The following is a 49,075-nucleotide window of genomic DNA, read 5'->3' as shown; positions in this document are numbered from 1 at the left end:
CGAATCTTTAACCAAAGATCACCTCTCGAAAATGATTCTTGCAGCACTTTTTAGCGTGTAGGGAGGTTAAGGGACAGACCCTAGTATGGTCAAAGTTCATCCCCCTATCTGAAACGCTCAAACAGTGCGACCATTCCTTCAGGGGAGATATCTTTGACCTGTGCTCCTTGCCGCTCAACCCACTTACTAGCAAAATGCGAAGGGGTATCCTGACCTAAAATTTCGAAGACGAAGACCGTCTTATCGTAGTATCGAACGCATTTAATATGGGTGTTTATGTAGGATTTAAGCGGCTCTGAAAGCGCTGAGCGTCCTACCCGATCAGAAATGTCTTGGAACATCTGGTCAAGGTTTTTTCCGGCGTGGTTCGCTTCGTGATCAACACCAGTTATATGGAAGCCGTTATAAGACAAAGCCTTGCTTCCGAAAATCTCCTGCACTCTTGTTGCAGTATTGGCATTTTCTGCAACTCCGACAAGAACATAACCCTTGTGTCCTCGGCCGATATTAGCAATGGCAGCGCAGGTCTCCATAATTTTTTCGAAGGATCGTTCATCAAAGGAGGGGGATGGGTCTAAAGTATAGAAACCTTGTTTAAAATCGTAGGCTGCTTGCTCAGTTATTGAGTTAGTGAGTAAATTTTGGAGTTTAGTGATCCAATGAACTTTTGCAGGATCTGGGTTTTGGTCGTTTTCAAAAAAGCCCTGAATCCAACCAATTATTGAATCGACCATTCTACTTCGATTGTCAGCACCCCATCTCCCTCCATCTTGAACCTGGATACTCTTACCGCAATCTTTCAGCCGTCCGATGAGGCCCGCACTATCTGAAACCACCATACCCTTTTTAATTATCAGGTCATGTAGGGCGAGAAAGACCACTTGGAAGTAACGGGGGATCGGATTACCGCCATTTCCGTTAGGAAAAATCAATCCAGAGAATGTTGTTTGAGCCTGACTAAGAAGTAGAATTATCACATCATGCACTCTTTGATAATCAAGATCGACTAGTTCTCCACTTCTCTTTTTAATAGCCTGATCAATTGCCTCGAATCTTGTTTTGTTAGTTAAAGCTTCCGGGGATATTGCGCCATAATAGTCATCAAGAAGCTCTGTACGCGAGGCAACAGGTTTGTCAGAGACCATATAAGCCAGGATATCCGCGACTATCTCTTCATCCCGGCTCTGTCTAAGCTGCTCCTTCGTCAAGATTCCGTTAACAATCCAGAAGACGCTATCGGCACTGATACCGTAGTCTAATTCTTTGTTTGTTATGCTAATTTTTTCATCTCGCTTAAGAGCAATAGATCCGCATTAGATGTGTCACCGCGAACTCTTGCGGAGATTTTCCGAACACTTTCCGCGAACACATTTGTAGCGCCTGCCGCCCGCAACTCTTGTCGTGAGAGCTGACGCCCACCTGAGTTAATTCGCCGAAATACTTCCTCAACTGACTCTCTCTCGGCTGCTTCATAAATTGAAAGCGGGACAGGATATGATGCAATTGCAAGACACTGGCTTCGATCAAGGAGTGGCATCTTCTGAGCAATGACTCCGCGATCAAGTAGGTCTTTCGTCGTCGCAAATGTATTTAAATCAAAGTAGAATCCATTAAACGAAAAATCGTTTGTGATAAAAGACATGATGGCATTCATACGCTGCATCCCATCAATAATCTCGAGAGTGCCGTCTTTTCTCCCAAGAGGTTCTGCTAATAAAATGATAGGTATTGGGAATCCTTTGATTATTGAGTCAATAAAATTTTGTTTTTCCTCAATAGTCCAAATCAATTTACGTTGATACTGTCGATTCACAACGTATTTTTTATCCTGATAGTTGATAAACACTCGCTCAACTTGTTCGCCACGAACTATTAGTTCTTGTTGTAACGTTGCCATGATGTTGCTGTCCTGAGCCATTTATAGAAATATAACGATTAGGCAAAAATTGCCCTTCACTACACTTGCATATCATAATAATTGAATTGTCATAAAAATAAATATTCTTCTACCGCATCGTTCTGCACATCCAAATGTTCCCCCAAAACATATAGCAAAATAGTCGAATTACTTGTAATTAAAGATTAAATACTTTTAAATCAATTAGTTATGTTGATATTTTGCAGCAGCGAATAGAACTTGTTACTCATTAAATTCTTTTGAATTTATAACTTTTTTGTGCAAGGAGACAATAACGCTGAGCTATAGGTACATGATCTAATTGGAATTAATTTTCGGAATATGTTCATAGCTATGCACGAAGCAGACAGGGTTAGCAGGGAATGTCTCAGGGCGTGAAGCGGAAGTTCACGATTGTTCCTACTGCTGGTACAGGCTTTTTGATGCGTCAGGCAATTGTTCAGGCTATAGCTGAAAGTGATGCTGCGCATAGAGTTCCCATCGGGCTTATTAATCCCTGGATGGTTATTATCGTGCTGCAGCATCAGTAAAAATACAGGATAAGTATAGGTTCACCCTGATTCTGCTTTAAACATACAAGAATCGTACCTGGCGGTCATGGCGTGATGGGATAACCGCACAATGAGAGCGGCGACGAGCCGTCGCTTTCCAGCCTGTCGCCGCTCTGGTGGGGTTAGTGTGGGGCGTTTACGTGTGTTGTCCGGCGTTTTTCACGCCAGTGGTTGTAGCGCTCTTGTATCCGCATCACCGTCACAAAAAACACCGGTACGAAAAACACCGCCAGCACCGTGGCGCTGACCATACCGCCGAACACGCCGGTGCCGATGGCGTGCTGGGTTTCCGCGCTGGCGCCGGAGGCCAGCATCAGCGGCACCACCCCGAGCGCAAACGCCAGCGACGTCATCAGGATCGGCCGCAGGCGCAGGCGCGCCGCCGTAACGGCAGCCTCTGTCAGCGTTTGGCCTTGGGCGTGCAGTTGCCTGGCGAACTCGACGATCAGAATGGCATTCTTGGCGGATAAGCCGATAACGGTAATCAGCCCCACTTTGAAGAACACGTCGTTCGGCATGCCGCGCAGGGTGACCGCCAGCACCGCGCCGAGCAGCCCCAGCGGCACCACCAGCATCACCGACAGCGGAATCGACCAGCTTTCATACAGCGCCGCCAGCACCAGAAACACCACCACCATCGACAGCAGCAGCAACATCGGCGCTTGTGCGGCGGATTGCCGTTCCTGTAGCGATTGCCCGGTCCAGGCGACGGTAAAGCCCGGCGGCAGTTGCGCCGCCAGCCGCTCCATTTCCGCCATCGCCTCACCGCTGGAGACGCCCGGTGCGGCGCTGCCGGAAATCCGTACGGCCAGAAAGCCCTGATAACGCGTCAACTGCAACGGGGTATCGCTCCACACCGGCGTCACCACTTCCTTCAGCGATACCATGCCGCCTGCGTTGTTGCGTACATACAGTTTGAGCACATCATCCAGTTGCATACGCGCCGGCGCATCAGCCTGAATGATCACCTGTTGCATACGGCCGGCGTTCGGGAAGTCGTTCACGTACAGCGAACCGATGGCGGCAGACAGCGTATCGCTGAGGGTGCTGAACGGCACGCCGAGCGCCTCTGCCTTTTGGCGATCGATATTTAACCGCACCGTGCTGCCGGGCGGCAGACCATCCGGGTAGACGCCGGTGACGATGCGGCTTTGCGCCGCCAGCGTCAGCAACGTGGCTTCCGCTGCCTTGAGCGCGTTATAACCCTGACCGGTACGGTCTTGCAGGCGCAGGCTGAAACCCGACGAGGTGCCCAGCTCATCGATCGCGGGCGGCATCAGCGTCATGGCGGTGCCTTCGCGAATCGACGACATCGCCTGTTGCGCCAGCGCCACTTCGTTCTGTGTGGTGGCGCCGTTGCGTGCCGACCAGTCCTTCAGCGTGGTGAAGGCGATCGCGGCATTCGGGCCGGAGCCGGAAAAACCGAAACCGAGGATCGACATGTTGGACTGGATGCCGGGACGAGAAGCGATGTACTGCTCGTAGGTTTTCACTACCTCCAGCGTGCGCGCTTCGGTAGCGTCCGACGGCAGTTGGATCGAGGTCATAAAGTACCCCTGATCCTCTTGCGGCAGAAAGTCGGACGGTAATTCCCGCAGTACCCATGCCAGCGCGCCGGTCAGCGCGGCAAACAACAGCAACATGCCGCCGGAGCGGCGCAGCAGCACGCGGGTGCCGGCGGCGTAATGCTGCGTGAGTCGCTCGAAGCGACGGTTAAAACCACCGAAGAAACCACGTTTCTCATGATGACCGTCGGCGACCGGTGTGAGCAGCGTGGCGCACAATGCCGGCGTCAGCGTCAGCGCCAGAAACGCCGAGAACAGGATCGAGACCGCCATCGACAGGGTGAATTGCCGGTAAATTACCCCCACCGAACCGCTGGCAAACGCCATAGGGATAAACACCGCCGACAGTACCAGCGTGATGCCGATGATCGCGCCGGTGATCTCCTTCATCGCCTGGGTGGTCGCCGCTTTGGGCGACAGCCGTTCCTGCGCCATCAGTCGCTCAACGTTTTCCACCACCACGATGGCGTCATCCACGATGATGCCGATCGCCAGCACCATACCGAACATGGTCAGCACATTGATGGAGAACCCGGCCGCCAGCATTACCGTGAAGGTGCCGAGCAGGGCGATGGGCGCAACAATCGCCGGGATCAGGGTATAACGCACATTTTGCAGAAACAGGTACATCACCAGAAACACCAACACCATCGCCTCAATCAGCGTTCTGACTACCTGCTCGATGGAGATTTTAACGAACGGTGCGGTGTTGAACGGCAGCGAATACCCTATCCCGGCGGGCATGGACGGTTTCAGTTCGGCCATACGTTGCACGATCGCGGCGGCGGTACGCACCGCATTGGCGCCCGGCGCCAGTTGAATAGCGGCGGCGGTGGCGTCCTTGCCGTTTTCACGTACGGAAAAACCGTACGATTGCGCGCCCAGCTCAACCCGCGCCACATCGGCCAGCGTCACCCGTGAGCCGTCTTCCCGGGCGCGCAGTACAATGGCGGCGAATTGTTGCGGGGTTGCCAGTTGCCCTTGCACCGTCAACGGAATCGTCACCCGCTGCCCCGGTAAAATAGGCGCATCGCCGACCCGGCCAGGGGCGATTTGCACATTTTGCTGGGTGATGGCGGTCGACAGGTCATTCATGGTCAGACCGTAGGACAGCAGCTTGTTCGGGTCGACCCAGATACGCATTGCCTGTTCGGCACCGAACAACTGGACACGGCCGACGCCGTCAACCCGGCGTAGCTCCTCGACGATGCTGCGCGCCATGTAGTCGCTGAGCGCCACCTGATCGTAGCGCCCGTTATCGGACGTCAGGCTGACCAGCATCAGAAAGCCCGATGCAGCGGATTCCACCTGCAAACCGTTTTGCCTGACCGTTTGCGGCAGCCGGGGTTCGATCGATTTAATGCGGTTTTGTACGTCGACCTGCGCCAGCTCCGGGTCGGTCCCCGGCTTGAAGGTCACGTTGATTTGCGCCAAACCGGAGGTATCCACCGACGATTCGAAATAAAGCAGGTTTTTGACGCTGGACAGCTCGCGTTCGATCAACCCGACGACCGCATCATTCATGGTTTGGGGCGTTGAACCGGGATACAACGCGGTGATGGTCACCGTCGGCGGCGCCACCGACGGGTAACGGGCGATCGGCAACTGGGGAATGGCGAGGGTTCCCAGTAGCACGATGAATAAGGCGATCACCCAGGCAAACACCGGGCGATGGATAAAGAATTGCGGCATGGTACGGAATTCCTTTGCGGTTAGCGTGGTGCTGCGTCAGTGGCGGACGGCACCATTTTCCCGTGCTGGGTTGCCACCCTGGCCTCGTCGCTCAGTCGTTCGCCGCCTTCGACAACCACCTGTTGGCCGACGTTGAGCCCGGTGCGGATGCGATACTGGCGGTTGACCAGCTCGCCCGTTTCCACCGTAACGGCATGGGCGTTGTTGCGGTCGTCGATCACCCAGATTTTGGCCTCGCCTGCGATGCGCATCACCGCTTGTTGCGGCACCAGCAGGGCGTTGTCGTGGCGACCGAGCGGGACGCGCGCGCGCACGAACATCCCCGGCAGCAGTTGGCGTTGCGGGTTATCCACCAGAATGCGCAGCAGCACGTCGCCGGTGCCGGTATCCACATTCACGCCGGAAAACAGAATACGCGCCGACATCGGGTAGGGCTGGCCGTCGCTGCGCAGAATCTCCGCCGGTACGCCGTCACTGCCGCTGGCGCGCTTGCTCAGCATGTCGCGCAGTTGCTCCAGCGAAGAGGCCGGCAGGCGCACATCGACATACACCTGGTCTATCTGCTGGACCCGTGCCAGCGGGGTGCTGTCGTTGGTGCTGACCAGCGCGCCTTCGGTGATCAGCGCCTGATCGATGCGTCCGGCAATCGGCGACTCGACGGTAGCGAAGGTCAGGTCAAGCTGGCGGCGCGCCAGCGTGGCGCGTGTCTGCGCCACATCGGCGGCGGCCTGGTCGCGTTGTGCTATCGCATCGTCATAGGTTTGCTGGCTGATGGCGCCGGTGCTGAGCAGCGGTTTGAGGCGCGTGACCTGAATCTGCGCCCGGTTCAGCACCGACCGGGCGCGTTGCAGCGCCGCGCCGGCGGTATCGACATCAGCCTTGAACGGCGCGGGGTTAATCTGGAATAACGGTTGTCCGGCACGGATTTCGGCGCCCTGTTCAAACAACCGACGCTGGACGATACCGCCTACCTGTGGGCGGATTTCCGCCGTGCGCACCGCCGCCACCCGGCCGGGCAGATCGTCGGTCAGGGTCATGGACACCGGCGCAGCGGTCATGACGGTGACTGTCGGCGGCGGCGATTCGACCGGCACATCGGGGTGGTCGCAGCCGGTCAGTAACATGCCGACCAGCGCCGGCAACGCCCAGGCAATCGGGTATGGGTGTGATTTCTTGCTATTCATATGATGTCGTAATCCCTGCTTACCGGCCATAGGGAGGCCAGACTGCGGCAGTGTGCACCTGCTGTATGCGGTTTTCGTTGGAGAAAGATGGAGATATGATGGAGGCCCTGCATTTTTTACTATGAGTCGTTCGATGACTGTTCATTCGCAATCCATGCCGATGGTTGACGATATCCATGGGTTGGTGCTTATCGCCGAAGATGAGCCGGAAATTGCCGAGATTCTTCGCGCTTACCTGACACGTAGTGGTTTACGCACCCTGCACGCCGCCGACGGCCGTCAGGCGCTGGAGCTTCATCTCTCCATGAAACCGGATCTGGTGCTGCTGGATGTGCAGATGCCGCTGGTCGATGGCTGGCAGGTGCTGTCGGGGATTCGCCTGCGCGGCGATACCCCGGTTATCATGCTGACGGCGCTGGATCAGGACATCGACAAGCTGATGGGCTTGCGAATTGGCGCCGACGATTACGTGGTGAAACCGTTTAATCCCGCTGAAGTGGTGGCGCGGGTACAGGCGGTGCTGCGCCGTGCCGGGTTGCGCGCCGAACGCCAGCCGCCGCGTTTCCTGCGGACCGGTATTTTCCAAATCGATCTGGAAAGCCACGAGGTGGTGGTGGACTATGAGGGCGTCAGCCGAACGCTGGATCTGACGCTGACCGAGTTCCGGCTGCTTGCTCATATGGCGCGTGCGCCGCGCCGGGTGTTCAGCCGTGAAGCGCTGCTGGTCTCCTGCCTGCCGGAAGGGGATTCGCTGGAGCGTACGGTGGACAGCCACATCAGCAAACTGCGTAAGAAGCTGGAACGGCTGGGGCTGAACGGCGTGCCGTCCAGTGTGCGCGGCGTCGGTTACCGACTCGGTGAAACGTCATGACGCATACCGGCAGTTTAAGCCGACAAATTATGCGTTCCATGACGCTGCTGGCGCTGTCCATCACGCTGCTGATGGTGGTCGGCTCCTATATTTTCTATGCATTTATGTTGGCGATTTCGCCGGAAAGCCTGTCGCCGAGCGATCAATGGATGCCGACGACGGTAGAGTGGTTCTGGATGGTCGGAACCACCTTACTGGCGTTGGTGATCGCCGTGGTGCTGGCGATTCGCCTGGCCCGCCGCATTCTGGTGCCGCTAAATTCGGTGGCGCACAGCCTGCGCCAAATCGCCGAAGGCGAACTGAACGCACGCGCCGAAACCGACGACTACTCGTTGGGTGAGGCGGCATTGCTGGTGCGTGACTTTAATACCATGGCGGAGCGGCTGGAACGTATGGCGCAAGAGCGGGCGTTCTGGAATGCCGCCATCGCGCATGAGTTGCGCACACCGGTCACCATTTTACGCGGCCGGTTGCAGGGGTTGACCGAAGGCGTATTCGAACCCGATATCGGGTTGTTTCGTAATTTGTTGACGCAGGTGGAAGGGCTGGGGCGGCTCATCGAAGATTTGCGGGTAGTGGGGCTGGCGGAGAGTGGTCATCTGGAACTGCGCTGGACGCCGACCCGCCTGTCCGACGAAGTGACGGCGGTGGTGAGTGCGTTCGAACCCACGCTGCAAAGTGCCGGGTTTAGCCTGTCGCTGGCACTGGAAGACCCGGTGGTGCAATGCGACCCGGTGCGGATTCGTCAGGCGCTGCTGGCGTTGCTGGAGAATGCGCAAAAACATGCCGATGCCGGTCCGTTATGCGTTCGGACGGGTGTGGATGGCGGGGTGGCGTATCTGAGCGTCGAGGATAGCGGTCCCGGCATCGATCCACAGTTTGCCGATCAGATTTTTGAGGCGTTTGCGCGCGGCGCGCCGTCACGCACCGGCAACAGCAAAGGCAGTGGGTTGGGGCTGGCGGTGGTGCAGGCGATTGCGCAGGCGCACGGCGGGCAGGCGAGTTGTTGCCCTGCGCCCTCCGGCGGCGCTTTGTTCGAGCTGCGTTGGCCGGCGGCCGCCAATCAGCGATGAACAGCCATGAATCATCTATCGTTTAAGCGCCGCACGGTGATGGCGGGCGTTTGCCGTCATTGATGTGTGTTCATACCGGCTGGCGTAGGTGCGCCAGCAAATTGGCGGCTTCGGGCTGTAATGTCGCGCCGGATTTAATGCCCAGCCATAACTTGCGGGTGGCCCAGTCATCGGTCAGCCGGATGGCATGTAGCCCGACGCCGAGGATCTCCGGACGGATCGCGCCTTCAGGCAGGATGCTGATGCCGAGCCCGGCTTCGATCATGCGGCACACGCCGTCAAAGCTGCTGACCTGAATACGCAGGCGCAGCATTTTTCCGTGCTCTTCGGCGGTGTCCTGCAACAGTTTGAGCAAAGAGCTGCCGTTGTTGAGGCCGACAAAATCGTACTGCAACGCATCGGCAAAGGTGATTTCCCGGCATTCGGCCAGCGGGTGTCGGGGCGACACCAGCACCACCAGTTGGTCTTCCCGGTAGGGGATTTTTTCCACGCCGGAGCAGGGCACATTGTCGGCGAAAATGCCGATATCGGCCTGCCCGGTGAGCAGCGCCGTCACCACGGTTTCGCTCAGTTTCTCTTCCAGATTGATGCGAACCAGCGGATGACGTTGCAGAAAGTGCGCCAGCTCCTGCGGCAGAAATTCGATGATAGCTGACGTATTAGCCCAGATATGCACATGGCCGCGTACGCCGGCGGCGTAATCCTGCATCTCGTCCGCCATCCGCTCGACATTGCTCAGCACCTGACGTGCGTGGTGCACCAGCTCTTTTCCCGCTGCGGTCAACGCCAGGCCGCGCGGCATGCGGATGAACAGCGTGCAATCAACGGTGCGCTCCAGCTCCGCCATGCGTTTGCTCAGGGCTGACAGCGTCATGTGGAAGGTGGCTGCGGTTTTGGTCAGGCTGCCGATTTTGGCAACCTGCAAAAACAGGCGTAACGATTGCAGGTCAAAATGCGCGGGATTGATCATGGAGTGATGACAGTCCTTGAAAGCGAAGACGCCACAGCCTAACACACCGGCGACCCTTTCCTGTCAGGAAAGGGTGATTGACGATTAAGGAATTATCAAAAGCGTCGCCTGCGCCTAGGATGTCATCCTATTGTCTCAATTACAGGAAACGTGTTGTTGATTAGTCACATTGACCATCTTGTGCTGACCTGCGTGGATCTGGCGGCGACGCAGCATTTTTACACTCAGGTGCTGCAACTGCGGCAGGAAACCTTCGGCAATGGCCGCATCGCGTTTTGCTTCGGGCGGCAGAAAATCAATATTCATGTCAGGGGCGCCGAATTCGCGCCGCACGCTCATTTGCCGGCACCCGGCGCGCTTGACCTGTGCTTTATCGCCAGCGAACCGCTGGAGCAGGTGATGGCGCATGTGCAGCGTTGCGGCTGGCCGGTTATCGAGGGGCCGGTGGAGCGTACTGGCGCGACCGGCAAAATCCGCTCGATTTACCTGCGCGACCCGGATCTGAATCTGATTGAAATCGCAGAGTATCTTTGCCATGACCCGCGCTGATCAAGGCCGGTTCTTTTTATTCAACTTATTATTTCTATACCCTAAATAATTCGAGTTGCAGGAAGGCGGTAACCGAGCGAATCCCTGGGAGCTTACTCAAGTAAGTGACCGGGGTGAGTGAGGGCAGCCAACGCCCCTGCAGCTTGAAGTATGACGGGGATAAAAACGATATAACAGGATGTAGTGGTTATTTATGACCAGTTTGCTGATGACCAATATGGTGTTGTGTTTGATTCTGGGGATGGGGCTTGGGGTATGCGGCGGGATGTTGGGTATCGGCGGCGGGCTGATCGCCATTCCGGTACTGGGGATGCTGTTTGGCATGAACCAGCATCTGGCGCAGGGCACGGCGCTGATTATGATTACGCCGAACGTGCTGATCGGCTTTCTGCGCTACCGGCAACGCAACAAGATCGACACCCGCATGACGCTGATGTTGTGCGCCTTCGCCACGGTGTCGGCCTATGTCGCCGCACATATGGCGGCGGCCATTCAGGTTGATAATTTGCAGCAGGCGTTCGCCATTTTCCTGCTGGTGCTGGCGACGTATTACATCTGGCAGTGGATCAATAGCCGGCGCAGCCGCACGCCGACTTCGGTATTGTCCCATCGTTATCTGCCGGCACTCGGCGTGGCCAGCGGCTTTATGTCCGGTATTTTTACCGTCGGCGGCGGGCTGGTGGTGGTACCGGCATTGGTGACGCTGTTCGGTTTCACCCAGACGCAGGCGCAGGGCATTGCGCTGGCGCTGGTGGTGCCCGGCGCGCTGGCGGCGCTGGCATCGTACGCTCAGGCCGGCAATGTGGATTGGGCCACCGGCATTCCGCTGGCGATTGGCGGCATTCTCAGCGTGTCGTGGGGCGTGGCGCTGGCGCATAAGTTACCGGTGGTGGCGTTGCGGCTGGCGTTCTGTCTGGTGCTGGTGAGCGTGGCGGTGGTGATGCTGGTGGCGAAATAACGCGGCGGGAATACGTTGCGTAAAAGAAGCCTGACGGGTGGCGAAGCCCGCCCGTTGTCGCTACAATCCAGCCATCGATTAACCTACGGATAAAAATAAGGAGGATCATCATGCTGTGCTGTGAAATGTTTAACACTTCACATCCTTTTGGCGATCGCCGCTGCTCAAGCGTTATCGATATCGTGCTGCGATAACGGTGGCTTGAGCGAAGCAAACCGCATTTCCCCTTCTCTCGGGCTTACCGGGTTATCGTCAGCGTTGTGTTGACGAGGCACAGTTGTGCCTGTAACTCTTGAGTAAGCAATGAGCACTTTACTGACTGTACACGCCCTGAGCGTGGATACCCCTTTCGGCCCTCTGCTGAACGACATTTCTTTTACCCTGAACCAGGGCGACCGCCTCGGTTTGATTGGCCATAACGGTTGCGGCAAAAGTACGCTGTTAAAGCTACTGGACGGTACGCTAGCGCCAGGGCGCGGCAGTGTGACGCTTTCCCATCATTGCCTGCTGGCTCGCGTTGAACAGCATCTGCCGGCGGATCTGCATCCGTTGACGATGCTGGATGCGGTGCTGGCTCGTCTTCCCGCGGCCGAACGCGTCAGCGAGCGCTGGCGGGCGGAGACCTTGCTGGCGGAAATGGGATTCGGCGAGCGGGACTGGCTGCTGTGCGCCGGTACCCTCAGTGGTGGCCAGCATACCCGGTTGTTGCTGGCGCGAGCCCTGATCACCTCGCCGGATCTGTTGTTGCTGGATGAGCCGAGTAACCATCTGGACTTGCCGACGTTGCTGTGGCTGGAGCAGTTCCTGCAACACTGGAGCGGCAGCTTTGTGCTGGTTTCCCATGACAGCCAGTTGCTGGATAACGTCACCAACGGCAGCTATATCCTGCGTGACCGGCAACTGCATTACTTTGCGCTGCCCTGTAGCGCCGCCCGCGCGGCACTGGTGGAGCGCGATCGCAGCGATGCCTTGCGCCGCAAAGCGGAACAGAAGGAAATCGACCGCGTAACCGTTAGCGCCAAACGGCTGGCCGTCTGGGGCAAGGTCTACGATAACGAAGATCTGGCGCGCAAGGCCAAACAGATGGAAAAACGCATCGAGCGGCTCAAAGAGGAGCAAACCGAGCTGACCGCCGGCAGCCAGTGGCTGCTGGCGCTGCATGGCGAAGCGCTGAACGCCGATCGTCTGCTGGAGATGACGGCGCTGGCCGTCAGCCCGGCACCGCAGCACCCAACGCTGTTCACCGTGCCGTTACAGCGGGTGAAAAGCGGTGATCGGGTGGCGATTATCGGCCGTAACGGCGGCGGCAAGTCTTCGTTGTTGCGTCTTCTATGGCAGCAGTACCCGAATTCGACGTTGAATGGGGCGATTCGTCTGCATCCCCGCGTTCGGTTGGGGTATTACGACCAGACGCTGCATCAACTGCGTGACGACGACACCCTGTTTGATGCGCTGGCGCCGTTCGCGCCGCTGGCGCAGGACCGCAAGATGGCGTTGATCAGCGCCGGATTTCCGTGGTCGCGTCATCAGCAAACCGTCGCCACCCTGAGCGGCGGCGAGCGCGCCCGGCTATTGTTCGTCGGGCTGTCGCTGGCGCGTTACGGTTTGCTGATGCTGGACGAGCCGACCAACCATCTGGACATGGAAGGCAAAGAGGCGCTGGCCGATACGCTGCAAGACTTTGACGGCGGCGTGCTGTTGGTGACGCATGACCGGGCGCTAATCAGCCGCAGTTGCAATCGCTTCTGGCTGGTTGAGCACGGCGTGTTGAGCGAGTGGCACGATCTGGAGCTGGTCTATCAGCGTCTGGGCGCATCGCCTGCTGAAACCGCGATACACGGGCTGCCGCCGTCAGCGGCGGTGCCGGCGGCTTCGAAGCCTGCTGATGAGGCGGACGCGCTGCTGGCGCAACTGGTTGAGCTGGAAAACCGGCTGGCTGAGGATCTGGCGCGGAAGGCGAAGCACCAGAAACCGGCGCAACAGGCGCAGTGGCGGCAAGAGATTGCCCGCCTCAACGCCTTGCTGGGGCTGGCGTAATGCTAATACCTGCCCCCTCGTCAGAGGGGGCATTTGCAGTGGCAGCCAGGTACTTCATGCCTGTGCCGTCAGCAGTCCTCAATAATCAGGTACGCGGCGTTCAGCGGCCCGTGTACCCCCACCACCTTGATCAGTTCGATATCGGCGGTAGAGCTGGGACCGGCGATCAGATTGATGCATGACGGCAGCGGTTCGCCTTGTTGCACCCGCTGGCGTAGATGCTGGGCCAGTTGCGCGACGCGCGGCAACAGGCAGCTTTTGCGCACAATAAACAGCGTGGACTCCGGCAGTAAACTCATGGCGCGGCCTTGTTGCGGCGTTGAGAACAGCACTACACCGCCGGATTCGGTCAGGCCGTAGTCGGCGTATACCACGCCGATGCGGGCTTGCGCCGCCTGCGTCAGGTTGTCTTCGCCTGCCGCCGGGTTCCAGCATCGGGCTTGGTATTCCTGTTGCAGAAAGCCGGTTACGCCCAGCTCCGCCAGTCGCGCATCGCCGCTGACCAGCACCGGCGTGCCGCCGTAACGCTGGCACAGCCGCCCGGCGGCTTGCGCCACGTCATTGGGCGGGGTGAGCTCACAGTGCGCCAGCATCACATTGCCGGCGTAGTCGATAAAGGCGTCGCAACGCTGTTGCGCCGTCAGCTCGGTCAGGCGGGTGCCGGCCGGGTTGTTTTCCAGCGGCGGCAACGGCGGCGGCGTTTGGCGGGGTTCCCGACCAAGCCGATGCGCCAGGGTAGACAGAAAGGCGTCGCGGTTTTCCATTAGCGTTTCTCCTTGCTCTGACGCTGATGCTGTTTGAACCAACTACGGAAGCTCTCGCCATCGGCGTCCGGCAGGTCGCGGGCGGCGGTCCACTCGCTGATCGCACCGATGTTAAACGGTATCTTGCCGTTACGAATCAGCAAGCGGGCGGCACGCGCGCCGGCCACCATACCGACTTTCCATAGGCCGGGGTGACTATTGGCGTAGTTGAACAACCCGACGATGCGCCGCTCGGCCGCAGGCGTCATCCCATTTTCTGCCAGCGTGCGTCGGTGCTGCACAATCAGCGAAGACAGCGGAATGCGCACCGGGCACACATCGTCGCAGGCGGTGCACAGCGAGCAGGCGTAAGGCAGGTGTTTGAAGTCTTCATAGCCGCCCAGCAACGGCGACAGCACCGCGCCGATCGGCCCAGGATAGATAGAGCCATAGCCGTGGCCGCCGATGTGGCGGTACGCCGGGCAGGTGTTGATGCAGGCACCGCAGCGAATGCAGCGCAGAATATCGTGGAACGGCGACCCCAGGATCTGCGAGCGGCCGTTATCGACAATCACCAGATGAAACTCTTCCGGGCCGTCGATACCGCCGATATCGCGTGGTCCGGTCAGCCAGGTGTTGTAGCCGGTCAACCGGGCGCCGACCGCACTGCGCGCCAGCATGGTGAGCACCACATCCAGCTCTTCAAAGGTCGGGACGATACGCTCCATGCCCATCACGGCGATGTGGGTACGGGGCAGGGTAGTGCACAGCCGGGCGTTGCCTTCGTTGCTCACCAGACTGACGGTGCCGGTTTCCGCCACGGCAAAGTTGCAGCCGGTGATCCCTACCTCAGCGCTGAGAAAGTCGGCGCGGATTTTCCGGCGAATAAAACGCGTCATCGCTTCCGGTGTTTCCGGGCCGTCGTAGCCCAACTGCTGTTGCAGTACGCGCCGGATTTGATGGCGATCTTTGTGGATGGCAGGCACCACCACGTGGGAGGGCGCGTCCTGGTCCAGTTGCAGGATGTATTCGCCGAGATCGGTTTCCACCACCTTGATGCCGGCGGCTTCCAGTACGGCATTCATGCCGATCTCTTCAGTCACCATCGATTTGGATTTCACCACCTTGCGGGCCTGTTTGGCCTGCGTCACCTGCAAGATATAGCGGGTTGCGTCTTCGCGTGTTGCGGCAAAAAACACCTTGCCGCCGCGGGCGGTGACCTGTTCCGACAACTGGTACAGGTAGGCGTCAAGGTTATCAAGCACGTGCGCGCGGATCTGCGCGGCTCTCGTGCGCCAGACATCCCACTGGCCCAGTTCATCGACCATCTTCTGACGGTTGGCGCCGATGCGTTCCTGCGCGTTGGCAACCGCCTGGCGCATGATCGGGTCGTCTATTTGCTGGCGGATACGCTCATGAAACGGGGTCGTGCTGGTTTTGAGGTACATGGCGTCTCCTTAGCGGCTCATCAACACTTCAGCGATATGCAACACCTGAACGGCGTGCCCTTCACGCTGCAACCGTCCGCCGATGTTGAGAAGGCAACTGACATCAGCGCCGATCAGGTAGTCCGGTTTGGCTTCCATGATGTGCGCTACCTTTTCTTTCACCATTTCACCGGAGATCTCCGCCATTTTGACGGAAAAGGTGCCGCCGAAACCGCAGCAGGTTTCCTGCGCGTGAAACGGCAGCAGTTCCAGATCGCGCACCTGATGCAGCAAGGCCAGCGGTTCTTCGCGCACGCCCATTTTACGAAACAGACTACAAGAGGGGTGATAAACCGCCTTGCCCGGCAGGCGAGCACCGACATCGGTGACGCCGAGGCGGTTAACGATAAACGAGGTGAGGTCAACCATCCGTGCGGCGACCTGCGCGGCACGGGCCGCCCACTCCGGTTCATCGACCAGCCAGTCGGCATAATGCCTGATGGCGTTGGTGCAGGAGCCGGCCGGCGAGACGATGGGGTCATCGTTCTCTTCCAGCGCGGCGATCAGCGTTTTCATGCCCGGCAGCGCGTCGCGGATGTATCCGCTGTTGATGGCGGGTTGACCACAGCAGCCCTGACGTTCGGGAAAGTGAACGCGGCAGCCGAGCTGTTCCAGCAACAGCACGCTGTCACGGGCCATGCGCGATTTGAGCGCATCGCCGATGCAGGTGACAAAAAAATTAACATTCATGTTGTGTTAGCTTCCTGTTTGTAGGGGTTAACAACGTATCGGGTTAAAAAAATCAGTCGGCGCGTTATCGTCGTACGTTCGTTGGCCTGCGCCTGGTGGCCTGAACGTGTGGTGAATACTCAGCGCGGCACGCACAATCCCTGTTCGACGCCCCGGCTAAAGAGAACCTGCCATAACTGGATGTTTCTGGCCCGAAAGGCGCCGGCGCAGGCGGTCAGGTAATAATTGAACATACGCCGGAAGGCGGGCGAATAGTCGGCGGCCAGTTGCGGCCAGGCGGCGGTAAAACGGGCCAGCCAGGCCATCAGCGTTTTATCGTAATCAGTACCGAAGTTGTGCCAGTCTTCCATCACAAAATAGGGTTCGCTGGTGTTGGCAATCTGTTTAATGGATGGCAGGCATCCGTTGGGAAAAATGTATTTATTGATCCACGGGTCCACGTTATGAGCGGTCTTATTCGACCCGATGGTATGCAGCAGGAACAGGCCGTCCGGCTTCAGGCACCGATTCACCACATTAAAATAGGCGGCGTAATTTTTCGGCCCCACGTGTTCAAACATGCCGACGGAGACAATACGGTCGTACTGCCGGTGCAGATCGCGGTAATCCTGCAACAGAATATGGATATCCAGCCCGCAGCAGCGTGACTCCACAAAGGCTTTCTGCTCGGCGGAAATGGTGACGCCATGCACGGTAACGCCGTAATGCTGAGCGGCGTACACCGCCAGACCACCCCAGCCGCAACCGATATCCAGCAGCGTCATGCCGGGTTCGAGCTGAAGTTTTTCACAGATCAGCGCCAGTTTGTGCTGCTGGGCTTCATCAAGCGTGTCGGCTTGTTTCCAGTAACCGCATGAATATTGCATGTAGGGGTCCAGCATGTGGCTGAACAGGTCGTTGCCGAGGTCGTAATGTACTTTGCCGACTTGCCAGGCGCGTTTGCGCGACTGACGGTTGACCAGCCGCGCCAGCGCAATGCGCATCAGGTCGTGCCAGCGTGACGGGTGTTGTTCATCCAGCCGGGCGGCCAGGATGCGATGAAAAAACATATCGAGCCGCGGGCAATCCCACCAGCCTTCCATGTAGCTTTCGCCCAGGCCAAGCGACCCCTGTTGTAATACCCGTTTGAAAAAGCGGGCATCGTTCACCTGAATATCCCAGGGGTCGCTTCCGTTAAGGGTAATTCCCGCCTGATGCAATAATTCCTGCGTGATACGCCGCCATTCATTTTTTTCGCTGATATCATCAACGATGCACGCATTACTCATGATGTCTCCTTTAACTAACAGTTAATTCAATGTGTTAGCACAAAACTAATGATTACTGAGGTACTGTCGTTTCGGATGACATCGTGCTGCCATCGGCAAAATGGCGTAATACGTCAAAAGACGGACAATGCATGACTAAAAACGGCGAACAGGCATGATGTAATGTCGCTTCCATGAGTTATTCCTCAATCCATTTTCTGGTTTGAAAAATCGTACAAGCACAGCGAATCGGTTCTGCGGCGATGACGTCGCGCCGGCTGAATAGCTGCAGATTATCGGGCAAATCGGGCTGGCCTGCGTTACCCTATCAAGACAAACTCTATCGAGTAGAGGTCATGCTGTGATGTCTCATTCGCTTGTCTCGCCCCCCCGGTTGCCGATAGCCGGTCAGCCTGCGCCGGTATTGCTCACGTTGCCGCGCCCGGTCTACTTTCGTACCTACCCGCTGGCAAAGGAGACGGAGGTGGCGCCGCATCAGCACCCGTTCGTCGAATTTTTGTATGCGCGGGAAGGGGGAATGCGGGTGGAGATTGAAGGTAAGACGTTGATCGTGCCGGTGTTGTACGGCGTCTGGATCCCGGCGCATGTGCCGCACCGGATTCTGGCTACCAGCGATGTGTTGCTGGAAAGTTTGTATATCGAGTCGGATTACGTGGCCATTGACCACAGTGGCTGCAGAGTGGTGTTGGTCAGCGATTTTATCCGCGAGTTTATTCATTACGCCACCGGACACGTGCCGGAACAGTACGACTACGATGGAGATGACGCCCAACTGGTCAGGGTGCTGACCACGTTGTTGCGGCAGTTGCCGGATGCCGGGTTTTCGTTGTCGTGGCCTGCTTCCGCCACCCTGATGCGGGTGTGCCGTGATATTCAGCAGACGCCGGATGCGCCCCACGGCATTGAAGAATGGGCGGCGCGTACCGGCATGTCGGTGCGCACGTTTTCGCGCCGTTTTAAAAAAGAGACTGGGGTCGCGTTCAGCGAGTGGAAGAAACGTATGCGGCTGCTCGAATCGGTGGTGATGCTGAAGAATAACCGTAGCGTAACGCAGGTAGCGCTGGACCTGGGGTATGCCAGCACCGCCTCGTTTACCTTCGCGTTTCGTCAGATGTTTGGGGTGCCGCCGACGCGCTATTGACCTATTTATCCGCGTCGGCAGTGGCGGCTATTTCGCCAGGACGACCAGCAACGGAAACAGCAGCGGAGCCATCAGCGAGGTGATAATGCCGCAGATCACCAGCGCCAGCGAACTGAACGCGCCTTCTTCATAATCCAGCTCGGCGCAGCGGGCGGTGCCGAGCGCGTGCGACGCGGTGCCCATCGCCAGCCCGCGCGATGCTTTGGTATGAATGCGCATGGCGTTGAGCAGCGTGTGGCCGAATACCGCGCCGAGGATGCCGACAAAGATCACGCACACCGCGCTGATGGCCGGAATACCGCCGATACTGCCACCCACCGCCATGGCGATCGGCGTGGTGACCGATTTCGGCATGATCGAGGCGGCAATCGCCGGTGTGGCGCCCAGCCGCAGCGCAATCCAGGTGCCGGTCACCATCGCCACCACGCTGCCGATGAAACAGACGCTGATGATCGACTTCCAGCGCATACGGATCTGGTGCAACTGTTCATACAGCGGAAACGCCAGCGCGACCACCGCCGGTTGCAGCAGGCTGTTCAGCACCGCGCTGCCGTGGAAATAGCGCTCATACGGAATGTGGCTTACCAGCAGAAACGCTATCAGCACCACCATCGAAACCAGCAACGGGTTGAGTAACGGTGAATTCAGCCGCTGCGCCAGCCGACGCGCTAAAAAAACACCAGCAGCGTTAATGGCAGCGACCAGACGATATCATGCCACATGATCGGCTCCTTTTTTCGCATCGGCCGGATGGCGGGCCGGCTTACGCCCGTGGATCAGATGCGAACAGCCGCTCACGGTGATCAACACCACCAGCGTGCTGGCGGCGCAGGAGATGATCACCGGTGCGAACTGGGCGCGCAGCAAGTCGAAATACTGCATCACGCCGACGCCAATCGGCACAAACAGCAGCGCCATATAGCGGATCAGCACGTGGCAACCCGGTTTAACCCACTGCGCCGGGATAATCTGCAATGACAACAACAGAAACAGGATCAGCATACCGATGATGCTGCCCGGCAACGCGATGGGCAGTACGGCGGCAACGCCGATACCGAGGTACAAACAGGCGTAAATCAGTAACAACGCTCTGGCCTGATGCCAGAAACGGGCCATAAAGATTTTCATAAAAACATCGGCTACGGATAAAAGTGGGTGGATAACGGGGTTGATTATCGCGCGCTTAGTCGTGGCGCTTATTATCAAATCAGGACGATATTTATCGATTATGAGACGAAATTGGCCGGTGAGAATGGGTAACCGATCGCACCGAGCGGGCGGGGGATGGCCTGCTCGGCAGCGCACGCTCGCCGGTGGTGCCGTCCGGAATGTGTTATTGATTAAGAGCAACCGATTTTTACCAACAGGGGCGTTTGCTGCCGAACCCGCGATTCCGCAGCATATCTGGATTTGTGCCGCAAAATCAGGCAGCCGCTGGCGCGTCTGGATCATTTGTGGGGAGCGATAGGCTAATCACCTATCCCAATAGGCTCTAAGCGCGGGTGATGCAGGTCGTAGCGTGGCAGACAGTAGCGTGGCAGACAGTAGTGTGGCAGGTAGTAGCGTGGAAGATAGTAGCAAGGTGGACAGTAGCGTGGAAAACAGTAGCGTGGCGACATGGCCGCCACGCAGAGCAGGGGATGTTATCGGGTGCGCCCGGCGCGAAAACGCCGGGGCGGAGCAATGATAATGACTACGCCAGATCGAAACGATCGAGATTCATCACTTTGGTCCAGGCGGCGATGAAGTCGTGGACAAACTTCGCCTGCGCGTCTGTACTGCCATAGACTTCGGCCAGCGCACGCAGTTGCGAGTGGGAGCCGAAGATCAGATCGACACGAGTGCCGGTCCACTTCAGGTCGCCGCTGACGCGGTCGCGCCCTTCAAACACGCCGTCTTCTCCCACCGCTTTCCAGACGGTGCCCATGTCCAGCAGGTTCACAAAGAAGTCGTTGGTCAGTGCGCTGGGCTGGGTGGTGAAGACGCCATGTGAAGCCTGATCGACATTGGCGCCCAGTACCCGCAACCCGCCCACCAGCACCGTCATTTCCGGCGCGTTCAGCGTCAGCAACTGGGCTTTATCGACCAGCAATGCTTCGGCTGCCACGCTGTAACGGCCTTTCAGGTAGTTGCGGAAACCGTCGGCGATCGGTTCCAGTACGGCAAACGACTCAACGTCGGTTTGTTCCTGCGATGCATCCATCCGGCCGGGCGTGAAGGGCACGCTCACCGTGTGACCGGCAGCCCTGGCCGCCTGTTCCACCCCGACGGCACCCGCCAGCACGATCAGGTCGGCCAGCGAAATCCGCTTGTTGTCGGACTGCGCCTGGTTGAACTCGCTCTGGATGTTTTCCAGCACGCCCAGCACCTTCGCCAGTTGTTCCGGTTGGTTGACTGCCCAGTCTTTCTGTGGCGCGAGACGAATGCGAGCGCCGTTAGCGCCGCCGCGTTTGTCGGAGCCACGGAAGGTGGACGCGGATGCCCAGGCGGTGGAAACCAATTGGGAAACCGTCAGGCCGGAGGCCAGTACTTTGGCTTTCAGGTCGGCGATATCCTGCTCGCTGACCAGCGTGTGGTTGACTACCGGGATCGGGTCCTGCCAGAGAAGCTCTTCAGCCGGGACTTCCGGGCCGAGATAACGGGCGCGCGGCCCCATGTCGCGGTGCGTCAGTTTGAACCAGGCGCGGGCGAACGCGTCGGCGAACTGATCCGGATTCTCGTAAAAACGGCGGGAGATCTTTTCATACGCCGGGTCGAAACGCAGCGACAGGTCGGTAGTCAGCATGGTCGGCACATGACGTTTGGACGGATCGTGCGCGTCCGGCATTTCACCGGTGCCGGCACCGCCTTTCGGCTGCCATTGGTGAGCGCCCGCCGGGCTTTTGGTCAGCTCCCACTCGTAGCCGAACAGGTTCTGGAAGAAGTAGTTGCTCCATTGGGTCGGCGTTTGCGTCCAGGTCACTTCCAGACCGCTGGAGATGGTGTCGCCGCCTTTGCCGCTGCCGAACGCGCTCTTCCAGCCCAGCCCTTGCTCTTCGATGCCGGCCGCTTCCGGTTCCGGGCCGACCAGCGCCGCGTCGCCCGCGCCGTGGGTTTTCCCGAAGGTGTGGCCGCCGGCGATCAGCGCCACGGTTTCTTCATCGTTCATCGCCATACGGCTAAAGGTTTCGCGGATATCTTTGGCCGCCGCAATCGGGTCCGGGTTGCCGTTCGGGCCTTCCGGGTTGACGTAAATCAGCCCCATTTGTACCGCAGCCAGCGGGTTTTCCAGATCGCGTTCGCCGGAGTAGCGCTTATCACCGCTCAACCAGTTGGTTTCGGAACCCCAGTAGACGTCTTCTTCCGGTTCCCACACGTCCGGGCGCCCGCCGGCAAAGCCGAAGGTTTTGAATCCCATCGATTCCAGCGCCACGTTGCCGGTGAGGATCATCAGGTCGGCCCATGAAATTTTCTGGCCGTATTTCTGCTTAATCGGCCACAGCAGACGGCGTGCTTTATCGAGGTTAACGTTATCGGGCCAACTGTTGAGCGGCGCGAACCGTTGTTGACCGGCACCGGCGCCGCCACGGCCGTCACCGGTACGGTAAGTGCCGGCGCTGTGCCAGGCCATACGGACAAACAGCGGGCCGTAGTGGCCGAAATCCGCCGGCCACCAATCCTGCGAGTCGGTCATCAAGGCATGAAGGTCTTTTTTAACAGCGTCCAGATCGAGGCTGTTAAACGCTTCGGCATAGTTGAACCCTTTATCCAGCGGGTCAGACAGAGAAGAGTGTTGGTGCAGAATGTTCAGATTCAGTTGATTGGGCCACCAGGCACGATTGTCGGTACCGCTACCGCCGGCGGTAACGGGTGTGCTCTGGTGATGGAACGGGCATTTGCTTTCGGTTGTCATGCGTTCTCTACCTTATGCTCTGTGTCCCCATCGACCCGGCCTGAACAGACCGCCGGGCAGTGAGTTGTGGACAGGAAATTGCTCATGATGCTTGCCTTGGATGCTGTGTTAGCGTCTAACGCAATGCATTGAATTTCATTGGGTAGTTCTTGTTCGCCAGGCGGTATTCAGTGCCTTTGGCGTGAAATTCACTATTCATCTTAGCCAGCCTCTTGCCAGAGGTGAAATCGAATTACATGAATATTGTGATAGATATTGGCTATTTAACTGTAATAATTAATAAGTAAAACAATTGTTATCGGGCTGTATGCCGTCACCGCAACATGGGTGTGCCACGGCGACAGACGGATTGACCGATATCGACACCGGCCGCTTTCATGATCTGTCTCAATGAAGTGTGAGGTTTTTATAAAAGTTCATACGCCGGGCGGGTACATATTTTTTTCGCAGTGTACTATTCCCTCGCGGTGTACTCTTGATCACGGTTATTCATTTCCCAACGGTGTCTGTTACCCGCCTGATTTTTCCTGTTGAGGTTAATTTGTCGTAATAATAGCGGGGAGCCGTTGTGACACAATTAATAATGAATGATGCGGTCATGGACGATATAACGCAGGATGGTTTACTGAATGAGGTAAAACATTACTGGAATAACCGGGCGGAAGGGTATAACGAGGTTAACGTCGCCGAATTAGCCGGCGGCAAGCGTCGCTTATGGCAGGAGATTATTTTACGCCACGCCCCGAAAAAACCGCTGTTGAATATATTGGATGTCGGCACCGGGCCGGGTTTTTTCGCCGTGACGCTGGCGCTGGCGGGGCACCGTGTAACTGGCGTGGATGTGACGCCGGCCATGCTGGCGCAGGCCAGAAGTAATGCAGATTATTACGATGTCGAGATTGCATTCGTGGCTACCGACGTACATGCCTTGCCGTTTCCCGATAACCATTTCGATTTGCTGGTGACCCGTAATGTCACCTGGAACCTGAAACAACCGCTGTCAGCCTATCAGGAGTGGCACCGGGTATTAGCGCCGGGCGGTCGGTTAATTAATTTTGACGCCAATTGGTACGCGCACCTTTTTAATGCTGCGGCGCGAGAGGGCTATTTGCGTGATAGACAAAATGCCCGCCGTCTGAAGATGAATGATCATTACGCCAATACGGATACGGTAGCGATGGAAAATATCGCCAGAGCGCTGCCGTTAAGCCGGGAAATACGCCCGGCGTGGGATCGACGCGCTCTGCTGTCCTGTGGTTTTCATCAAGTCGTTATCGATGAAAATATTGCTGAAAACGTATGGGATAACGAAGAGAAAATTAATTACGCCTCTACGCCGATGTTTATGGTTGTTGCGGAAAAATAAACGGGTGTCCCCGTCATACTTCACGTTATATACCCAAAATAATTCGAGTTGCAGGAAGGCGGCAAGAGAGAGAATCCCGATGAGCTTACTCAGGTAAGTGATTCGGGTGAACGAACGCAGCCAACGCACCTGCAACTTGAAGTATGACGGGTATAGATGCGTTGGCGTTTCTTTTTTATTTTTCAGGGTAAGCAAGATGATGAGCATTCATCCCTTCTCGCTGGCGGCACTGGTGCTGTGTCTGCTGTTCGGCGCATTGTCGGTATCGGCCGATATGCATGACAATCAATTGGTTTACGCCAGCACCAAAGATATTCGGGATATTAATCCCCATCTTTATTCCGGTGAAATGGCCGCCCAGAATATGGTGTTTGAATCGCTGGTCATCAATACCCCTGACGGTGTGAAACCCTGGCTGGCGGAAAGCTGGACGATATCGCCTGACGGCAAACAGTATATTTTTTCGTTACGTCATGATGTCCGGTTTAGCGATGGCGAGCCGCTGACGGCGGCGGCGGTTAAACAGAACATGGACGCGGTGTTGGATAATTATCCGCGCCATGCCTGGCTTGAACTGGTAAAGCAGATCGATAATGTCACCGCGCTGGACCGTTACCGCGTCCAGATTACGCTGAAAAACCCCTATTACCCGACCTTAATCGAACTGGGGTTGACCCGGCCCTTCCGTTTGCTGTCGCCGAAAGCATTTATCGGCGGAAAAACCAAAGACGGCATTACCGGGTATGTCGGCACCGGCCCATGGATACTGGCGGAGCATAAACCCAATCAGTATGCGCGGTTTGTCGTTAACCCTGATTACTGGGGCGCCCGGCCGCGTCTTCACAGCGTGATGTGGCGGGTGATGCCTGACCGGCAATCGATGCTGTTGGCGTTGCAAAAAGAAAGCGTCCAGCTCATTTTCGGGGCGGACGGCGACATGCTGGATATGGACAGCTTTGCCGCACTGGAAGCCTCAGGAAAATACCGGGCGTTGATAAGCCCGCCGGTGGCGTCGCGCGCGCTGGTGTTGAATAGCGGTCGTCCTGTCACCGCAGATAAAGCGGTGCGGCAGGCGCTGCAATACGCGATTGATAAAGCCGCCATCGCCACCGGGGTGATGGGCAACACCGAAAGCGTCGCTGATACGCTGATGTCGCGCCGTGTGCCGTATTGCGATATCGATTTGCCGGTTTACCGGTTTGACCCGCAACGGGCCGGGGTGTTGCTGGAGGCGGCCGGCTGGCATCTGGCGGCGGGAAAAACGGTGCGGGAAAAGGACGGCAAGGCGCTGGTGCTGATGCTGTCTTATAACCGCAATAATGCGGCGGAACGGGAAATTGCCGAGCTGATTCAGGATGACCTGAAAAAGGTCGGCGTGCAGTTGACTATCCTGGGAGAAGAAAAACAGGCGTTTTTGGATCGTCAAAAATCGGGCGATTTTGACCTGCAATATTCGTTGTCATGGGGCACGCCGTATGATCCGGCGTCGTATATTTCGTCGTTCCGTATTCCCGCTCATGCGGATTATCAGGCCCAGACGGGGTTACACCGCAAAGCGGAGATCGACACGCTGATCGGCGAAATATTGCTGACGCCGGATGAGAAACAGCGCCAGACGCGCTACACGCAGTTGTTTACGTTGTTGGCCGATGAAGCGGTGTATATCCCGTTGACCTATTCAAGGACGAAAGCGATTTATGCGCCGGTGCTGAAAGGGGTGGCGTTTAACGTCTCACAGTATGAAATTCCCTTTGAGAACATGCATTTTTGAGTGTAATGCTCCTGATGGTGCGTCGGGAGTCGGCGGTGGTGGGCCAGCAGAGGAAACAGCAGCGAATGCGCGTTTATTTCATCAAACGAGTAGGTATGACGGCGCCGCTGGCCGTTCTGATATCGTTTCTGGCGTTTTCGTTGCTGAATTGGGTGCCGTCGGACCCGGCTGAAGTGGCGTTACGGGTGAATGAGATTGTACCGACCGACGAAGCCATACAGCTGATGCGACGCGAGCTGGGGCTGGATCAACCGTTTTTCCTGCGTTACTGGCAGTGGCTCTGGCGGGTGCTGCATCTTGATTTCGGCACGTCGTTTATCACCGGAAATGCGGTGTGGCTCGAGTTCAGGCAGGCGATGCCCGCCACGTTGTATCTGGCGGCGACGTCGCTGGCGCTGATTGTGACGATATCGCTGACGCTGGGCGTGCTCTGTGCGGTAACCGAAAACACCCTGTTCGATAAAGCCGTACGCAGCCTGGTGTTTTTAACGATCGCTATCCCTAACTATTGGCTTGGCCTGCTGTTGATGTGGGGGCTGGCGGTCAGGCTCGACCTGCTGCCGGTCGGTGGCATGCAAGACGCGCATGCCGTGATTTTGCCGTCATGTACGCTGGCGATGGGGTACATCGGCACCTATATTCGCCTGATTCGGGGCAGTATGCTCGGCAATCTGCGGCAAAATTACGTGTTGTACGCCAGAGCGCGGGGGCTACCGGAGCCGGTCATTGTCATCAAGCATGTGCTGGTGAACTCTCTGCATGCGTCGCTGGTGGCGATCGGCATGAGTATTCCCAAACTGATTGCCGGTACGGTGGTGATCGAAAATATTTTTGCCTGGCCCGGCGTTGGCCGGTTGTGTCTGTCCGCTATTTTTAACCGCGATTATCCGATGATTCAGGCTTACATGCTGCTGATGGCGCTGTTGTTTCTGGGCGGCAATCTGTTGACCGATCTATTACAGCGCAAACTTGACCCACGAATAAGAGGCGCGCGGGAATGAGGCAGCCGGGTATCGGAAAGAAGATAAGGCAGGATCGGCTGGCGTTGTTATGCGTCCTGCTGCTGCTGGCGGTGTGTCTGGCCGGGGTGTTCGCTCCCTATATTGCGCCGCACGACCCGACCCTGACGTCGATAAGGCATAAGTATCAGGGCATTAGCCTGCTGTATCCGCTCGGTACGGATAATCTGGGGCGGTGCGTTTTTTCGCGGCTGGTGTTCGGCGTAAGAACAACGGTATTTTACAGCGTCGCCGCTATGGTGATGACCGTGCTGACGGGCGCCGTCATTGGGATGATTGCCGGTTATTGCCAGGGCCGGATCGATAGCTGCTTAATGCGCGTCTGCGACGCGATGCTGTCTTTTCCCGGCGAAGTGATGGTGTTTGCCATCGTCGGTGCCATCGGGCCGGGGATGCCGACGATTCTGCTGGCGGTGGTGTTGGCGAAGTGGGCCTGGTATGCGCGCATGACTCGCGGGATAACGCTCAGGCACAGCAGCAGAAATTATGTCAACTATGTGCGGATCATCGCGGCGCCGCCGGCCTACGTGATGCGTCGACATTTGGTGCCGGCCGCCGCCGCCGATATGGTGATTTTGGCGTCTGCGGATATTGGCAGTGTGATACTGATGATTTCAGCGCTCTCTTTTTTGGGGCTGGGTGCCCAGCCGCCGTTGCCGGAATGGGGAAATATGCTCAGCGAGGCGAAAAACGTCATGTTGACGCACCCCACGCAGATGCTGCCTGCCGGTCTGGCTATCGCCGTGGTGGTCGCCGCCTGTCATGTGGTGGGGGATTTTTTGCATGATGCGTTGGAGCCGGCCACCTATACCGATAATCGGACATCACCATCATGACGCCGCCGATCTTGCTCGATGTTAACCGGTTGGCGATCACCGACAAGCGCACAGGGGGCCGGCTGCTTGAGGGCGTGACGCTGAGGCTTCATGCCGGGTGCTGTACGGCCATCGTAGGGGAGAGCGGCAGCGGGAAAACGTTGCTGTGCAAGAGCCTGCTTGGCTTGCTGCCGCCCTGGTTGCAGGTAAGCGGCGAGATGATGTTCAACGGCAACGACTTACGGTGCCTTTCTTCCCAGACGTGGCGGGCGATTCGTGGTCGGCAGATGGTGTTGATCATGCAGGACGCGCCCGGCGCATTTGATCCGCTGTATACGATCGGCAACCATTTTGATGAATCGCTCCGGCGGCATGGAGCGTTAACCCGCGCGCAGCGCCGGGCCTGCGCGTTGGCGCAACTGGCGCGCGTCGGTTTGCGGGATGCCACGGCCGTATTGGCGGCCTATCCTCACCAGCTATCCGGCGGGATGCTGCAACGGGTGATGATTGCCATCGCATTGGTATCGCAACCGGCGTTAATCATCGCAGATGAACCAACCGCCTCGCTCGACGGCATGACGCAATACGACATCGTGCAGCAGTTTATCGAACTGCAAAAACAGCATGACAGCGCCATGGTGTTCGTCTCTCACGATCTGGCGTTGGTCGGCGCGCTGGCGCAACAGGTGGTCGTGATGAAAGACGGTCGGGTTGTCGAACAGGGATGCACGGAACGGGTATTTACCCATCCCGAACAGGATTATACCCGCCACCTGATTGATACCCGCAGGCGTTTGAGCGCGGCGTTCCACCGGATTATGGGAATATAACGCATGTTGCTGGATGTGCGGCAGGTTGAAAAAAACTACCCGGAAACGCAGCGCCTGGCTTTCCTGAAAAGAAAGCGTGCGATCATCAAGTCGGTTTCGTTCTCGCTTGATCACGGCGAATGTCTGGGGATCGTCGGTGAAAGCGGCAGCGGAAAAAGTACGCTGGCGCGCCTGATTTGCGGGCTGGAACTGCCGGATCGGGGAAGCCTGTTATTAGCGGGCGAGTCGGTTTCGGCTCCCCAAAACAGGAAACAGCGTATCAGCGCCGTGTTTCAGGATTACACCTCGTCGATTAACCCGCTGATGACGGTGAATCAGGCGTTGTCTGAGCCGTTGATATTGCAGGGTATCGTCCGGCGGGGTGACCGGGATCGCCGAATCGCCGACTTATGCGCGCTGGCCGGACTGGCGCCGACATTAGGCGATCGCCATATTCATGAGTTGTCCGGCGGCCAGATTCAGCGTGTCTGTCTGTGCCGCGCGGTGGCGACGAATCCGCAACTGCTGGTGTTGGATGAAGCCATCAGTGCGCTGGATGTCTCCTCACAGGTACAGATTTTGGATCTGCTCATTGACCTGCAAAAACGCGTTAACCTCTCCTGCGTGTTTATTACGCATGATATTCAGGCGGCGGCATATCTGTGTCACCGCGTGATGTTCTTTTACGAGGGCGAAATTGTTGAAACCTGCGCGGTGAACGATTTGCCCAATGTTTCCCACCCCTACGCCCAAAGGCTGTTGCAGTCGGTCATGACCTTCCGCTAACCCTTGCTGCTGTTGGTATTTCCCTGTTCATGGCTATGACGAGCGCGGCAGATGTAAGTCCGCCGCGGAGACGGGTTGCGACGTTTCCATTGTAAGTAAAATGTAAATGGGGCGGTGGTCCGGCTTGACATTTCGTTGACCAGGCATTAGTTTCTTAATAAATTAATGCCTAGTCAGTTTTTTATTACATGAACAGAACCAATAACGAGATAGTTTGCTCGATAGGATTGCTGATCCATCTGTCAAATCAGTTTAAAGATCATCTGCTTAATGAGTATTTCGCCGGCACTGATATCACGGCTCCCCAGTTCAAGGTCTTGATCAGCATTTATAACGGGGTGATCAGCCCGGTAGAGGTGAGCAAGAACGTGATGGTGGATGGCGGCGCGCTAAGCCGCATGGTTGAGCGGATGGTGAAGCGGGAGCTGATTGTGCGTCAGCCTCACCCGGATGATAAACGGCAGGTCATTCTGGCGTTGACGGAAAAGGGGCGGGAGATCTGTCGGAATTTCGAACAGGAAGGCTTGCGGGGGGTTCCTGCGCAACTGACCGCTCGCCTGACGCCTCAGGAAACGGAACAACTGATATATCTGCTGACCAAGATGCTGCCTGATGAAGTGGTGGCGCGCTACTTGCCTTACTGAGTCCAGCCCTGGGTTATCGTGCTATATCGCTGTAGTGACTGCTGCGATGGTCGCGGTGGTAATAGATGAATTGATGCCGATGCCGGTTTGTCATCGGCGGTTATGAGTCAGTTTCTGGTAGTCAGTAAGGAGGATTTTGCAATGATGTTATCAACGATGCCATCGATGGTGAGGTTTACCGCTGAGCTGGTCGGGTGGATAGAGAACCACCTGGAAAGCCCACTGATGATCAATGACGTCACCGCGAAATCAGGTTACAGCAAATGGCATTTGCAACGGTTATTCAAGAAAGAAACCGGCGTCTCACTGGGAACCTATATTCGCAACCGGCGGTTGAGCAAAGCGGCGATTGAGTTAAAGCTTACCAATCAAACCATTCAGGACGTGGCGTTACGCTATTGTTTTGATTCTCAACAGTCTTTTACCCGCACGTTCAAAAAGCGTTTCGGCATGTCGCCCGGCCACTATCGCAGAGCGTCATTATGGGATTTCTCCAGCCTGCAGCCCTCATTAGGCACCGGTGCCGATTGGCTGCCGATCCCGGAACTCGTCGATTTACCGGCGATACCGACAAGTACGCATCACTTTGAACAGTCACAAAATATTGATGATCTTCTTTCCGCTAATGACCTTTCGCAGCGGGTCGGTTGGTGGGAACAGGCAAGTCATCAATATGATGACGATGTGGTGATTTATGCGTTTTGGACTGTGCTGCCGGATGCCAATCGGGTTAACCGCCATGTCCGGTTGGCGTACCATATGAGCGCCGTTGAGCCGTCGCAGCAGCAAGAAACCTCGGTGGATAGCCCGACAGCGGCGCAGGTCGGCAGTTATCTGCACTTTAGTTTCTCGGGGGATGCGCAGGAATATCAGTCGTTTCTGAAAGCCATCTACCACCATATTTTGCCCGGCCAGGCGTATACCCGCGTCAGTGGTGGCGAGCTTGAGGTTATCCGCTGCCGGAAAAATGCCGACGGCAAAATAGATACCGGATATTTTGAAGTGGAGTACTATGCGCCGTTTGACCGGCAATATTCGGCATAACGCGCAATAAATTAGACATTTCCCCACACACGCTGTGGGGCGGTGGCCCTGAGCGACAACAGAAAAGCCCCGGCAATACGGCGTGATGTTCTGTGTCTGGATGGGCCGGCCGCACCCAGCGGTCTATAGCCGATTTTGCCGCGAAATGTGGGCAATCAACGACATTACAGTACTCATCTATCCCGTATTAACCACATTAACTGTATCGATTAATGATCAATGGCACGGCTTTCCATCGGGCGGTTTCAGTTTTATCGGATGGTAGGGCGCCGTGGTCAAGGTATACTGCGCGGTAGTTTTTGATCAATCTTCACTCAACGTATTGAGCGTAACAACCTGACACTGAGGACTCGCATTAAACGTCTGGCCCGGAAAACAATCTGTTTCTCACGCTCGATTGAATTGTGTGAAAAAGTCATCGGTGCGTTCGTTGAAAAATATATTTTCTACTAATTGAAGGCATTACCGAAGAGCTCAGCGTATACGGCTGGAATAAAAAATAATATGGCTGAAATTAATAATGCGGCCGACATCATAGCCACTTAAATTACCATCTCTTAAGTGCTTATGAGTATCATTATCATGTGTGATGGTTTTTCAGGAATTTTTAGGGTAGAAAAAAACAAAAAAATTTTCGGGGGGATAATATGGGGGGATGCCGACTTTCACCTATAAATTTGAGTGTAATATGTCTGATTTCATCGCTTTCTTTTCACGTTAACGCCACAGATAAAGACAGTGCAATTATTGTCACAGCAAATGCCAATGGACAAGCCAGTAGTACAGACCAAGCACCTGCATCAGTTACTTCAATCTCCCAGGAGCAATTAAAAAAGAAACCTTACCGTGATATTTCTGATATGCTCCAGGGGGTTCCTGGTGTTACGACAACCGTCGGTGGTGACCACAAAGAAATAAATATACGCGGTATGGGATCTGCATATACGCTATATCTGGTTGATGGAATGAGAATTGACTCAAGAGATAGCAGCCGATTATTTGATGGTTATGGTCAGATGAATGCCTGGATTCCTCCGGTTTCTGCTATTGATCATATAGAAGTTATTAGAGGACCGATGTCATCGCTTTACGGCTCTGATGCAATTGGTGGTGTAATCAACATTATTACAAAAAAAATACAAAAAAATGGCAGGGAAGCATCGGCAGTAATTTGACTGTGCAGGAACACAGTGATTCCGGTGATATTTTTCAAAATGACTTCTTTGTTACCGGACCATTAGTAGATAATATCCTTTCAATACAAACCTATGGTAGTTATTCAAAACGTGATGAAGACGAAATTTATGATGGTTATCGCGGCAGTAAAAGAGAAAACGTGACAGGAAAGGTCACTTTTACTCCCACCAATGAGCAAGATATTTCGTTCACTGCTAACCATACACAGCAGGATCTCAGTCAGACGGTCGGAAAATCCATAAGCCCTGATTGCACGTATTACTCTGGTTGCCCTTCTGATTTTCGTAAAAAAGCGGAAGTTAATCGGTTCTCTGTAAATCATATTGGTTATTGGGCTATTGGTAAAACTGATTCTTATATCCAGAGCGAAGATTATTATATTAATTCACAAAATATTGATTTGAAAAATATTAATATGCGTTCTTCACTTTCCTCTAACATAGGAAGTCATATTCTTACGTTTGGCGGTGAATTAAGTATTAAAAAGTTACATGACGGTTTTTCAAATCAGGTTTCTGATTTAACGGATTTAAAACGCACAGAAAAATCTGTTTTTCTCGAAGATTCATGGATGGCAACCGAAGACTTTACTTTAACATCAGGAGCAAGGCTAGACCACGATAATCAATTTGGTGATCACTGGAGCCCGCGTTTGTACGGAGTCTGGAATGTTGCATCGGACTGGACAGTAAAAGGAGGGGTAAGTAGTGGCTTCAAAGCTCCAGGAATTACTGAAACGGATCCTAATTTTGGTTCGGTAGCATATGTTGGTGATGTCTATGGTAACCCGAACCTTAAACCTGAAAAGTCTGTAACACAGGAACTTGGTTTATTATATAACAATAACGAAGGACTCTCGGGGGGAGTTACGCTATTTAATAACCAATTTAAAGATAAAATAACAACAGTTGCATGCCCGGACACGCAGTGTAAACCTGTACCCAACCAGTATGGTGCTTATCCACTGACCTTTGCTAATGTGGGGAACGCGGTTACCAGAGGCGTTGAGGCAGATCTCAATTTTGCTATAAATAACAACATAACCGTTGAAAATAATTATACGTATACTTACTCGCAACAAAAATCTGGTGAGTATAAAGGAAAACCACTGACAAAACTTCCAAAGCATCAGTTTACTAGCACAGTAAATTATCAGTTAAATGAGTCTGTTAAAACTTGGCTGACAATGAATTTTCGCGGTAAAGATAGTGAAAATGTTGGAGGGACTGAACAGACATTATTACCAATCAGGGCTCCATCCTTTGCATTGTTTGATTTTGGTACAGATTATAGCTTGAGTAAAAATGTAAATGTCAAAGCGGGTATTTCGAACTTATTGGATAAGAGAATCAGATATGATAATTACGGATACACTGAGGATGGAAGACGTTTCTGGGGTGCAGTAAACTACACTTTCTGATAATAAAAGAGGGTTAATAACCTAATGCCGATCACTTAAGGATCGGTTGACCGATCAGGTGGCTGGTGTAAAAAGGGTTCATGTTCATCATGGATCCTTTTTAAATGGAACTTTCACAAGCCCTTGGCATTATCAATGTCACCTCACCTGAGCACGCCCGTAGCCTCTCTGACCTTATTCCCATTGAGCTTATCCATCAGGCAGTTACACTTACTGACACCGTCACGCCGCGCAAACGCAAGCCCCCTCGCGAATCCATGATTTAGCTTGTCGTTGGCATGTCCATCTTCTGCAATCGCCCTATGACTGACATCGTGAATCCAGGCTGTGTCCCTTAACTTAACAACCGCTTTTATTCCCTTTATTTTCAAATAAATGCGAAGACTGTTACTTGAGTAACCCTTATCCGCCAGTACCGCTTTCGGACGCCCGCTTTTTCGGATAATCCCGATCCGATTAAGCAAGGTTTCTGCATACCGGCTCTCGTGGGCCTGTCCGTCGCTCAGGCAGAAACTTAAGGGTAATTATTGAAAATACTGTTCATTACTCCGGCTTTAGACCACCGGTTAAAGTGGTTGTAAATAGTTTTCCAGTGACCATAACGTTCAGGCAAATCCCGCCACAGCGCGCCGGAGCAAAGCACCCAAAATATGCCATTCATGACGTGTCTGTGTGCAAAGTAAGGACATCCGCCTCTGGAAATGCCTCTTTCAGGTGGCAGCATGGGAGAAATCAGCGCCCATGCCTCATCAGGGAAATCGTAACGAGCCAAATTAAAGGACTTTTTGTGAGTAAATCATAGACCCGATTGTACAAAAAATAGTTACGGGACACACCCTAAATCATGAAAGCATTATTGTTTCTAACGTTAGCATCCTGAAATTCCTTATAGTATCCTAATGGTGGTTTACCCATAATTTTTTTGAACATAGTTACAAAACCGCTGGCGTTTTCATATCCTAAATCAAGAGCAATTGCAGTGATGCTGTCACCCTGTGAAATTCTTTGAAGCGCAATGACCACATGGAGTTGCTGTTTCCATCTGCCAAAACTCATCCCCAGCTCTTGATAAACAAGTCGGGTAAAGCTTCTCTCGCTCATGTTTATTTTATTAGCCCACTCTTTAAGTTTTAGGTTATCCCCTGGGTTTTTTATCAAAATATTGGCTAGTGAATGAAGACGGGCCTCGGAAGGCATAGGGAGACTTACCTCCATTTTCGATGAAACTTTTATTTGGTCAACCAAAACATCAATAATCTTTTGATCCGATGGTTTTATCGATTCAGGATTAAATCCCGATGCATATATTATTAGTTCTCGTAAAAGTGGAGATACAGATATTGTTGTACATTCAGAAGGCAATCCTTTGATTAAACTGGTATTAATGAAAATACAATAACAATTTGTATTGCCACTACCTCGTGTAGAATGAAGGATATTTGTTGGGATCCAGATTGCACACTGTGGTGGTATCAATCTGATACAATTTTTTACTTCACAAATCATGGTTCCTTTCACGGAAAAAAGAAGCTGAGCCTCTGGATGTTGGTGAGGTTTCAATTCCCAGTCGTCTGAAATGCTCTCGGATTTCATAGAAAAAACAGGCAATAATGGATTTATGAATTCGGATGGTGTGTGGTCTATTGTTTTCATTAGAATTGTACTCTATAAATTTCAGATGTCTGAAATGAGAATATTATGTCATTTATTTAATAATTTAGCCAATGTATCAATATTTTTTGTGTTTTAGTTTTTTGCTAAAATTGAGATAATTTTAGTCATGTGCGGCATGTTTGTTGACATGAGATTTCATCTCTATTTATAAATGCAACATTTTTATTGTTCTGAGATCTTTCATTTGGTTCATCGCGCTTTACCGGGGAACGCTGCTTTTATTTTCAGGAAGAAGTAGTCGTTATCCCGGTATCCATATGCCATTCGCTTTATCACCTTGATCCTGTTGTTCATCCCTTCCAGTACGCTGGTATTGAGTCGGTGTATCGCACTGGCTATTATCCCTCCCACATACCCTTTTAGGGTGTGTCCCGTAACTATTTTTTGTACAATCGGGTCTATGATTTACTCACAAAAAGTCCTTTAATTTGGCTCGTTACGATTTCCCTGATGAGGCATGGGCGCTGATTCCTCCCATGCTGCACCTGGAAGAGGCATTTCCAGAGGCGGATGTCCTTACTTTGCACACAGACACGTCATGAATGGTATATTTTGGGTGCTTTGCTCCGGCGCGCTGTGGCGGGATTTGCCTGAACGTTATGGTCACTGGAAAACTATTTACAACCGCTTTAACCGGTGGTCTAAAGCCGGAGTAATGAACAGTATTTCATTTTAATTGTGATGTTTTTGCGGGTGCATAGTTCGAAGAGATAATAGAGGGTGCATGATAGGGTATTGTTATATACCTTTGTCAGATATGAGCGAATGTTGATAGTGAAAATATAAATCAAGACTGATTTAACGCTCTAATTAATGACTTCAACGTAAAGATTATTGTTGGTGAAGGCGTGGTTTCATTTGCTTAAACTAAAATAACCTATATGTGAGACGTCCATCATGTTCATTCCAGCGTCGTTCAAGAACCCCTGCATCAAACAGCTCCCTTGTGACACGGTAGATAACATTTAGAGGTATTCTTTGATGTTCACTAATAAATAGATATATTTCCATAACCTGTAGAAAATTATTTTTATTATTTTTCATTATTTCAATCACACATTTCCTTGGTATCGTCTGTCGCAGGCGTTTTTTAATTAACACTAATCTTTTTCCTTTATGTTTAATCTGAATTTATGTTCCTGGTTTTTATCAACTAAGTCATTGTGTTTTTTCAAGTAGAGATTTCGCTTTTTCTAACGCTTGCTCTTTATTGGAAACAATAATCATAGGATACCCCCAAAATTTCGAGAATGTTTTTACAAAACTATTTAACAATAATCCTTGTTTTTCCTTTGGCACTATTTGAATTTGTGCAATGATATATTTTTTTACGTTTTTCTTATTTTTTTTAGCCATAGGACTATTTTCATTTTCTCGTCTTTTGAGTGCTCATGGCGATTTTTATCTCCAAATTCGGCTGTGTTTATTATGATAAATGGCGATCTCTTATCCAAAATTTTCTCCAATTGAATGAAGCTATCATCAGCATCATCCGCTTGCGATGGTTTGTTTTCAATGTTTTCAATTTGCGTCAGCCATACAATAGGGAACTCGGATTCATCAATTTTTAACATTATTCGCGCCTCAAAGAAGTAAACATAATGATAAAGATTATCAATTTCATAATTTTCGTCATCATAAGGCTCAGCCATTCTATTTCATGATTCGGCCTTTTTTAAAACTGCCAGGGTGTGTCACTTGGCTATTTTTTGTGCAATCTCTGATTTATTCAACAAAGCCACGAAAATCAGTAGATCATAAAACTCTATGCCTGTCTCCTTTTCTGGGGATTCGTCAGCGCTTCCGGGGTTAACGATATATTTCAGAGCGTTGCCCCCGACGGGCCAACGCGTTTCTCGAATTATTTGGGGTATATACAGCCATAACTTATTATTTTGACCGTTGCCCATTCCCAATAAATATGCACTGTCATTGCGCGCACAATGTTCTGAAAGAGTGCGTATTAATGCCATAAATACAATCCGGTTATTTGATTTTTAATTAAAAAACAAAAGGATATTTTATTGGCATGTGAATTGCTAATTGAACTCCATCTAGTATACCAGCAGGAATTCAATGATGGCGTTGATGACAGGAAAAACACTGACGGCATGGCAACAGCAAATCAAACAGGATAGTGATGCCGTTTTTGCTCGCTTAAAAGACCATATTGATGCCTTATCGACGCAAGACAATGCCTGGATTGCGATCGCCAGCGAAGCGCAGTTGCAATCCCAATTAGACGATTTACTTCCGCTTTATCGTAATCACCCCGATGCATTGCCGTTATTCGGTATTCCCTTCGCGGTAAAAGACAACGTGGATGTCGCCGGTTGGCCAACCACGGCAGCCTGCCCTGGGTTTGCCTTTATCGCGCAGCAGGATGCGACGGCCGTCGCCAAACTCAAAGCGGCCGGGGCGATTGTGATTGGCAAAACCAATCTCGATCAGTTCGCGACCGGGTTGGTGGGGACGCGCTCCCCGTATGGTGCGGTGCCCAACACCTTTAATGCCGATTATGTCTGCGGCGGCTCCAGCTCGGGCTCGGCTTCTGTGGTGGCGCGCGGTCTGGTGCCGTTCGCGTTGGGAACGGACACCGCCGGTTCTGGCCGCGTACCCGCCGGTTTTAACAACATCGTCGGCTTAAAACCGACCAAAGGGTGGTTATCGGCGCAAGGGGTTCTGCCCGCCTGTCGCCTCAATGACACGCTCTCGGTGTTTGCGCTGACGGTGGAAGATGCGTTTTATATTGCATCGCTGGCGGGGGGCACTGATACCGACGATGCCTATTCCCGTGTTAACCCCGCAACGGCGCCGGCGGCGATCCCGCACAATCCGACCTTTGCCATTCCTTCGGAATTGACGTTCTTTGGGGATGAGCCAGCGCAAGCCGCCTGGCTGAGTGCGTTGGCGGAGTTGCGAGACAGCGGCGTAACGCTCAAACCGATTGATTTTTCGCCGTTTCGCCAGCTTGCCGAGCAGCTTTATCAGGGGCCGTGGGTGGCTGAGCGCACCGCGGCGGTGGGCGACATGCTCAACCACCCGGAGCAGATGGACGCCACCGTGCACGCCATTATTGCCGCCGGGCTGAATTACAGCGCGGTGGAGGCGTATCAAGCCGAATATTTGCGCGCCGAACTGGCGCAAAACATTCAGCGCACCCTGAGCGAGGTTGATGCGCTGGTGGTGCCCACCTCGCCAACCATCCATACGCTGGAAGAGATGAAACAGGAGCCCATTCGTTTCAACTCGCAGTTCGGAACCTACACCAACTTTACCAACCTGGCCGACCTTTCCGCGTTGGCCTTGCCTGCACCGTTTCGTCCCGACGGGCTGCCGGCGGGCATTACGTTGATTGCCCCGGCCTGGCATGACCGTGCGCTGGCGGATTTCGGTCTGCGCTGGCAGCGGCAACTGGCCTTGCCGCTGGGGGCCACCGCTCAGCCCTATCAAAAAGATTCTGCACATTTGCCCGCTTCTCCACATCATGTGCGCGTTGCGGTGGTGGGGGCGCATCTGCGCGGAATGCCGCTGAATTTCCAGCTCACTCAGCGTGATGCCGTGTTTGTTGAAGCCACGGAAACCGCACCGTGCTATCGGCTGTATGCGCTGGCGAACACGCAGCCCGCCAAACCGGGTATTGCGCGCCAGGCGTCGGGCGCGGCGATTGCGGTGGAACTGTGGGATATCCCGCTCGCCCGCTTTGGCGAATTTGTCGCGGAAATTCCCGCGCCGCTGGGCATCGGCTCCCTTGAGCTGATCGACGGGCGTTGGGTAAAGGGCTTTATTTGCGAACCGGCGGCGCTGAACGACGCTACCGACATTACGGAATTCAAAGGCTGGCGTAATTGGGTGACCCGTCAGGAGAGCAAACATGTTTAACACCGTACTGATTGCCAACCGTGGTGAAATTGCCTGTCGCGCCATCCGCACGTTGAAACGTCTGGGGGTCACCAGCGTAGCGGTGTATTCCGATGCGGATAAAAACGCTGAACATGTGAAGCAGGCGGATGTGGCGCTGGCGCTGGGGGGCGAAAAAGCCAGCGACAGCTATCTGCGCATCGACAAGATTATCGCCGCGGCACAGGACAGCGGCGCACAGGCCATCTGGCCGGGATACGGCTTTCTTTCGGAAAGCCTGCCGTTTGCGCAGGCGTGTGAAAACGCGGGGATAGTGTTTATCGGGCCGACGGCGCAACAGATTGGCGAGTTCGGCCTCAAGCACCGGGCGCGCGAACTGGCGGCGCAGGCCGGCGTGCCGATGACGCCGGGCTCCGGGTTGCTCGGCTCTCTGGCGGACGCCCTCAGCGCGGCGGCGCGCATCGGTTATCCGGTGATGCTGAAAAGTACGGCCGGCGGCGGCGGGATCGGCCTGACGCGTTGTGCCGACGAACCGGCGTTACGGCAGGCATGGGACAGCGTGCGGCGACTGGGTGAACAGTTTTTCAGCGACGCCGGGGTGTTTGTCGAACGTTGCGTCGATCACGCTCGCCATATCGAAGTGCAAATCTTTGGTGATGGCAAAGGTAACGTGGTGGCGCTTGGCGAGCGGGACTGTTCTTTGCAGCGTCGTAACCAAAAAGTGGTGGAGGAGAGCCCGGCGCCGCATCTGCCTGCGGCGACCCGCGAAGCGTTGCTGCGCGCGGCGATGCAACTGGGCGCATTGGTGAATTATCGCAGCGCCGGAACGGTGGAATTTATCTACGACGCCGGGCAGGACGCGTTCTATTTTCTCGAAGTGAACACCCGCTTGCAGGTTGAGCATCCGGTCACCGAGTGCGTGACCGGGCTGGATCTGGTGGAATGTATGCTGCGCGTCGCTGCGGATGAGCCCATCGACTGGGCGCGTCTGAAACAAGCGCCGCAAGGGGCGGCCATTGAGGTGCGCCTCTACGCCGAAAATCCGCTGAAGAACTTCCAGCCAAGCCCCGGTGTATTAACCGAAGTGGCTTTCCCGGCGGGGGTACGCATAGACACCGGCGTGACGACCGGCAGCGAGGTGTCGGCGTTTTACGACCCGATGATCGCCAAACTGATTGTACATGGCGCGGACCGCGCAGAAGCGCTGGCAAAACTACAGGCGGCGCTTGATGCCACCCGTTTGCACGGTATTACCACCAATCTGGATTATCTGCGTCAAATTACCGCCGGCGATGCCTTTCAGCATGGGCGTGTCTGGACGCGGATGCTCGATGGTGTTATCGCCCGCTCGGCGGTGATTGAGGTGATCCAGCCCGGCACCTGGAGCAGTATTCAGGATTATCCGGGGCGTCTGGGCTATTGGGATATCGGCGTACCGCCGTCCGGCCCGATGGATGATTTCGCTTTCCGCCTCGCCAACCGCATCGTCGGCAACCATGAGGCGGCGGCAGGGCTGGAGTTCACCCTGCAAGGCCCGGAATTGTTGTTCCACAGCGACGCGTTGATCGCGCTGACCGGGGCGGATTGCCAGGCCACGCTTGATGGCGAGGCGGTGCCGCTGTGGCAGCCGGTGAGTGTGACGGTGGGGCAGACGCTGGCGCTGGGGCGCGCGCTGCGCGGATGCCGCGCTTATCTGGCAGTGCGCAATGGTCTCGACGTGCCGGAGTACTTAGGCAGCCGCTCCACCTTTGCGCTGGGGCAGTTCGGCGGCCACGCCGGGCGTACGCTGAACGTGGCGGATTTGCTGCCGATCTCACATCCTGAGCGGGCTGCCTGTACCACACCGGCACCGGTGAGCGAACCGCAAGCGCTGCCGGCATCGTTGATCCCGACGTATGGCGAGGCGTGGCGCATCGGGGTGCTGTACGGGCCGCACGGCGCACCGGATTTCTTTACTCCGGCGGCGATCGACGCGTTTTTCGCCAGCGACTGGCAAGTTCATTACAACTCCAACCGCCTCGGCGTTCGGCTGGTTGGGCCGAAACCGAGCTGGACGCGTCCGAACGGCGGCGAGGCGGGTCTGCACCCCTCGAACGTGCACGACTGCGAATACGCAATAGGGGCGATTAACTTCACCGGCGATTTTCCGGTGATCCTGACGCGCGACGGCCCAAGCCTCGGCGGCTTCGTCTGCCCGGTGACTATCGCCAAAGCGGAGTTGTGGAAAGTCGGGCAGGTGAAACCCGGCGATCGAATTCGTTTCTACCCGATAAGCGTAGAAGAGGCGGTTGCACTGGAACACGCGCAGGAGCACTGCATTACGACGTTGAACGCCGGTCGCGTCGCCGCGTTCGCCGCGCCCTCTCTGGCTGATCGTGACGGTGTTTCGGCGGCGGCGCTGGTATCGCTGCCTGCTACCGCCGCAGCCCCGGCGATTGTCTATCGCCAGGCCGGGGATAACTACCTTCTGATTGAGTACGGCGATAACGTGCTGGATCTGGCGTTGCGTTTGCGTGTTCACCTGTTGATGGAACAACTGCGCACGCGGGCGCATCCGGGTGTGAAGGAGCTGTCTCCCGGCGTACGTTCGCTGCAAGTTCGCTACGACAGCCGGCAAATTAGCCAGTCGGCGCTGGTGACGTTACTGCTGGAGCTTGAGATGCGCATTGGCGACGTCAGCCAGATGAAGGTGCCGTCGCGTATTGTTCACATGCCGATGGCGTTTGAAGACAGCGCCACGCTCGATGCCGTCAGCCGCTATCAAGACACGGTGCGCGTCAGTGCGCCGTGGCTGCCGAATAACGTTGACTTTATCCAACGCATCAATGGGTTAGCCAGTCGCGATGCGGTAAAACAGACCTTGTTTGACGCCAGCTACCTGATTCTGGGGCTGGGTGACGTCTATCTCGGCGCGCCGTGCGCCGTACCGGTCGATCCGCGCCATCGCCTGCTGAGTTCGAAATATAACCCGGCGCGCACCTTTACCGCAGAAGGCACGGTAGGCATCGGCGGGATGTACATGTGCATCTATGGCATGGATTCTCCCGGTGGCTATCAACTGGTGGGGCGGACATTGCCTATCTGGAACAAATTCCTGAAAAACGAACAGTTTCAGGCCGGGGAGCCTTGGTTGTTGCGCTTCTTTGATCAGGTCCGTTTCTATCCGGTGAGCGAAGCGGAACTGAATCGGTTACGTGATGATTTCCGTGAAGGACGCGCGGCTATCCGGATCGAAGAGACGGTGTTTGATTTTCAGGCGCATCTGCAATTCCTGCACACCCATGCGGCAGACATCGCGGATTTTCGTACCCGTCAGGCCGCCGCTTTTGAGGCTGAAGTCGAACGCTGGCAGCAGGACGATCAGGCCGTGCTGGAAACCCCAGTCCCCGACACGGTGGAGGTTGCCGACGACGAGGCGTTGCCGGTACGTGCCGACATGAACGGCAACGTCTGGAAGGTGCTGGTCACGCCGGGGAGCCAGGTTGATGCCGGTCAGCCGCTGATCATCGTCGAGGCGATGAAAATGGAACTGGCGATTAACGCGCCGCAAAGCGGCAAAGTCAAACGCATTGCCTGCCAGCCCGGTCGCCCGGTCAGCCCCGGCGACGCGCTGCTGTGGCTGGAATAACGGAGGAACCGATGATGAACGAAACAAGCCGAAAAAAACGCCCGGTGGGGCTGGCGGAGCGCATCTACCATGAGCTGAAAAACGACATCTTCGAGTTTCGCCTCATGCCCGGCGCGCATTTCAGCGAAAACGACATCTCCGAGCGGATGTCCGCCAGCCGTACTCCGGTGCGTCAGGCGTTGTTCTGGCTGGAGCATGAAGGCTACGTACAGGTTTATTCCCGCAGTGGATGGCAGGTAAAGCCTTTTGATTTCAATTATTTCGAGGCGCTGTATGACTTTCGTATCGTGCTGGAGCGGGAAGCGGTAAGACGCCTGTGCGGTATGCCGCCCGGCGTCTGCTCGGAACATCTGGCGCCTCTGGTCGACTTCTGGATTGATGCGCCGCGTATGGCGCCGGGCAAAGCGTTATCGCAGCAGGATGAGCGTTTTCACACCACGCTGGTCAGCGCCGGCGGTAACAGTGAAATGACGCGCGTTCATGTGGAGCTAACCGAGAAGATGCGCATCATTCGTCACCTTGATTTCACCCGTGAAGACCGGGTGGAGGCGACTTACAACGAACACGCCCGGATTTTACAGGCGATCCTGCAACAACAGACAGAGGAGGCGCAGCGCATGCTGACCGGGCACATTTCCCAGAGCAAAGCCGAGGTCAGGAAAATCACCTTACACATGCTCCAGCAGGCCAGTTTACAACCCGTTTCATCGTAGTCATGGTCCATCCCGTCGTAGGGCGGGGAATCGTCATACATCAACATCAACCAGGGGTTTTGTAATGAAAAGACGTTCTTTACTGAAAGCATTTGCCCTGTCCGCCACCTTTTTGAGCATGGGCTTTTCTTTGCAGGCAACCGCTGCCGACACCATCAAAGTGGGGATCATGCACTCCTTATCCGGCACCATGGCTATCTCGGAAACGCCGTTAAAAGACGTGGCGCTGATGACCATTGATGAAATCAATGCCAAAGGCGGCGTGTTGGGTAAAAAACTGGAGCCGGTGGTGGTCGATCCCGCTTCTAACTGGCCGTTGTTTGCGGAAAAAGCCCGCCAGTTGCTGACGCAGGACAAAACCGCCGTGGTGTTTGGCTGCTGGACGTCGGTATCGCGTAAATCGGTACTGCCGGTGTTTGAAGAGCTGAACGGTTTGCTGTTCTATCCGGTGCAGTATGAAGGCGAGGAGATGTCGCCGAACGTGTTCTACACCGGTGCTGCGCCTAACCAGCAGGCGATCCCGGCGGTGGAATACATGATGAGTGAAGACGGTGGCGGGGCAAAACGTTTCTTCCTGCTGGGCACCGACTATGTCTATCCGCGCACCACCAACAAGATCCTGAGAGCGTTCCTGCACGCTAAGGGCGTTCAGGATAAAGACATCGAAGAAGTCTACACCCCGTTTGGTTACAGCGACTATCAGACCATCGTTGCCAATATCAAGAAATTCTCCGCAGGCGGTAAAACGGCGGTGATCTCCACCATTAACGGCGATTCCAACGTCCCGTTCTATAAAGAGCTGGCTAATCAGGGCATTAAAGCGACCGATGTCCCGGTGGTCGCCTTCTCGGTAGGGGAAGAAGAACTCCGCGGGATCGACGCCAAACCGCTGGTCGGCCATCTGGCGGCGTGGAACTACTTTGAGTCGGTGAGCAGCCCGGTCAACACGAAGTTTGTTGCCGATTACCGCGCTTACGCCAAAGCGCACAAACTGCCGAATGCCGATAGCGTCGTGACCAACGACCCGATGGAAGCGACTTACGTCGGTATTCATCTATGGGCGCAGGCGGTCGAAAAAGCCGGCACTACCGACGTCGATAAAGTACGGGCGGCGATGGCCGGGCAGACATTTGCCGCGCCGAGCGGTTTCACCCTGACCATGGATGCCACCAACCACCACTTACATAAACCGGTGATGATTGGTGAAATCGAAGAGAACGGCCAGTTCAACGTCGTGTGGCAGACCGATAAACCGGTGCGCGCTCAGCCATGGAGCCCGTACATCGCCGGCAATGACAAAAAGCCGGATTACCCGGTGAAAACCGGCGGTAAATAAACCCGTGCGCTCCGTGACAGGGGCAGCCTGGCCGCCCCTGTCAGTGGTTGAATGTGCCGGCCAGGCCGGATAACCATCAAAAGACACCGACACCATGAAACGATTCCCGGCTTTGGGCTTTCTCCTTTTTGTTAGCGGCCTGCTGCTGACCGCAGCAGCACAGGCCGGTCCGGCCGCCGACTACGGCCAGGCCAGCCGCACCCGGCAGGCGCAGTTGCTTCAGCAGTGGTCGGCCGCACCGGAAGCATCGCGGTTGCCGTTATTGCAGGCGCTGAATGATGAATCCGTCGTTGCGGACCTGAATGGCCAACTGTTTACCGAACAGGACGGCAAACCGGTGCCGCTGGAAGGCGATGCCGCGCCAGTCGGCGCAACCAAAAAAGTGTTTATGAATAACCGCATTCGGGGATTGGTCGCCAGTGCGCTGGCGGCGCATCAACTGGTGAGCCAGGACGACGGCGTGCGGTTGCGGGCGGCGTTTCAGCTACAAAACAATGCGCAGGCCGAGCAACTGTCGTTTCTCACCCAGCGGTTGGCGGTGGAGCAAAACGAGCGCGTCCATACCGCTATCGCCATCACGGTGGCGAACTTACAACTTTCCGACAGCCGGGCCGAGGTGCGTTTGCAGGCGGTAAAACGGCTTGGCGAAGCCAGCGATCCGCAGGTGCAGGCCAGCCTGATGCGGTTAACGCAACCGCAAAATGAGCCGGATGCCGCCGTGCGCGCCGCCGCCGTCGCCAGCCTGAAGCAGGTGCAACAGCGTCTGAGATGGGGCGACTGGCTGGGGCAGGCGTTTAGCGGTCTCTCGCTGGGGTCGATTCTGCTGCTGGCGGCGTTGGGGCTGGCGATAACCTACGGCCTGCTGGGTGTTATCAATATGGCTCACGGCGAAATGCTGATGCTCGGGGCGTACTCTACCTGGCTGGTACAGAATTTGTTCCAGCGTCTGTTGCCTGACTGGCTGGCGCTCTACCCGCTGGTGGCACTCCCGGTAGCCTTTTTTATCACTGCCGCCGTGGGGATGGTGCTTGAGCGTACCGTCATTCGCCACCTTTATGGCAGGCCGCTGGAAACCCTGCTCGCCACCTGGGGGATCAGCCTGATGCTGATTCAACTGGTACGGGTGCTGTTCGGCACGCAGAACCTCGAAGTCGCCAACCCCGGCTGGCTCTCCGGCGGCTGGTCGGCGCTGCCCAATCTGGTGCTGCCGTATAACCGTATCGCGGTGATTATTTTTGTCGTCGGCGTTTTGATTTTGACCTGGCTATTGCTCAACAAAACCCGGCTGGGCATGAACGTGCGTGCCGTGACGCAAAACCGGCGGATGGCGGACTGCTGCGGCGTGCCGACCGGGCGCGTTGATATGCTGGCTTTCGGTTTAGGTTCCGGCATCGCCGGGCTGGGCGGGGTGGCGTTGTCGCAGTTGGGCAACGTCGGGCCGGAGTTAGGGCAGGGGTACATCATCGACTCCTTTCTGGTGGTGGTGACCGGCGGCGTAGGGCAACTGGCGGGTACGGTGGTCGCGGCGCTGGGGCTCGGCGTACTGAATAAAGTACTGGAGCCGCAAATGGGCGCCGTGCTGGGAAAAATCGCCATTTTGGTCTTGATCGTGCTGTTTATTCAGAAACGGCCGCAAGGATTGTTTGCATTCAAAGGGCGGGTAATTGACTGATGAGCCAACCTATCACCGTAACGATGGCCCAACGCGCCCCGCGCCTGACCGGCTCGCTGGCATCGCTGATTCTGGCGGCGCTGGTCGTGCTGCCGTTTTGCGCCTTGTTGCCGGCAGAGAACCCGCTGGCTATCTCCACCTACACACTGACGTTGATAGGGAAAATCCTCTGCTATGCGGTTGTGGCGGTCGCGCTGGATTTGGTGTGGGGCTATGCGGGGTTATTATCGCTGGGGCACGGCCTGTTTTTCGCGCTCGGCGGCTATGCGATGGGCATGTACCTGATGCGTCAGGCCGCCGGCGACGGGCTACCGGCGTTTATGTCGTTCCTGTCGTGGACGGAATTACCGTGGTTCTGGACCGGGACACAGCATTTCGCCTGGGCGTTATGCCTGATCATACTGGTCCCCGGCCTGCTGGCGCTGCTGTTTGGTTACTTTGCCTTTCGCTCGCGTATCAAAGACGTCTATTTCTCCATTATGACCCAGGCGTTGACCTACGCCGGTATGCTGCTGTTTTTCCGTAACGAAACCGGCCTTGGCGGCAACAACGGCTTTACCGGTTTCACCACGTTGCTGGGTTTCCCGGTATCGGCCACGGCGACGCGCATTGGCCTGTTCATCGCCACCGTACTGTTGCTGGCGCTCTCACTGGTGACCTGTATGTGGCTGACGCGTAGCAAGTTTGGTCGCGTACTCACCGCCGTGCGCGATGCGGAAAACCGGCTGATGTTCTGCGGATACGACCCGATGGGGTTCAAGCTGTTTGTCTGGACCTTATCGGCCGTACTGTGCGGATTGGCCGGCGCGCTGTATGTGCCACAGGTGGGGATTATCAACCCGAGCGAAATGTCGCCGACCAACTCCATCGAAGCGGCCATCTGGGTGGCACTCGGCGGGCGTGGTTCGCTGGTCGGGCCGATCCTCGGCGCGGGTATTGTCAACGGCGCCAAGAGCTGGTTTACCGTGGCATTTCCGGATTTCTGGCTCTTTTTCCTCGGGCTAATGTTTATTCTGGTCACGCTGTTCCTGCCGCGGGGTGTGATTGGCGTGCTCAAACGGAGGAAAGATGACTGATTCACTGTATACCCAGCCGCAGCGTCAGGATCGCTATCGCACCATCACCGATCCGGTATTGCAGCTTGAGAATATTAACGTCACGTTCGATGCGTTTCGTGCGCTGACGGATCTGTCGTTGTCGATCGGCGTCGGGGAACTGCGCTGCGTCATCGGGCCGAATGGGGCGGGTAAAACGACGTTGATGGATGTCATCACCGGTAAAACACGCCCGGACAGCGGCAAGGTATTTTACGACCAGACTGTCGATCTGGTGGGGATGTCATCGGTCGATATCGCCCGCGCCGGAATTGGGCGTAAGTTTCAGAAACCGACCGTTTTTGAAGCGCTAAGCGTGATGGAAAACCTGGAAATCGCGCAGAAAATGGATAAATCGGTCTGGGCCAGCCTGAAGGCGAAACTGAGTGGCGAACAACGGGATCGCATTGACGAAGTACTGCAACTGCTCCGGTTGACGGAGCACCGTCATCGCCCATCGGGTTTGCTGTCGCATGGGCAAAAGCAGTTTCTTGAAATCGGCATGTTGCTGGTACAGGAACCCCACCTCCTGCTGCTCGACGAACCGGCCGCCGGGCTGACTGATGCGGAAACCGACTACATCGCCGAGCTGTTCCGCACGCTGGCGGGCACGCATTCGCTGATGGTGGTTGAACATGATATGGGGTTTGTGGAAACGATTGCCGATCACGTCACGGTTCTGCATCAGGGGCAAGTACTGGCGGAAGGTTCGCTGCGTGAAGTACAGGCGAATGAGCAGGTCATCGATGTTTATCTGGGGCGCTGAATATGTTGCAGGTTAATGAATTACATCAATATTACGGTGGCAGCCACATTTTGCGCGGCCTGTCGTTTGAAACGACGCCCGGTGAAATCACCTGTCTTCTGGGGCGTAACGGCGTAGGGAAAACCACGTTGCTGAAATGCCTGATGGGGATCATTCCGGCAAAATCCGGCACCCTTCACTGGCAAGGGAGGCTGATAAATTCGAGCAAACCACACCAACGGGTACAGCAGGGCATTGCGTATGTACCGCAAGGCAGAGAGATTTTCCCGCGCCTGACCGTTGAGGAAAATTTGCTGATGGGGCTATCGCGTTTCCCGGGGAGCCAGGCGAAAAGTGTTCCCGAGGAGATCTACGCACTGTTTCCGGTGTTGCGGGAAATGAAACAGCGCCGCGGGGGCGATCTTTCCGGAGGGCAACAGCAGCAGCTTGCCATCGGGCGGGCGTTGGCCTGCAAGCCACAACTGCTGATTCTGGACGAACCCACCGAAGGGATTCAACCGTCGGTGATTAAAGAAATCGGTACGGTTATTCGCAGCCTGGCGCGCCGCGGTGATATGGCGATTTTACTGGTGGAGCAGTTTTATGATTTTGCCGCCGAGCTGGCGGATCACTATCTGGTGATGTCGCGTGGCGTGATCATTCAACGAGGCCGCGGTGACGAGATGGAGCAGCAGGGCGTCAGGCACCTGGTGGCGATTTAAACCCTCTGCTACCCGTCATACTTCACGTTGCAGGTGTGTTGGCTTTACTACTCGGCCCTGGGCCGCAGCACGCTGCGTTCAACTCTGCTCCCGGCAGAGTTGTCGCTCACCCCAGTCACTGACTTGAGTAAGCTCATCGGGATGAAATGAGAGACATCCTGTCACCCCCC

At 55.3% G+C, this 49,075-nt stretch carries 42 protein-coding genes and 6 pseudogenes; 29 read left to right on the top strand and 19 right to left on the bottom strand.

Annotation, left to right across the window (positions count from 1 at the left end; genetic code table 11):
* Positions 1-104 precede the first annotated feature (104 nt).
* Positions 105-1,208: a hypothetical protein gene (locus tag DCH402_RS23140; RefSeq protein WP_233276286.1), complete on the bottom strand. Its 1,104-nt coding sequence runs from the start codon at positions 1,206-1,208 to the stop codon at positions 105-107.
* Between the two features lie 62 nt (positions 1,209-1,270).
* Positions 1,271-1,897 carry a DUF262 domain-containing protein gene (locus DCH402_RS23135; protein ID WP_233276285.1) on the bottom strand — a complete coding sequence of 209 codons (627 nt, stop codon included), beginning with the start codon at positions 1,895-1,897 and terminating at the stop codon, positions 1,271-1,273.
* A 383-nt stretch (positions 1,898-2,280) separates the two neighbouring features.
* On the opposite strand from DCH402_RS23135, the gene DCH402_RS22655 reads away from it, so the two are divergent.
* Entirely contained in the window at positions 2,281-2,448 is a 168-nt protein-coding gene (locus DCH402_RS22655) for a hypothetical protein (RefSeq protein ID WP_161624080.1), read from the top strand.
* A gap of 143 nt (positions 2,449-2,591) precedes the next feature.
* Here DCH402_RS22655 and DCH402_RS13855 read toward each other — a convergent pair whose 3' ends face one another.
* Both DCH402_RS13855 and DCH402_RS13850 read right to left on the bottom strand, forming a co-directional pair.
* Positions 2,592-5,726 (bottom strand): efflux RND transporter permease subunit, encoded by a 3,135-nt coding sequence (locus tag DCH402_RS13855; RefSeq protein WP_040001728.1) that lies wholly within the window; start codon positions 5,724-5,726, stop codon positions 2,592-2,594.
* A 20-nt stretch (positions 5,727-5,746) separates the two neighbouring features.
* A complete protein-coding gene (locus tag DCH402_RS13850; protein ID WP_050583316.1) occupies positions 5,747-6,910 on the bottom strand; it encodes an efflux RND transporter periplasmic adaptor subunit in 1,164 nt (387 codons plus the stop codon).
* A 133-nt stretch (positions 6,911-7,043) separates the two neighbouring features.
* Here DCH402_RS13850 and DCH402_RS13845 point away from each other — a divergent pair, with 133 nt between their 5' ends.
* Positions 7,044-7,781 carry a response regulator gene (locus DCH402_RS13845; protein ID WP_050583315.1) on the top strand — a complete coding sequence of 246 codons (738 nt, stop codon included), beginning with the start codon at positions 7,044-7,046 and terminating at the stop codon, positions 7,779-7,781.
* Positions 7,778-8,854, top strand: a complete 1,077-nt coding sequence (locus tag DCH402_RS13840; RefSeq protein ID WP_040001726.1) for an ATP-binding protein — start codon at positions 7,778-7,780, stop codon at positions 8,852-8,854. The genes DCH402_RS13845 and DCH402_RS13840 overlap by 4 nt, the downstream gene beginning before the upstream one ends.
* A 70-nt stretch (positions 8,855-8,924) precedes the next feature.
* Here DCH402_RS13840 and DCH402_RS13835 read toward each other — a convergent pair whose 3' ends face one another.
* Positions 8,925-9,824, bottom strand: coding sequence for a LysR family transcriptional regulator (locus DCH402_RS13835; protein ID WP_040001724.1), 900 nt, complete (start codon positions 9,822-9,824; stop codon positions 8,925-8,927).
* A gap of 156 nt (positions 9,825-9,980) precedes the next feature.
* Between DCH402_RS13835 and DCH402_RS13830 the strand changes: the two genes are divergently transcribed.
* From DCH402_RS13830 to DCH402_RS13820, 3 genes are all read left to right on the top strand, one after another.
* Positions 9,981-10,373 carry a VOC family protein gene (locus tag DCH402_RS13830; RefSeq protein ID WP_200864889.1) on the top strand — a complete coding sequence of 131 codons (393 nt, stop codon included), beginning with the start codon at positions 9,981-9,983 and terminating at the stop codon, positions 10,371-10,373.
* Between the two features lie 193 nt (positions 10,374-10,566).
* On the top strand, positions 10,567-11,331 hold the full coding sequence (locus DCH402_RS13825) for a sulfite exporter TauE/SafE family protein (RefSeq protein ID WP_040001719.1): 765 nt from the start codon (positions 10,567-10,569) through the stop codon (positions 11,329-11,331).
* Positions 11,332-11,634: 303 nt separating this feature from the next.
* Positions 11,635-13,368, top strand: coding sequence for an ABC-F family ATP-binding cassette domain-containing protein (locus DCH402_RS13820; RefSeq protein WP_040001718.1), 1,734 nt, complete (start codon positions 11,635-11,637; stop codon positions 13,366-13,368).
* A gap of 68 nt (positions 13,369-13,436) precedes the next feature.
* Here DCH402_RS13820 and DCH402_RS13815 read toward each other — a convergent pair whose 3' ends face one another.
* The 4 genes from DCH402_RS13815 to cfa all read right to left on the bottom strand — a co-directional run bounded on the left by DCH402_RS13815 (position 13,437) and on the right by cfa (position 17,556).
* On the bottom strand, positions 13,437-14,132 hold the full coding sequence (locus DCH402_RS13815) for a LutC/YkgG family protein (protein ID WP_040001717.1): 696 nt from the start codon (positions 14,130-14,132) through the stop codon (positions 13,437-13,439).
* Positions 14,132-15,559: a LutB/LldF family L-lactate oxidation iron-sulfur protein gene (locus tag DCH402_RS13810; RefSeq protein ID WP_040001716.1), complete on the bottom strand. Its 1,428-nt coding sequence runs from the start codon at positions 15,557-15,559 to the stop codon at positions 14,132-14,134. The genes DCH402_RS13815 and DCH402_RS13810 overlap by 1 nt, the downstream gene beginning before the upstream one ends.
* A gap of 9 nt (positions 15,560-15,568) precedes the next feature.
* Entirely contained in the window at positions 15,569-16,288 is a 720-nt protein-coding gene (locus DCH402_RS13805; RefSeq protein ID WP_040001713.1) for a (Fe-S)-binding protein, read from the bottom strand.
* Between the two features lie 119 nt (positions 16,289-16,407).
* Positions 16,408-17,556, bottom strand: coding sequence for a cyclopropane fatty acyl phospholipid synthase (gene cfa, locus DCH402_RS13800; RefSeq protein WP_040001711.1), 1,149 nt, complete (start codon positions 17,554-17,556; stop codon positions 16,408-16,410).
* Between the two features lie 343 nt (positions 17,557-17,899).
* Between cfa and DCH402_RS13795 the strand changes: the two genes are divergently transcribed.
* Positions 17,900-18,697 carry a helix-turn-helix domain-containing protein gene (locus DCH402_RS13795; RefSeq protein ID WP_040001709.1) on the top strand — a complete coding sequence of 266 codons (798 nt, stop codon included), beginning with the start codon at positions 17,900-17,902 and terminating at the stop codon, positions 18,695-18,697.
* A 27-nt stretch (positions 18,698-18,724) separates the two neighbouring features.
* On the opposite strand, the pseudogene DCH402_RS13790 reads toward DCH402_RS13795, so the two are convergent.
* Positions 18,725-19,419 (bottom strand): annotated as a pseudogene (locus DCH402_RS13790) (CidB/LrgB family autolysis modulator).
* On the bottom strand, positions 19,409-19,825 hold the full coding sequence (locus DCH402_RS13785) for a CidA/LrgA family protein (RefSeq protein ID WP_040001707.1): 417 nt from the start codon (positions 19,823-19,825) through the stop codon (positions 19,409-19,411). Before DCH402_RS13785 ends, DCH402_RS13790 begins: the two are co-directional and overlap by 11 nt.
* A 391-nt stretch (positions 19,826-20,216) precedes the next feature.
* Between DCH402_RS13785 and DCH402_RS22650 the strand changes: the two genes are divergently transcribed.
* Entirely contained in the window at positions 20,217-20,384 is a 168-nt protein-coding gene (locus DCH402_RS22650; protein WP_161624079.1) for a hypothetical protein, read from the top strand.
* A gap of 6 nt (positions 20,385-20,390) precedes the next feature.
* On the opposite strand, the gene katG is transcribed toward DCH402_RS22650, so the two are convergent.
* Positions 20,391-22,589, bottom strand: a complete 2,199-nt coding sequence (gene katG, locus DCH402_RS13780) for a catalase/peroxidase HPI (RefSeq protein WP_040001705.1) — start codon at positions 22,587-22,589, stop codon at positions 20,391-20,393.
* Positions 22,590-23,157: 568 nt separating this feature from the next.
* Between katG and DCH402_RS13775 the strand changes: the two genes are divergently transcribed.
* The 12 genes and pseudogenes from DCH402_RS13775 to DCH402_RS22435 all read left to right on the top strand — a co-directional run.
* A complete protein-coding gene (locus DCH402_RS13775) occupies positions 23,158-23,955 on the top strand; it encodes a class I SAM-dependent methyltransferase (protein WP_081642169.1) in 798 nt (265 codons plus the stop codon).
* A 196-nt stretch (positions 23,956-24,151) separates the two neighbouring features.
* Positions 24,152-25,726: a nickel ABC transporter substrate-binding protein gene (nikA, locus tag DCH402_RS13770; protein ID WP_040001697.1), complete on the top strand. Its 1,575-nt coding sequence runs from the start codon at positions 24,152-24,154 to the stop codon at positions 25,724-25,726.
* Between the two features lie 65 nt (positions 25,727-25,791).
* Positions 25,792-26,727 (top strand): nickel/cobalt ABC transporter permease, encoded by a 936-nt coding sequence (gene opp1B, locus DCH402_RS13765; protein WP_040001696.1) that lies wholly within the window; start codon positions 25,792-25,794, stop codon positions 26,725-26,727.
* On the top strand, positions 26,724-27,581 hold the full coding sequence (gene opp1C / locus DCH402_RS13760) for a nickel/cobalt ABC transporter permease (protein ID WP_040001694.1): 858 nt from the start codon (positions 26,724-26,726) through the stop codon (positions 27,579-27,581). Before opp1B ends, opp1C begins: the two co-directional genes overlap by 4 nt.
* Complete coding sequence (locus tag DCH402_RS13755; RefSeq protein ID WP_040001691.1) at positions 27,578-28,390, top strand: ATP-binding cassette domain-containing protein; 813 nt, start codon at positions 27,578-27,580, stop codon at positions 28,388-28,390. The genes opp1C and DCH402_RS13755 overlap by 4 nt, the downstream gene beginning before the upstream one ends.
* A 3-nt stretch (positions 28,391-28,393) precedes the next feature.
* Positions 28,394-29,155: an ABC transporter ATP-binding protein gene (locus DCH402_RS13750; RefSeq protein WP_081642168.1), complete on the top strand. Its 762-nt coding sequence runs from the start codon at positions 28,394-28,396 to the stop codon at positions 29,153-29,155.
* Positions 29,156-29,343: 188 nt separating this feature from the next.
* Positions 29,344-29,799, top strand: a complete 456-nt coding sequence (locus tag DCH402_RS13745) for a MarR family transcriptional regulator (RefSeq protein WP_040001690.1) — start codon at positions 29,344-29,346, stop codon at positions 29,797-29,799.
* A 141-nt stretch (positions 29,800-29,940) separates the two neighbouring features.
* Positions 29,941-30,843 carry a helix-turn-helix domain-containing protein gene (locus DCH402_RS20780; protein ID WP_050583314.1) on the top strand — a complete coding sequence of 301 codons (903 nt, stop codon included), beginning with the start codon at positions 29,941-29,943 and terminating at the stop codon, positions 30,841-30,843.
* Between the two features lie 306 nt (positions 30,844-31,149).
* Positions 31,150-31,296, top strand: a pseudogene (locus tag DCH402_RS21525) (IS1 family transposase); the annotation flags it as partial.
* 194 nt (positions 31,297-31,490) lie between these two features.
* Positions 31,491-32,018, top strand: a complete 528-nt coding sequence (locus DCH402_RS22030; protein WP_081642167.1) for a TonB-dependent receptor plug domain-containing protein — start codon at positions 31,491-31,493, stop codon at positions 32,016-32,018.
* 2 nt (positions 32,019-32,020) lie between these two features.
* Entirely contained in the window at positions 32,021-33,460 is a 1,440-nt protein-coding gene (locus DCH402_RS13735; protein ID WP_050583312.1) for a TonB-dependent receptor domain-containing protein, read from the top strand.
* 104 nt (positions 33,461-33,564) lie between these two features.
* Positions 33,565-33,723: pseudogene (locus DCH402_RS22435) on the top strand (transposase domain-containing protein); the annotation flags it as partial.
* Between the two features lie 78 nt (positions 33,724-33,801).
* On the opposite strand, the pseudogene DCH402_RS22430 reads toward DCH402_RS22435, so the two are convergent.
* The 3 genes and pseudogenes from DCH402_RS22430 to DCH402_RS21515 form a co-directional block, all read right to left on the bottom strand.
* A pseudogene (locus tag DCH402_RS22430) lies at positions 33,802-34,232 on the bottom strand (transposase); the annotation flags it as partial.
* A gap of 65 nt (positions 34,233-34,297) precedes the next feature.
* Positions 34,298-35,113: an AraC family transcriptional regulator gene (locus DCH402_RS13725; RefSeq protein ID WP_040001686.1), complete on the bottom strand. Its 816-nt coding sequence runs from the start codon at positions 35,111-35,113 to the stop codon at positions 34,298-34,300.
* 210 nt (positions 35,114-35,323) lie between these two features.
* Positions 35,324-35,497 (bottom strand): annotated as a pseudogene (locus DCH402_RS21515) (transposase); the annotation flags it as partial.
* Between the two features lie 65 nt (positions 35,498-35,562).
* On the opposite strand from DCH402_RS21515, the pseudogene DCH402_RS22905 reads away from it, so the two are divergent.
* Positions 35,563-35,801, top strand: a pseudogene (locus tag DCH402_RS22905) (transposase); the annotation flags it as partial.
* A 200-nt stretch (positions 35,802-36,001) separates the two neighbouring features.
* Here the strand turns inward: DCH402_RS22905 and DCH402_RS23400 are convergent.
* From DCH402_RS23400 to DCH402_RS13715, 4 genes are read right to left on the bottom strand one after another with little or no spacing between them, the layout of a single operon-like run.
* Positions 36,002-36,235, bottom strand: coding sequence for a transcriptional repressor (locus DCH402_RS23400; protein WP_071604718.1), 234 nt, complete (start codon positions 36,233-36,235; stop codon positions 36,002-36,004).
* A gap of 57 nt (positions 36,236-36,292) precedes the next feature.
* On the bottom strand, positions 36,293-36,490 hold the full coding sequence (locus DCH402_RS22420; protein ID WP_152486930.1) for a hypothetical protein: 198 nt from the start codon (positions 36,488-36,490) through the stop codon (positions 36,293-36,295).
* Positions 36,463-36,786, bottom strand: a complete 324-nt coding sequence (locus DCH402_RS13720) for a hypothetical protein (protein ID WP_040001685.1) — start codon at positions 36,784-36,786, stop codon at positions 36,463-36,465. Before DCH402_RS13720 ends, DCH402_RS22420 begins: the two co-directional genes overlap by 28 nt.
* A gap of 42 nt (positions 36,787-36,828) precedes the next feature.
* Positions 36,829-37,107 (bottom strand): hypothetical protein, encoded by a 279-nt coding sequence (locus DCH402_RS13715; RefSeq protein ID WP_040001683.1) that lies wholly within the window; start codon positions 37,105-37,107, stop codon positions 36,829-36,831.
* A gap of 106 nt (positions 37,108-37,213) precedes the next feature.
* On the opposite strand from DCH402_RS13715, the gene atzF reads away from it, so the two are divergent.
* The 8 genes from atzF to urtE all read left to right on the top strand — a co-directional run bounded on the left by atzF (position 37,214) and on the right by urtE (position 48,905).
* Positions 37,214-39,016: an allophanate hydrolase gene (gene atzF, locus DCH402_RS13710; protein ID WP_040001681.1), complete on the top strand. Its 1,803-nt coding sequence runs from the start codon at positions 37,214-37,216 to the stop codon at positions 39,014-39,016.
* Entirely contained in the window at positions 39,009-42,623 is a 3,615-nt protein-coding gene (gene uca / locus DCH402_RS13705) for an urea carboxylase (RefSeq protein WP_040001679.1), read from the top strand. The genes atzF and uca overlap by 8 nt, the downstream gene beginning before the upstream one ends.
* Positions 42,624-42,634: 11 nt before the next feature.
* On the top strand, positions 42,635-43,336 hold the full coding sequence (locus tag DCH402_RS13700) for a GntR family transcriptional regulator (RefSeq protein WP_040001677.1): 702 nt from the start codon (positions 42,635-42,637) through the stop codon (positions 43,334-43,336).
* A 64-nt stretch (positions 43,337-43,400) separates the two neighbouring features.
* The gene (gene urtA, locus DCH402_RS13695) at positions 43,401-44,672 is read left to right on the top strand and encodes an urea ABC transporter substrate-binding protein (protein ID WP_040001675.1); all 1,272 of its coding nucleotides are present in this window, start codon (positions 43,401-43,403) and stop codon (positions 44,670-44,672) included.
* A gap of 94 nt (positions 44,673-44,766) precedes the next feature.
* A complete protein-coding gene (urtB, locus tag DCH402_RS13690) occupies positions 44,767-46,344 on the top strand; it encodes an urea ABC transporter permease subunit UrtB (RefSeq protein ID WP_040001673.1) in 1,578 nt (525 codons plus the stop codon).
* On the top strand, positions 46,344-47,420 hold the full coding sequence (urtC, locus tag DCH402_RS13685; protein ID WP_040001671.1) for an urea ABC transporter permease subunit UrtC: 1,077 nt from the start codon (positions 46,344-46,346) through the stop codon (positions 47,418-47,420). Before urtB ends, urtC begins: the two co-directional genes overlap by 1 nt.
* A complete protein-coding gene (gene urtD / locus DCH402_RS13680; protein WP_040001669.1) occupies positions 47,413-48,204 on the top strand; it encodes an urea ABC transporter ATP-binding protein UrtD in 792 nt (263 codons plus the stop codon). Before urtC ends, urtD begins: the two co-directional genes overlap by 8 nt.
* Before the next feature lie 2 nt (positions 48,205-48,206).
* Entirely contained in the window at positions 48,207-48,905 is a 699-nt protein-coding gene (gene urtE, locus DCH402_RS13675) for an urea ABC transporter ATP-binding subunit UrtE (protein WP_040001667.1), read from the top strand.
* Positions 48,906-49,075: the final 170 nt, after the last annotated feature.

The sequence above is a fragment of the Dickeya chrysanthemi NCPPB 402 genome, assembly GCF_000406105.1.
GTDB lineage: Bacteria > Pseudomonadota > Gammaproteobacteria > Enterobacterales > Enterobacteriaceae > Dickeya > Dickeya chrysanthemi.
The sequence above is the reverse complement of the archived record's forward strand: the minus strand, read 5'-3'. Positions and strand labels throughout refer to the sequence as shown.

Coding starts and splice junctions, on each gene's coding strand:
- DCH402_RS23135 (WP_233276285.1), bottom strand. CDS start 1,897: ATGGCAACGTTACAACAAGAACTAATAGTTCGTGGCGAACAAGTTGAG.
- DCH402_RS22655 (WP_161624080.1), top strand. CDS start 2,281: ATGTCTCAGGGCGTGAAGCGGAAGTTCACGATTGTTCCTACTGCTGGT.
- DCH402_RS13855 (WP_040001728.1), bottom strand. CDS start 5,726: ATGCCGCAATTCTTTATCCATCGCCCGGTGTTTGCCTGGGTGATCGCC.
- DCH402_RS13850 (WP_050583316.1), bottom strand. CDS start 6,910: ATGAATAGCAAGAAATCACACCCATACCCGATTGCCTGGGCGTTGCCG.
- DCH402_RS13845 (WP_050583315.1), top strand. CDS start 7,044: ATGACTGTTCATTCGCAATCCATGCCGATGGTTGACGATATCCATGGG.
- DCH402_RS13840 (WP_040001726.1), top strand. CDS start 7,778: ATGACGCATACCGGCAGTTTAAGCCGACAAATTATGCGTTCCATGACG.
- DCH402_RS13835 (WP_040001724.1), bottom strand. CDS start 9,824: ATGATCAATCCCGCGCATTTTGACCTGCAATCGTTACGCCTGTTTTTG.
- DCH402_RS13825 (WP_040001719.1), top strand. CDS start 10,567: ATGACCAGTTTGCTGATGACCAATATGGTGTTGTGTTTGATTCTGGGG.
- DCH402_RS13820 (WP_040001718.1), top strand. CDS start 11,635: ATGAGCACTTTACTGACTGTACACGCCCTGAGCGTGGATACCCCTTTC.
- DCH402_RS13815 (WP_040001717.1), bottom strand. CDS start 14,132: ATGGAAAACCGCGACGCCTTTCTGTCTACCCTGGCGCATCGGCTTGGT.
- DCH402_RS13810 (WP_040001716.1), bottom strand. CDS start 15,559: ATGTACCTCAAAACCAGCACGACCCCGTTTCATGAGCGTATCCGCCAG.
- DCH402_RS13805 (WP_040001713.1), bottom strand. CDS start 16,288: ATGAATGTTAATTTTTTTGTCACCTGCATCGGCGATGCGCTCAAATCG.
- cfa (WP_040001711.1), bottom strand. CDS start 17,556: ATGAGTAATGCGTGCATCGTTGATGATATCAGCGAAAAAAATGAATGG.
- DCH402_RS13795 (WP_040001709.1), top strand. CDS start 17,900: ATGTCTCATTCGCTTGTCTCGCCCCCCCGGTTGCCGATAGCCGGTCAG.
- DCH402_RS13785 (WP_040001707.1), bottom strand. CDS start 19,825: ATGAAAATCTTTATGGCCCGTTTCTGGCATCAGGCCAGAGCGTTGTTA.
- katG (WP_040001705.1), bottom strand. CDS start 22,589: ATGACAACCGAAAGCAAATGCCCGTTCCATCACCAGAGCACACCCGTT.
- nikA (WP_040001697.1), top strand. CDS start 24,152: ATGATGAGCATTCATCCCTTCTCGCTGGCGGCACTGGTGCTGTGTCTG.
- opp1B (WP_040001696.1), top strand. CDS start 25,792: ATGCGCGTTTATTTCATCAAACGAGTAGGTATGACGGCGCCGCTGGCC.
- opp1C (WP_040001694.1), top strand. CDS start 26,724: ATGAGGCAGCCGGGTATCGGAAAGAAGATAAGGCAGGATCGGCTGGCG.
- DCH402_RS13755 (WP_040001691.1), top strand. CDS start 27,578: ATGACGCCGCCGATCTTGCTCGATGTTAACCGGTTGGCGATCACCGAC.
- DCH402_RS13750 (WP_081642168.1), top strand. CDS start 28,394: ATGTTGCTGGATGTGCGGCAGGTTGAAAAAAACTACCCGGAAACGCAG.
- DCH402_RS13745 (WP_040001690.1), top strand. CDS start 29,344: ATGAACAGAACCAATAACGAGATAGTTTGCTCGATAGGATTGCTGATC.
- DCH402_RS20780 (WP_050583314.1), top strand. CDS start 29,941: ATGATGTTATCAACGATGCCATCGATGGTGAGGTTTACCGCTGAGCTG.
- DCH402_RS22030 (WP_081642167.1), top strand. CDS start 31,491: ATGGGGGGATGCCGACTTTCACCTATAAATTTGAGTGTAATATGTCTG.
- DCH402_RS13725 (WP_040001686.1), bottom strand. CDS start 35,113: ATGAAAACAATAGACCACACACCATCCGAATTCATAAATCCATTATTG.
- DCH402_RS22420 (WP_152486930.1), bottom strand. CDS start 36,490: ATGGCTAAAAAAAATAAGAAAAACGTAAAAAAATATATCATTGCACAA.
- DCH402_RS13720 (WP_040001685.1), bottom strand. CDS start 36,786: ATGGCTGAGCCTTATGATGACGAAAATTATGAAATTGATAATCTTTAT.
- DCH402_RS13715 (WP_040001683.1), bottom strand. CDS start 37,107: ATGGCATTAATACGCACTCTTTCAGAACATTGTGCGCGCAATGACAGT.
- atzF (WP_040001681.1), top strand. CDS start 37,214: ATGGCGTTGATGACAGGAAAAACACTGACGGCATGGCAACAGCAAATC.
- uca (WP_040001679.1), top strand. CDS start 39,009: ATGTTTAACACCGTACTGATTGCCAACCGTGGTGAAATTGCCTGTCGC.
- DCH402_RS13700 (WP_040001677.1), top strand. CDS start 42,635: ATGATGAACGAAACAAGCCGAAAAAAACGCCCGGTGGGGCTGGCGGAG.
- urtA (WP_040001675.1), top strand. CDS start 43,401: ATGAAAAGACGTTCTTTACTGAAAGCATTTGCCCTGTCCGCCACCTTT.
- urtB (WP_040001673.1), top strand. CDS start 44,767: ATGAAACGATTCCCGGCTTTGGGCTTTCTCCTTTTTGTTAGCGGCCTG.
- urtC (WP_040001671.1), top strand. CDS start 46,344: ATGAGCCAACCTATCACCGTAACGATGGCCCAACGCGCCCCGCGCCTG.
- urtD (WP_040001669.1), top strand. CDS start 47,413: ATGACTGATTCACTGTATACCCAGCCGCAGCGTCAGGATCGCTATCGC.
- urtE (WP_040001667.1), top strand. CDS start 48,207: ATGTTGCAGGTTAATGAATTACATCAATATTACGGTGGCAGCCACATT.